The sequence below is a fragment of the Bradyrhizobium sp. Bra64 genome, assembly GCF_024519875.1.
Taxonomy (GTDB): Bacteria; Pseudomonadota; Alphaproteobacteria; order Rhizobiales; family Xanthobacteraceae; genus Bradyrhizobium; species Bradyrhizobium japonicum_G.
On the sequence record NZ_JALJRD010000022.1, the window covers coordinates 1 to 57531 of the forward strand.

Genomic DNA, 57531 nt, shown 5'->3' on the forward strand with positions numbered 1-57531 from the left:
CTCGGCCTGCATGGTTCGAGACGCCCGCTTTGGCGGGCTCCTCACCATGAGGGTCTGATACTCACCGCAAAACGCGACCTCATCCTGATGAGGGCCCGCCGTAGGCGGGCGTCTCGAAGGATGGGCCGCAGGCAAGCTGCCCGCCACGCTTTTCTTCATATGCGATAGCCCTGGGCGTATCAGGGTGTGAAGCGAGCATGACTTCGCCGTCCCCGCGACCTCAGGCGGAGCGGGACCATGGACCTGCGCGAGGGCGAGCTGATCGGCATGAAATGGCGCGAATTGCAGCGCGTCGCGGACTTCAGCCCGGCCCATCTGCGCCTGAAGCGTCAATCGCCGCCGCGAGCGCGAGGCGCCGAAATGCCGGGGCTCGGCCGATGCCGCCGGCCCATCACTTCGTCAAAGTGCTTCTTCACCCAATCATTGCAACAGCAGGCTCTGGCTTCGAGCGCCGGCGCATCGAGGATCAAAATGGCGCCGCGGCGGGTCGCGAGGATCCGTCTTGCCTTGAACATCTGGATGACGCGGCTGGCGTAGCTGCGGGACACGCCGAGCAGGCCGGCGAGCTGCTCGTGGGTCAGAGGGATCTCGGGGCCGCCGATATGCTCACGCGCGAGGATGATCCACTTGGCGGCGCGCTGCTCGATCGAATGCGCGGCGTTGCAGGCCGCGCTCTGGAGCAGCTGCGCGAACTGGCAGTCGGCATAGTGCAAGAAGACCTGCTGGAGCGTGGCCGACCGCTGCTGCGCCTGCTCGAGCGCGCGCAGCGGCAACCGGACCAGGGTGCCGCCCAGCTTCACGACGATGCGCGAATAAGCGAGTGAGGCGCTGCCGCCGAAGGCAATGCCCACGGCGCCCTCGCGCCCCACCAGCAGGCTTTCGACCTCGCGATCGTCCTCGACCGGCACGGCGAACGACACGAGCGTGGGGCCGCAGGGAAAATGAGCCGCCGCCACCTCGTCGCCGGCGTGATGCAGGATATCGCTCGCCTCCAGTTCGACAGGCTGGAGGTGAGGGCCGAGCAGTTCGAAATCCGCGTGGCTGAGCTGCTGGAGAAGATCGTTTTGGGGCCGGCCGGTCACGTGTCTTGCTCTGGCCGGGAATCGGCGCGAGCCGGAACCCTACGTTTCCGCGACGAAGGCGACGGTTCCAAAGTGCACACAAGGCGGCTTCGTGCGTTGAAAACTTGCAGGTCCGGCTTACGGAATTCCGGAAGTCACCGTGGTCAGGCCGCAGGGAACGCCGGACCCGCGGTATTTCGTGTCACGAACTCTGTGCAGCAGTGCACATATAAGGCGCGCGGGTCGGCATAGCATCGTCCTCGCCGGGCGCCGTACCCCGTGCGCTCTGCCCGACGGACCGCCGGCCTGTACCTCGAACGCCGCCGGGCCGGCGGGCCCGAGGGCGACGGGAAGGATCATCACCCGAAGCGCGCTTCGCAGTCATGCGCAGGCCGGCTTTTTTCCACGTGCGCGCGATAGGCGTCGATCGCCCTGTTGGCGAGCATCAACTGCCGGCGTTCGCCGGTCCTGAGCTGGGCTTCGATGGCATCGAGCAGGAGGTTCGCGGTCTCGTCCGGAGGGCCGAGCTCTCCGCTCAGCTCGAGACAGCTCCAGGCGATGAAGAATGCGCTTTCGACGGTGCAGCGAATGGACATGGCTGCCAACGCGGCGCGGCCGTTGCCGTTCCGAGCTTGGTGTCGCGTCACTGGGCGAAAGTGCGGGCGGCGCTACTTGAGCGAGGTGCTGATCGAGCTGAACTTCTTGTTCAGCGTCGAGCCGAGGTTGTTGACGACGGCGATGATTGCGAGCGCGATGCCGGCGGCGATCAGGCCGTACTCGATCGCGGTGGCGCCGGATTCGTCGGCAAGAAATCGGCGAATGGAGCAGCGGATGGTCTGCATGGTCTCACCAGAATTCCAGGAAGGAAGCTGGAGAGATATATAGTGTGCTGGTCGCCGGTTCCCCTATTCGGAACCGGGCCTTGCGTCAATTCCGAGTTAATTTTGCCGAGGAAAAGCGCGGCGGCGAATGAAGCTCCTCCGCCGCCACAGAAACTCAGTTCTTCAGCACGATGCGGCCGACGACCTTGCCGGCGCGCAAGCTGTCGATCCATTTCTGGACGTCGCCCATCGGTTCCTCGCGCATCGGCGTCGGCTTGATCTTGCCGGCACGGGCGAGCGCCATCAGTTCGCGGGCCTCCGCGAGCGTGCCGACCATGAAGCCCTCGATGGTCATGCGCTTGTAGACCCACTGCACCATCGGCAGCGTGAACTGGCCGCCCATCAGGCCGGAGACCACGATCTTGCCGCCGCGCGCGGCAACGGCGACGGCGAAGGCCATGGACTTCTCGTTGCCGGCGAAATCGACGATCTCGTCGAAACCGCCGTCGGTCTCCTTGAGAATGCGCTTGATCACGTCGGGCTCGGCCGGATCGTAGGCAACCGCCGCGCCGTTCTTCAGCGCGGTGTCGCGCGCAGCGGCGCTGAGGTCGGCGACCGCGATCGGCTGCTTGAACATGGCCTCTGCAAAGGAAAGGCCCATCATGCCGACGCCGCCGAGACCGATCAGCAGCAAATTGCGCTGGCGCGGACGATCGACGAGGCGCTTGAGCGCGCCGTAAGCGGTGACACCGGAGCACATCAGCGTCGCGGCCTGGTTGACGGGCAGGGGATCGTAATCGAGCAGGTATTTTGCGTCGGGCACCAGCACGTGGGTGGCGAAGCCGCCGTCGATCGAGACGCCGAGGAAGCGCTGCTTGGCGCAGAGATTCTCGTCGCCATTGGCGCAGTCGCGGCACTGGCCGCAGCCGATCCACGGAAACACCGCCTTCTTCGCGCCGACAAGGCCGGCGGCGACGTCGGGGCCGACTTCGTCGACCACGCCGGCGATCTCGTGGCCGAGCGTGAAGGGCAGCGTCATGCCGCGCGTGGTGTCGAGCTTCTTGCCGCCGCCGAGATCGGCATAGCCGTCCTGGATGTGCAGATCGGAGTGGCAAAGGCCGCAGCGCTCGATACGCACCAGGACCTCGCGCCCTTGCGGCTTTGGCGTGTCGACGATGGTCTCGCACAACGGCGCATCGAACTTGACCAGGGACTGCCGACGCATCAACGCCATTTTCTTTCCTCCGGAATTTCCGTTATCAGCCTTCGCTGCGTATATCGGCCAATTCATGCGCCATGGCAACAAAGCCGGAGATCGGAATGGTCTCCGCGCGCCGCGTCGCATCGACGCCGGCGGCTTGCGCAAGGCGTGCGGGATCGACGCCCAGAGACTTCAGGCTCTGGCGCAGCATCTTGCGACGCTGGCCGAAGGCGGCAGCCGCGACCTGTTCGAGCAGTTTGCGATCGCAAGGCAGAGGCTTTTCGCGCGGCACCAGGCGCACGACCGAGGAGGTGACCTTCGGCGGCGGCACGAAGGCGGACGGCGAAATGTCGAACAGGATCTTGGTCTCGCAGCGCCAGTTGGCGAGCACGCCGAGCCGGCCATAGGCTTCATCGTCCTCGCGCGCGACGATGCGCTCGCCGACCTCGCGCTGGAACATCAGCACCATCGTCTCGTACCAGGGCGGCCATGGCTCGGTGGTGAGCCAGCCGATCAGGAGCTGGGTCGCGATGTTGTAGGGCAGGTTGGCAACGATTTTTGCTCTTTCGCCATCGAGCAGCGGGCGCGGGTCGAAGGTCATGGCATCGCCATGCACGATCTCGAGCCGGCCGGGATAGCGCACGGAAATATCCTGCAGCGCCGGGATCGCGCGCTCGTCATGCTCGATCGCGATGACGCGCCTGGCGCCGAGCGCAAGCAGTGCGCGGGTCAGTCCGCCCGGGCCGGGGCCGATCTCGACGATGGTGGAGTCGTCCAGCGGCGCCGCCGCGCGCGCGATGCGCGCGGTGAGATTGAGGTCGAGCAGGAAATTCTGACCGAGCGATTTGCGGGCCGAAAGCGCGTGCTGGCGGATGACCTCGCGAAGGGGCGGGAGGTCGTCGATCGCGCTCATCGGATTGTCGCAGCCGCCATGCGGCTCGCAAGCCTCAAGGCGGCGATCAGGCTCGCCGGGTTGGCCTTGCCGCTGCCGGCAATGTCGAAGGCGGTGCCGTGATCGGGCGAGGTGCGGATGAAGGGCAGGCCGAGCGTGACGTTGACCGCGTCGTCGAACGCCACCGTCTTGATCGGGATCAGCGCCTGGTCGTGGTACATGCAGACGGCGCAATCATAGCTGTTTCGCGCGGCTTCGTGAAACATGGTGTCGGCAGGAAGCGGTCCCTTCGCCTCGATGCCGTCGCTGCGCAGCGCCTTGAGAGCCGGCGCGATCACGGTCTGCTCCTCGTGGCCGAGCGAGCCGTCCTCGCCTGCATGCGGGTTGAGGCCGGAGACCGCGATGCGCGGCCTATCGATGCCGAAGCGGGATTTGAGCTCGGCTGCGACGATGCGCACGGTCGAGACGATCAGCTCGCTGGTCAGCTGGGCCAGCGCATCGCGCAAGGAGACGTGGATGGTCACGGGCACCACGGCGAGCCGAGGCGACCACAGCATCATCACCGGCTGGGGCACGCGGCCGTGCTCAGCGGCGAGCTCGGCGAGGAATTCGGTGTGGCCGGGATGGCGGAAGCCGGCGCGATAGAGCACGCTCTTGGCGATCGGATTGGTGACGACGGCGCCGGCGCGGCCCTCGCGGACGTCGGTGACCGCCTTGCGGATCGAGGCGAGCGCGGAAGGGGCGCTTGATGCGTCGGGCTTGCCGGGCTCGGCCGTCGCGCGCGTGCCGGTCGCAACCACGGGCAGGGCCTCGGCGAAGGCAGCTTCGGCTTCGCCGGGGCTCACTTCGGCGATCCCGATGTCGGCTCCGAGCGCTTTCGCGCGGCGGGCGATCAGCGCCGGGTCACCGAGGAGATAGAAGGCGGGCAGGCCCAGTTCGCGGCGCCCGAGCCAGGCTGCGATGGTGATGTCGGGACCGATGCCGGCGGGCTCTCCCAGGGTCAGGGCGAGGGGCTTGGCAGGGGGCTTGGCCATCAGCGGTTGCGATATTCGATCATCGCCGCCTTGCGGAGGTCTTCGAGATAGGCCTTCTGGGTCTTCTCGTATTTCTCCTGATACATCTTGTCGCGAACCTCGCGCTTTTTCGGCGTGTCGATCGTGGTCGGCTTGCGCGAGCACAGCACCACCATCTCGATGCCCGACTTGGTCACCTCGGGCGCGGTCAGGTGGCCGATCGCCGTGTCGTCGAGCACCTTGCGCAGCGCCTCGGGCAGGTCCGCGGTGGTCTTGGTGACGGCATCGCGGATGGTGGCGTTGGGCGTCGAGCGGAACAGCGAATTGGCTTCCTCGCAGCTTCCGACGCGCGAGCGATATTGCTCGGCTTCCTTCATCCGTGTCTCCTGGAAGGCCGCAGACGAGCCGCGCGGCACGATCAGCACGATCGGCTGCATCTTGTATTCGGTGCCCTCGATCTGGAGCTTGTCGCCGGTCTGGGCCTGCACGGCCTCCGCGACGTCGCGCTCGCCGACCATCAGCTTCTCCTTGAAGCGGCCGCGCACGAGGCTGGTCCAGACCATCTCGGCCTTCATGCGCGCCTTCAATGTTTCAGGGCGAACGCCTTTAACATCGAGCGATTTGGTGAGCATCTCCGGCGAGATGCGCATGCGCTGCGCCATGTTCTCGTAGGATTGGTTGATGTCGGAGACCCCGGGATCGACGCCGTATTTCTTGCCCTCCTTCAACTTCACCTTCTCGTCGATAAGCTCGTTGATGACCACCTGCCGGGCGGGGGTCTTCTGCGTGGTCAGCTGGATGAGCTTGGCGCGCTGCTCGATGTCGAAATCGGTGATCGGATCGCCGTTGACCATGACGACGATGTTCTGCGCCCGCACCGGCGCGCCGAGCAGGAACAGGGCGGCGAGGACGAGGAGGAGGCGGAGGACAGGCAATGGAGTCGTCATATTTTTTTCGCTCGCATGTCAGCCGCGGTGAGCCTGCGATGGTGCAAACGCGGCCGTCACTTCAAACCGTTCACTGGAAGCCGGAGGTCCCGGAACCGCTGGTCGCCGACGAGGTCGCCAGCGTGCGCAGGCCGATCTGGAACATGAACGCGTGGCTCAGCACGGGCGGCGTCGAGCCCGCGGAATAGCTATACGAAGTTACATAGTTCGCCGCCAGCACGAAGCAATCGTCGACATAGCCGGCGCCGAGCACATACTGGTTGATCTTGTTGGCTTCCAGGTCCCAACGCGCCGAGCCCGTCACCACCCAATTGGTCGCGACCTTGATCGAGCCCGAGGTCAGGATGCCCTCGCGGCGCGTCAGATAGCCGAGTTCCGGTTGCGGCGCGTAATTGCCGTAGATCATCGCGACCGACCAGCGATCGAAGTTGGCGCGGCCCTCCGCCTCGAAGCGCTGGACGTTCCAGGTCTGCTCGTCCATGCGAGAGCGAACGCTGAACGTATAGGTGCGGTTGGGCGAGTAGCTGGCGCTCGCGACGTAATCGGAACGCGGCTTGTCGAGGCCGGAATCCAGGCCGGTGTTGATGGAGTCCTGGACCGCGTAGGAGTTCATGCCGAACAGCTGGTAGGACTGTCCGAACAGCACCTTGACGGCGCCTCCCTTGTCGAACTGCGTGGTGGACTGCACGCCGACATTGGCGCGGCCGCCGCCCTCGACGCGGTCGTAGCCGGAGAACTTGTCGACGCTGAACAGGTTCGAGGCGTCGAACACCATGCTCTGGGCGTCCTCGTTGGGGAACTTGCCGGCATAGGTCTCGTTCGGCCGGATGATGACCTGCGCGATCGGCTCGATGGTGGTCGAGCCCCAGGGCTGAACGTTGATGAAGGGGTAGCGGTATTCGAGGCCCACGGTCGGCATCAGGCGGAACGCCTGGGTGTCGCCGACGGGAAGGTAGTTCGACACGCCCGGCTGGTTCGAGATCGACGAGTTGATCGCATCGGCGCGAAGGATGGCGAACGGCGTCCAGATTTCACCGAACGGATCGGTGTAGGACTTGCGCCACTGCGCTTCGGCCGTCAGGCGGGTGTAGGTGCCGGGAAAGCCGCGCAGCAGGCACTGCGAGGGCGTGCGCGCGAGCGGGTCGGCCGACGTCGTCGTGCACAGGCTGCTGGTGTTGGCGAGCGTCGTGATCGGATCGAACACCGCGTCATTGCGCGACAGGTTCACGAAATTGGTCTTGTAGCTGAACTCGCCGCCGAACACTGGATAGTTGAGCACGTTCGAGTAGTCGATCACGGGGTAGACGACCGGCACCTGGCCCTGGTTGCCCGAGAAGCTCAGCCAGTACATCGTGCGCGCGTCGAAGAAGCTGCGATTGCCGACGCCGGTCAGATAGAGCTGCGAGATCGCGTCCGTCGGCAGGTTCAGGAACGATCCGAGCGGATCGCGGTACGCCGCCAGGCGGTAATCGGACATGAAATAGTAGTCGGAGAGCAGGACGCCGTCCCAGCCCCAGACCCATTTGTCGTTGAGCGCGAACTGTCCCTTGGTCTCGACGCCGCCGCGGAACTGGCGGTCGCCGGGCTGCCCTGCGAACTGGTCGCGGTCGAGCTGGTCGATGCCGTAGACGCGGATCTGATAGGCGCCGTCCATCAGGCGCTGGCGGAACTCGGCCTGGAACAGCACGCCCTGCTTGGACGTGATGCGCGGGTTGAAGGTCGCGTCCATGTCGGGCGCGATCGCCCAGTAGAACGGGATTTCGACGCCGTAGCCGAACGGGGTGTACGACGTAAAGCCCGGCATCAGGAAGCCGGTCTTGCGCTTCACCGTCGGGTCGGGCGTCGAGAAATAGGGCATGTAGGCGAGCGGCACGCCGAAGAATTCGATCTGCGCCGTCTCGAAATACAGCATCTTCTCCTGCTGGTCGTGGATGATGCGCGCACCCTTGACCTGCCACAGCGGCGGCTTCTTCGGATCGTCCTTGCACGGCGCGCAGGCCGTGTAGACACCGTTCTCGAACACCGTGTAGTTGCCGCTGGAGCGGTCGGCGCGGCTCGCGGCCATGCGGGTCTGGTCGGCGGTGTCCACGCGCAGCGAATCGACGAAACCGTCGCGGTAGTCGTCGGACAGATCCATGATCTCGGCATAGGTGATCTTGCCGTCGGCATCCGTCATGCGGATGTTGCCCTCGGCATGGAGCCGCTTGGTCTTCTGGTCGTAGACGACCCGATCCGCCTCGACGCTGGTGCCGTTGTAGAACAGCTGGACGTTGCCGACCGCGGAGACGCGCGAATTGTTGTAGTCGTAGTCGACCTCGGTCGCCTGGACCAGCATCTGGTTGTCGTTGGCGACCTTCGGCGGCTTCGGACGCGGCGGCAGCGGATTATAGCTGAACTGGGCGGAGGCGGGCGCCACGGCGGCGACGTTGATGAGCCCGCCGAGCGAGGCGGCCGTGACGACGGCGAGCAGGAGCCTGCGGATGGACAAGCCGCGCCCGTTCGCGCGCACCACGATGCGCTGCGTCAAACGAGACACGAGCCTTCGGTGGACGGCCGTCACTATCCGTCCTCCTGATAGAGCAAGGCCAAAAAGCCGGTGAGGCCGCCCACCACCACGGGCAACCACGCCGCAGCGATCGGATGCATCAACTCAGCCTTGCTCAAATCTTCAGTCACTTTCGACAGAACGTAGAGCAGAAAGCCTGCGCCCACGCCACTCAAAACCATCTTCTGCACGCCGCCCATCCGGAAGAAGCGCAACGACACGGAGGCCGCGAGCATCACCATGGCCGCAAGCAAAAACGGCTGCGCCAGCAGCTTCTGATACTGGAGTCGGTATCCGGCTGTCGCGAAGCCCGAGCTTTCGGAGGAGCGGATGTAACCCGGTAGTTGCCAAAAGGACACAGTCTCGGGGGTGGAAAAGCTGTTGCGGACCTGCGCCTCGGTCAGTGTCGTCGGAATCGCCAAAACGGCCTGCTCGGTCGGCGCCGCGTTGAGCGAGAAGCGACGGACGTCCCTGAATATCCACTGTCCGGTTTCGAGTTCCGCCTCGCGCGCCTCGACGCGTTCCTTGAAGTGCTGCTCTGTGTCGAACCGAAACAGCGTGAGCCCGGTGAGCCGGATACCCTGCTGCTCGCTGCGCGCCGCATTGATGATCGTCTGGCCGTCGCTGGTGACCTGATTGAGCCAGAAGCCGGAGGCATCCTGGATGCCGCCGCCGGGCGCCGAGCCGAACAGTTCGGCCTCCATGCGCTTGGAGAGCTCGCGCAGATTGGCCGACAACGGATTGTAGGCGACGGTGGCGATCACCCCGATCAGCAGCGCGCTGCCGAGCGCAGGCGAGATGAACTGCCAGGCCGAGATGCCGGCGGCGCGCGCTACCACCAGCTCGAGCCGGCGGGAGAGGGCGAGATAGCAGGTCATGGCGCCGATCAGCATGCAGAACGGCGTCAACTTCTCCAGAAGCTGCGGCACCCGGAACAGCGAGGTCTCGGCCACCATGATCGCCGAGGCGGAAACCAGCCCCGAGGTCTTGCGCACCATCTCGATGTAGTCGACCAGCACCAGCAGCAGGAAAATGCCGGCGAACACGCCGAGCGCCGCGACCACGAAGCGGCCGGCGAAATAGCGCCCGAGTGTATTGGTGAGCATGCTCATGCGGTGGCCGGCCGTCCGAACAGCCGCGCGATGCGCGCGTTCGACCTGTTGATGGCCTCCATGAGGCGGGGAGGCGGTTCGACCACGATGCCGCCGATGATCATCCACAGCCCGACGCCGATGGAGCCCAGCACCATCGCGTATTGAACCAGCACGGCGCCCGGCGACTTCACCGCCATCACCGAGCAGGCGAAGCCTGCCATGCGCAGGCCGAACACGGCGATCACTGAACCGCCGATCGAGAAGTTGCGGCTCTGGCGGGTGGTGCGCGGCGCGCCGAGGAAGGCGAAGGTCAGCACCGCGAAGGCGAAGGGATAGATCGGCGCCAGCAGGCTGTCATGCAGGGCCGAGCGGAACTGCCCGGGGATCTGCTTGTAGACCGGATCGTCCTCGGACGGCGAGAACAGCTCCCAGAGGTAACGCTCGCGGATGCCGAGCGTGACGTCGCGGCCCTGGCCCGAGAACTTCGACATGTCGAAGCCGTAGCGGTCGAACGCCACCAGCGCGGGATCGCGCTTGCCCGCTTCGAAGCGCTGCAGGTTGCCGGTCTCCAGCACCAGGAAAGATCCGGTCTCGTTCTTCACGACTTCGCCGTGCTCGGCGACGATCGAGACGCGCTCGTTCGGATCGCGGCGGTCGTCGATGAAGATGCCGGCGAGGATGCCGCCGGGCTGGCGTTCGCGAATCCGGATCGTCAGGTTCTTGTCGAGCTGGGCGAAGCGGCCGGGCTGGAGGATGTTGGTGAGCACGTCGGCGGTGATCTCGGCGTCCCACTGCTTGATCCGTCGCATGCCGTCGGGGGCGAGATAGGCCGCGATGAAGGCGACCAGCAGCGCCACCACGCAGGTGGCGTAGAAGAATGGATAGAACAGCCGGAACGGCGAGAAGCCGGCCGCATTCATCACGATGATCTCGGAATCGGTCGCGAGCTTGTTCAGCGTGTGCGAGACCGCGATCATCAGCGCGATCGGCGAGATGATCAGGACCAGGGCCGGCACGACGAGGCTGGTGATGCCGAGGAAGGTGAGGATGGTCTGCCCCTGGCTCGTCATCAGGTCGATGCCGCGCAACGCCTGCGTAATCCAGATCACGCCCGTGAGGCTGACCAGGACCAGCGCAAACGACGCGAGCGTCGTGCGGAATATATACCTATCGATCGACCCCATGCGCGACCGTACGATTCCCACCAAGTCCCCGATGCCGGCCGGCATTCCGGCTGTCCAACCAATCCCCGATCAGGAGATCCCCAAGGTCGGCCAGCCATCTCTTCCGACAGCTCACTCTCTCACTACCATCCCTTTGATCCGTCAACAAAATGGCTGCCCCGTGGCACCCTCAATATAAGGTTAATATTTCCCTCGTTGTGGCCGCTCGGCCACGCCGGGCGCTTGGCATCTGCCGCGCCGGTGGCCCATAGTGGGGAAAGTCCAGTGAATCGCCGTTCAGCTCCGGCCCGTGGCCGGGACCGCCGAACGACGGAAAGCCCGGTGTTTTGAAGGAGTTACACATGTCCGATGCCATCAAGGTCGGCTTTGTCCCGTTGTCCGCTGCCGCCCGTGGCATCCTCGTCGTGTTCTGCGACGACAGTCTGAAGCTCGGCCCGGCGACCGCCAAGGCGCTTGGCGGGGCCACCGACCTCGTGAAGCGGGCGGCCTCCGCGGCCGCCTTCAAAGGCAAAAGCGGGGCTGCGCTGGACATCCTGGCGCCGGAGGGGGTGAAGGCCACCCGGCTGATCGTGGTCGGCGCCGGCAAGGCGGCCGGCCTGAAGGCGAATGACTTCCTCAAGTTCGGCGGCGTGGCGGCAAGCAAGCTTTCCGCCGGCGCCACGGCCATGACCATCATGGCGGAACTGCCCGACGGCGCCATGACCAGCGAGCAGGCGGTCGCGATCGCCGCAGGCCTGCGGCTGCGCACCTACAAGTTCGATCGCTACAAGACCAGGAAGAAGGACGGCGAGGAGGGCGGCTTGCGCGCCGACGTCTCGCTTGCGGTCGGCGATGTCGCCGCGGCCAAGAAGGCGTTCGCCTCGGCCGGCCACGTCGTCGACGGCGTGATCATCGCGCGCGACCTCGTCAACGAGCCGCCGAACGTGCTTTTTCCTGAAGAATTCGCGCGCCGCGCCAGTCAGCTCCGCAAGCTCGGCGTCAAGGTCGAGGTGCTCGACGTCAAGGCGATGGACAAGCTCGGCATGGGCGCGCTGCTCGGCGTCGGCCAGGGCTCGGCGCGGCCGAGCCGCACCGTGATCATGCGCTGGGACGGCGGCAAGAAAGGCGAGGCGCCGGTCAGCTTCGTCGGCAAGGGCGTCTGCTTCGACACCGGCGGCATCTCGATCAAGCCGGCCGGCAGCATGGAGGACATGAAGGGCGACATGGGAGGCGCTGCCTGCGTCGTCGGCCTGATGCATGCGCTCGCGGCGCGCAAGGCCAAGGCCAACGTGGTCGGCGCCATCGGCCTCGTCGAGAACATGCCCGACGGCAATGCGCAGCGCCCGGGCGACATCGTCACCTCGATGTCGGGGCAGACCATCGAGATCATCAACACCGACGCGGAAGGCCGCCTCGTGCTGGCCGACGTGCTCTGGTACGTCGCCAAGAAGGTGAAGCCGAAATTCATGGTGGATCTGGCGACCCTGACCGGCGCGATCGTGGTCGCGCTCGGCACCGAGCATGCCGGCATGTTCTCCAACAATGACGAGCTCGCCGACCGGCTGCTGACGGCCGGCATCGAGAGCGGCGAGAAGGTCTGGCGCCTGCCGCTCGGCCCCGAATACGACAAGCTGATCGATTCCCAGTTCGCCGACATGAAGAACACCGGCGGCCGTCACGGCGGCTCGATCACCGCGGCGCAGTTCCTGCAGCGTTTCGTCGACGGCACGCCGTGGGCCCATCTCGACATCGCCGGCACCGCCATGGGCGCGCCGAAGACCGACATCAACCAGAGCTGGGGAAGCGGCTACGGCGTCCGCCTGCTGGACCGTCTGGTGGCAGATCATTACGAGCGCAAATGACCCAAGATGACTGAAGTGCTGTTCTACCATCTGCAAAACATGACGGTGGAGAACGTGTTGCCGCCGCTTCTCGAGAAATCGCTCGAGCGCGGCTGGCGCGTCGTGGTGCAGTCGACTTCGCCCGAGCGCGCCGATGCGCTCGACGCTCACTTGTGGACCTATCGCGACGATTCCTTCCTGCCGCACGCGACATGGCGCGTGAACGACGCCGCCGATCAGCCGATCGTGCTGGCGATCGAGGAGGACAATCCGAACGGCGCCAATGTCCGCTTCCTGATCGACAATGCCGCGCTGCCACAGGACGGGCAGGGCTATGAGCGCATGGTGCTGCTGTTCAACGGCGACGATCCCGACGCGCTTGCATTCGCCCGCAGCGCCTGGACGGATTGCAAGGCGAAGGGATTTGATGTCACCTATTGGCAGGCCGACGAGCGGGGCCGGTGGCAGCGTCGGAATTAGCGGCCGATCGCAATTAATGATAATTTGCACTTTTCGGGCGATGATGGTTTCGGTCACCTTCGTGCCGCAAAGTGATGTTGGGACAATCGCTTAAGGCTGGTCCTTCACGCGGGGAATTTGGTTTATCGTGCGACATCAAAAGCTTCCCAGCTCGCTCATAGTTGCGTTAGCCGCCATAGCACCGCTGGTCGCGGGCTGCTCTGGCGCGACCGATCTGCTGTCCAAGGACGCGCAATGGTTCAACACGCCGAGCCGCCTGTTCATCAAGAGCATCTCGATTGAATCGCCGCCGCTGACCCCCGACAAGCCGGTGACGGCCGAGGACCTGGTCAGTGCCGACGGCGCCTGTCCCGGCATGGCGCCGCCCCCCGGGCCGGCCGACGCCAACGCGTCGACCACGGCACCGGCGCCCATGGGCGGCACGGTCGCGCTCGGCCACACCGAATGCGACGTGGTGCGCGGCATCGGCGCGCCCTCGAACGTCAACCTCTCCGGCGATGCCGCCGGCCGCCGCGTCGCCGTGCTCACCTGGACCGCCGGTCCGCGCGCCGGCATTTACACCTTCACGTCCGGCCGCCTGTCCTCGATCGAGGGCACGCCGGAAGCGCCGGTGATGCCGAAGGCGACGAAGCCGAAGCCGAAGAAGAAGGCTGCGACGTAACACGGCCTTCTGCCCTGAAATTGGTTGCGGCTGTCAAATGCGATCAGCCGCGCATGCTCGTCCCGATCGTCAAGCGGCTTTGCATCCCTTGATCGCGGTGGCCGAGGCGTGAACCGTGATCTCCCCGTTCGCGCTCGCCGGCAATCTTGCCTGTAGCCGGCGTTTGAGTTCCGCGCTCTCCGTCTCCGACAGCCTTCCCAATACGCCGGCCGGGCTGCTGACGACCATCGACAGCCAGTAGTCGTCGAAATTCGCAAACGTTCGCTCGACAACCAGTTCGCGAGTTTCGACATCGCGGATGCCGAGCTTCGCCCAAAGCGCTTTCAGTGCCTCGAACCGCGATACATCCGCACTCGGTGGGCGTTGCGCAGGTTTGCCGAGAGCGTCCATCTCCTCCCACAAAGGCTGCGTAGGCGAGCCGCCCCGCGAGATGTCCCAGGTGTAGGATGCGACCATGCCGCCGGGCTTGGTGACGCGGACCATTTCCGATGCACCTTTCTGCGCGTCGGGGACGAAGAACAGCACCAGCGCCATCACCGCGGCGTCGAAGCGGTTGGCGTCGTAGGGAAGCGCCATCGCATCGCCAATCGAAAACTCGACCGGCTTTGCCGATAGCTTCTGGCGTGCGGTAGCAATCTGTGCGTCGGAGGGATCGATCGCGCAAACGGACGAAGGGGCGGACTTCGCAACAAGGAGCTCAGTGAACGCGCCGTTGCCGCAACCGATATCCACCCAGGCCAATCCGGTGCGTGACGCCAGCCAATCGAGGAACAGAGTGCCGGCCGATCGGCTCCAGGGCGACATGAAGCGTTCGTAAGCTGCACCGTCGGTGAATCTGATAGGTTCCGGTGACGACATGTGAGATCTCCCTCAAATATTCCTTGTCTGGATATCCATCGAACCGGAAATGCTGGTCGCTCAACTATTGAGCGGGATCGTTCGTTATCGCTGGCGCCAATTCCGTCGCCGAGCTTAGTACCAAATGCATCGAGCCCACAGGTGCAATTTTCGTTCGGCTCGGCGTGCGCGTCGTTAGCTGCCCCGCAGCCTCGTCAAGCTGCGCGCTTGTCTCGAGCCGCGGTTCTTCCACGCGTTTGAAAATCACGGGGTCGTTACGCGTGATCCGTGATCAGCGACTCGTGATGAGAGCGCCTCCGCATCCGCTGTCGAATACTGCCCCGAAGCAAAACTGGAGGAAATCTCCAGAATAATCACGCGCGTCTCAAGCAGCGGCTCAAGAATGTCATGTGTGCGGCTGCTACGCATCGAAGGGAGGGGCTAGATCGATCGAAGGATATTTGGATGTCTACTACCTCTGTCTTTTCCCCGGTTACGGGGCAGCTCACCATTTTCGGCGACAACGCGAATAACGGCCTCGTGATCAGCCGCGACGAGGCAGGCCGCATCCTGGTCAATAACGGACACGTGAAAACGATCGGTGGCGAACCGACCGTCGACAACACCACCGCGATCGACATTTTCGGTCAAGGCGGTGATGACACGATCACCGTCAACGAATGCCACGGACCGATGCCTGCGGTGCACATTTTCGGCGGTGACGGCAACGACAGGATCACGGGCGGCTCGGGTGCGGACCTGCTGTTCGGGCAGGCCGGTGACGACGTGATCAAGGGCGGCGGCGGCAACGATCTGCTGTTCGGCGGTGCGGATAACGACGTCCTGGATGGCGGCAGCGGCGACAACCAGCTGTTCGGCGAGGCGGGCGACGATCTCATGATCTGGAATCCGGGCGGCGGCACCAATCTGTTCGAGGGCGGCGACGGCAGCGACACCGCGCGGGTCAACGGCAGCAACGACGCCGAGACGTTCACGATCACGGCGAACGGCACGCGCGTGCGGCTCGACGGCATCGGCGCCGCGCCGTTTTCGCTCGACATCGGCACCACGGAAAATCTCGTGCTGCACGCCGGTGGCGGCGATGACGTCATCACCGCGGGCAACGGGCTCGGCAGCCTGATCTCGCTGACGCTCGACGGCGGCGCCGGCAACGACAGGATCATTGGCGGCGACGGTAACGACCTCGTCATCGGCGGCAGCGGCGACGACATCGTCAATGGCGGACGCGGCAACGACGTCGCCCAGCTCGGATCGGGCGACGACACCTTCATCTGGAATCCCGGTGACGGCAGCGACACGGTCGAGGGCGGCGCGGGCACCGACAAGCTTCTGTTCAACGGTGCCAACATCAACGAGACCATCAATATCTCGGCCAATGGCGGCCGGGTGCGCTTCACCCGCGACGTCGCCAACATCACGATGGACCTCAACAGCGTCGAGCAGATCGAATTCGATGCGCGCAGCGGCGCCGACAACATCGTTGTCGGCGATCTCACCGGGACCGGCGTCAAGCAGGTGCTGGTCGATCTCGGAGCCGTTCCCGGCGAGACGCAAGGCGACGGCGCGGCGGATATTGTGACCGTCAATGCTGCCGGCGGCAATCAGCACATCGAGGTCACGGCTGAGGGCACCACCGTGACGGTGACGGGTCTGCCGGAAGTCGTGACGATCGTAAATGCGGAGGCTGCCAACGACCGGCTGGTGATCCAGGCGCTCGGCGGCAACGACGTCATTGATGCATCCCTGCTCGCCGCGGCGATCGGGCTGACCATCGACGGCGGCGCGGGCAACGACACAATCATCGGGAGCCAGGGGGCTGACACCCTGATCGGCGACGACGGCAACGACAAGGTCGTCGGCGGCCGCGGCAACGACGTCGCTCTTCTCGGCGCGGGCGATGATCTCTTCACGTGGAATCCCGGCGACGGCAGTGACACCGTCGAGGGCGGCACGGGAATGGATACGCTGGTGTTCAACGGCTCCAATGTGGCCGAAAACATGTCGATCTCTGCGAACGGCGGTCGTGCACTTCTCACCCGCGACGTCGGCGCCATCACCATGGATCTCAATGGCATCGAGCGGGTGCAGATCGCCGCTGCCGGCGGGGCCGACAACATCTCCGTCAACGATCTCTCGGGGACCGGAGTCACGCAGGTCGCGATCGACCTCAGCGCCGGCCCCGGCAGCCAGAGCGGCGACGGTGCGGCCGACCGCGTGACGGTGAACGGCAGCGCCGGTGACGACAACATCGCGGTGACGACCGCCGGCGGATCGATCGTGGTCAACGGGCTTGCGGCGCAGGTGACCATCGCTCACGCCGACGCCGGTGACGTGCTGACCGTCAACGGCGGAGGCGGCAACGATGTCATCGATTCGTCCGCGATCAAGGCGGGACAGCCGTTCAGCCTCAACATCAATGGCGGCGACGGCAACGACACCATCACCGGCAGCGCCGGCAACGACATCGTGATCGGCGGACGCGGCAACGATTTCGCCAATCTCGGAGCCGGCGACGACACCTTCATCTGGAACCCCGGCGACGGCAGCGACACCGTCGAAGGCGGCAAGGGCACCGACACGCTGGCGTTCAACGGCGCCAATATCAACGAGACCATCAACATCTCGGCCAATGGCGGCCGGGTGCTGTTCACCCGCGACGTTGCCGCCATCGCGATGGACCTGAACGGCGTCGAGCATGTCGACTTCAACGCCCTCGGCGGTGCCGACAACATCACGGTCGGTGATCTCTCGGGCACCGGCGTGAACCAGGTCGACCTCGACCTCGGTGCCAATGACGGCGCCGCCGATACCGTGACCATCAACGCAACCGGCGGGAACGACGTCATCACGGTGACCGAGCACGACGGCATCATCACGGTGTCGGGGCTTGGCCAGGACATCAACATCAGCGATGCCGGTGCGGGCGACAGGATCGTCATCAACGGACTCGATGGCGATGACGTCATCACGGCTTCCGGCTTGCACGGCGGCATCCAGCTCGTCGCCAACGGCGGCAATGGCGACGATATCCTGATCGGCGGACCCGGCAACGACACACTGGCCGGTGGAGCAGGTGACGACGTGCTGATCGGCGGCGGCGGCCTCGATATCCTCGATGGCGGTACCGGCAACAACGTCGTCATCCAGGGCGCCGCCTTCGCCGCAGCGATGATGCTCAACCAGGCCATGGCAGGCAGCTTCGTTCCGGCAGGTGACGGCCACGGCGAGATGCCGCTGGCCGATCCGCACACGGCACAGACCCAGACGCTTGCTCCGCCGCAGCACGCCTGAGTTTGATGAAAGCTGCTGTTGCAACGACGGAGGTGCACTCCCTCTCCCGCTTGCGGGGGAGGGCTGGGGTGGGTGTGCCTCCGCAATCGAGAACCCCGAAGAGGAAGAAGCCCTCACCCCGCCGCCATAGCCGATGCGAAGCATCGGCGTCCAACAGAACGGTGGCCACGGGCCGCCTATGGCGACCTCTCCCGCAAGCGGGAGAGGTTGAACGAGCCCGGCCCGGAGAACGCCCATGACGACGAATACGGTCTCGACCGATACGGGTCTCGACGCGCTGCTCACCCTGCTGCATTTGCAGGGTGTTGCGGCCGATCGTGATCAGCTCAGGCACCGGCTGGGCGCGGCAAGATTCGGCGCAGCTGACATCGTCCGCTGCGCCAGGTCTCTCGGACTGAAGGCACGAACCTATCGAACGCAGTGGAGCCGTCTGTCGGGCAGCCCGCTGCCGGCGATCGCGATGCTGCGTGACGGCAGCTTCATGGTCATTGCAAAAGCCTCGGCCGACAAGGTGCTGGTGCAGTCGCCGCAGGCGCAGCGCCCGGTGCTGATGGAGCGCGACGAGCTGTGTGCGATCTGGGACGGCGGATTGATCCTGATGGCCCGGCGCGCCGGGCTCTCCAACCTCGGGCGGCAATTCGACATCACATGGTTCATCGCGGCGATCGGCAAGTACCGGCGGCTGTTCGGCGAGGTGCTGGCCGCCTCGTTCTTCCTCCAGCTGTTTGCATTGGTCTCGCCGCTGTTCTTCCAGGTCGTCATCGACAAGGTGCTGGTGCACCGCTCGCTGTCCACGCTCGACGTTCTCGTCATCGGCCTCGTCATCGTCTCGCTGTTCGACACCGTGCTGGGTATCCTGCGCAATTATCTGTTCGCGCACACGACCAACCGTATCGACGTGGAGCTGGGGGCGCGGCTGTTCCATCATCTGCTGGCGCTGCCGATGGCGTGGTTTCAGGCCCGGCGCGTCGGCGATTCCGTGGCGCGGGTTCGCGAGCTCGAGAACATCCGCAATTTCATCACCAGCTCGTCGCTGACGCTGCTCATCGACCTGGTCTTCACCTCGGTGTTCCTGGTCGTGATGTTCGCCTATTCGCCGCTGATGAGCTTCATCGTGCTGGCCTCGTTCCCGTTCTACATCGGGATCTCGGCGGTGGCGACGCCGCTGTTTCGGCGCAGGCTGGATGAGAAATTCCGCCGTGGCGCCGAGAACCAGGCGTTCCTGGTCGAGAGCGTTAGCGGCATCGAGACGCTGAAGGCGATGGCGGTCGAGCCGCAGATGCAGCGCCGCTGGGAAGAGCAGCTCGCCGGCTATGTCTCGGCGAGTTTTGGCGTCACCAGCCTCGGCAACACCGCAAGCCAGCTCGTGCTGTTCGTCAGCAAAATCGTCACCGCTGCCATTCTTTATGTCGGCGCGCGGCTCGTGATCGGCGATGCGCTGACCGTCGGCGAACTCGTGGCCTTCAACATTTTTGCAGGGCGCGTTTCGGCGCCGGTGCTGCGGCTGGCGCAGGTCTGGCAGGATTTTCATCAAGCGCGCCTGTCGATCGCGCGGCTTGGCGACATCCTCAACAGCGCGGCGGAGCCGGCTTACTCCGCGGGCCGCGCTGGGCTGCCGCCGCTTCGGGGCAACATCCGCTTCGAGCATGTCGCTTTTCGCTATCGGCTCGACGGGCCGGAGATCCTGCATGACGTCTCGTTCGATATTCCGGCGGGCCAAACCGTCGGCATCGTCGGCTCGTCGGGCTCGGGCAAGAGCACCTTCGCGAAACTGGTACAGCGGCTCTACGTGCCGCAATCCGGCCGCGTGCTGATCGACGGCATGGATCTCGTCATGACCGACCCGGCCTGGCTGCGCCGGCAGATCGGTGTCGTGCTGCAGGAGAACATGCTGTTCAATCGTTCGGTGCGCGACAACATTGCACTGGCCGATCCGACCCTGCCGATGGACCGCATCATGGATGCGGCCAAGCTCGCGGGCGCGCATGATTTCATTCTGGAGCTTCCCGAAGGCTATGACACCGTCGTTGGCGAGCGCGGCTCGACGCTCTCGGGCGGGCAGCGCCAGCGCATCGCGATCGCCCGCGCGCTGGTGACCAATCCCCGGATCCTGATCTTCGACGAGGCGACCAGCGCACTCGACTATGAGAGCGAGCGGATCATCCATGACAACATGAAGGAGATTGCGAGGGGCCGCACGGTCCTGATCATCGCGCATCGTCTCTCCACCGTCCGCGGCGCCGATCGCATCTTCACACTGGAGCGCGGCCGTCTGGTCGAGGACGGCACGCATGATGCGCTGATCAAGACCGGCGGCCGCTACGCCGCCCTGCATCGTCTTCAGGGAGGGATCTATGAAGTCGGCTAGCGCCGTCCCGGCCTCAAGGCCCGAGCACACCGTCGTTCCCTTCCGGAATGCGAAGAGCCGGCGCGCCGAGGAGGCCGCTTTTCTGCCTGCCGCGCTGGAGATCACGGAAACACCGCCGTCGCCGACCGGCCGCGCCATCGCAATGGCCCTGATGCTCCTTGTCTGCGCGGCGCTGGCGTGGTCGGCCTGGGGTACGATCGACATTGTCGCGTCCGCAGCCGGGAAGGTCGTGTCGAGCGGGCGAAGCAAGGTGGTCCAGCCGTTCGAGACCGGCGTGGTGCGCGCCATCCACGTCCAGGACGGGCAATCGGTCAAAGCCGGCGACCTGCTGATCGAGCTCGATCCGACCGTGAACGCCGCAGAGCGCGATCGTCTGCACGACGATCTCATGGCCGAACGGCTCAATGTCGCGCGGCTGCGTGCGGCCCTTGCAAGCGGCGAGGCGGCATCCGCCGATCTGGTCGTGCCCGCGGATGCCGATCCCTTGCTGGTCGCGACGCAGCGGCAGCTTCTCGCCAATCAGGTCAGCGAGCACAGGGCCAAGTTGGCTGCGCTCGCGCGCCAGGAAGCCCAGAAGGAGGCCGAATATCAGACCATTGCGGCGACGATCCACAAATTGGATGCGTTGCTGCCGGTGACCCAGCAACGCGTCGATATCCGCAAGACGCTGATGGAAAAGGAGATCGGCTCGAAGCTGACCTATTACGAGACGCTCCAGCTCCAGATCGAGCAGCAGGAGGAGCTTCGCGTTCAAGGCAGCCGCCTCAAGGAAGCCGAGTCAGCCGTCGCCGCGATCGCCGAGACCCGCAACCAGGCCGTGGCCGAGTACAGGAAGAGCCTGTCCGACGAGCTTGCCAAGAGCGAGCAGAAGGCAAATGGCGTCGCGCGCGACCTGATCAAGGCTCGCCAGAGGACAAGCCTGCAGCAACTGACGTCACCCGTCGATGGCGTCGTGCAGCAGCTCGCGGTCCACACCGTGGGAGGTGTGGTCACGCCGGCGCAGTCGCTGCTCGTGATCGTGCCGACAGATACGCGGCTCGAGATCGAGGCGATGATTTCCAACCGCGATATCGGATTTGTCGAGGCCGGGCAGGGCGCCGCCATCAAGATCGACACCTTCAACTTCACCCGTTACGGCCTTCTCGAAGGCCGGGTCCTGAGCGTCTCGCAGGACGCCATCATCCGCGATCGTCCGCCGGAGCGCGGCGACCGCGCGCTCGGGCAGCAGCACGACAGCAGCGAGCCCAACGGGCAGGAGTTGAGCTACAGCGCGCGCATCTCGCTCGATCGCAGCCAGATGCAGGTGGACGACCGCCTCGTCAGCCTGTCGCCGGGAATGGCGGTCACCGTCGAGATCAGGACCGGCTCGCGCACCATCATGAGCTACCTGTTGTCACCGCTGCAGCGCTACCGGCATGAGATCATGCGGGAACGCTGATTCCGACCTGCTGCCGCCGACCGACCTTCGGCGGGAACATTTGGATTTGGATCGGGCTCGTGTCATTCGGGTCCGCCCGCTGAGACAATATCGCCGAGCTGAGGGTCGATCAGGTTTCCCGGTAGCTACGCCATGCCGCGGGGCGACACGCCTGATGACGTCGTTTCGTGATGGTCGCGCGGCCATGAATGGGTACATATGGCGCGAGCAAAAATTTGGAGGAAAGTATGCGGTTCATTGCCCTCGTATCGGCTCTGCTCTTGCCGTTTGGCGCGGCGCTCGCCCAGGACTATCCGGTCAGGCCCGTCACGATGCTGGTGCCATTCGCCGCCGGCGGCCCCACGGACACCATTGCTCGCCTGACCGCGGCTGGCATGTCGAAATCGCTCGGCCAACAGATCGTCGTCGAGAACGCTCCCGGCGCCGGTGGCACCATCGCCACGACCCGCGCCTCGCGAGCCCAGCCCGACGGGTACACGCTGCTGATCCATCATGTCGGCCTGTCGACCGCCGCTACGCTGTACCGCAACCTCAGCTATGACACGAAGACGGCCTTTGCGCCGATCGGGCTTGTGACCAATGCGCCGATGACCATCATCGCGCGTCCGGATTTCCCGGCCGACACGCTGAAGGAATTGATCGCCTACGCCCAGCAGCAGGGCGACAAATTGACCTATGCCAATGCCGGGCTCGGAGCGGCGTCGCACCTCTGCGGCATGCTGTTCATGACGGCGATCCAGAAGCAGCTCACCGCGGTGCCCTACAAGGGCAATGGCCCCATCATGAACGATCTTCTCGGCAGGCAGATCGATCTCACCTGCGACCAGGCGACGAACACGACCGGCCCGATCCTGTCGAAGCAGGTCAAGGCCTATGCGATCACCACCAAGGAGCGGCTGAAGAGCCTGCCCGATCTGCCGACGGCCGACGAGGCCGGCCTCAACGGGTTCGAGCTCGGTGTCTGGCACGGCATCTATGCCCCCAAGGGCACGCCGCCGGTGGTCGTTCAGAAGCTGACGGCGGCGCTCCAGTCCGCACTCAAGGATCCCACGCTGATCGCTCGGTTCAACGACATCAACACGGAGCCTGCCCCGCAGGAGAAAGCGACGCCGGAGGCGCTCGCCGCGATGCTCGCGAGTGAAGTCGACCGCTGGGCGCCGATGATAAAGGCAGCCGGCCAGTTCGCGGATTGAACCACTCCGGCGCAATTTGCGCCGGCATCGCCGCCTGGGTGGCTCTAATCGCCACGGCTAAAGAACGTCCCATTCAATGGGTAATCGCCAGGTAATAAAATACCGGTACTTTGCATGGGGTTGTTTTTCACATTTTGATGGGGAGCCTAGCCCGCCGCCTCATCGAACTGCGTGCTCGCCTCGAGCCACTGCTCCTCCGCGCGCGCCAGCGCCTCTGATGCATTGGCGCGCGCCTTGGACAGTTGCGCGGCCTGCTTGGGGTCGCGGCTGAAGATGTCGGGCAGCGCCAGTGCCGTGTCGATCTTGGTGATGATCTCGGTGACCCGTGCAATCTCGCTCTCGGCTTCCGCGATGCGCTTCTTCAGCGAGCCGCGATTGTCCGACTTCGGACGCGGCGGCTTCTCGCTCACGGCGCTGCGCTCGCGCGGGGCGGGTTCGCCGTTGCGCGACGACAGCACCAGGCGGCGATATTCGTCGAGGTCGCCGTCGTAATTGGTCACGGTGCGGTCGGCGACGATCCAGAGCCGGTCGGCGCAGGCCTCGATCAGATAGCGGTCGTGCGAGACCATGATGACGGCGCCGGGGAATTCGTTGATGGCTTCGGCAAGCGCGGCACGGCTGTCGATGTCGAGATGGTTGGTCGGTTCGTCCAGGATGATCATGTTGGGGCCGAAGAAGGTCGCAAGGCCCAGCAGCAGCCGCGCCTTCTCGCCGCCCGACAGTTTTGCAACCTTGGTGTCGGCCGCCTTGCCGGAGAAACCGATCGCGCCGGCGCGTGCGCGCACCTTGGCTTCCGGCGCATCGCCCATCAGCTTGCGGACGTGGTCGTAGGTCGAGGCGTCCTCGTTCAGCTCGTCGAGCTGGTGCTGCGCGAAATAGGCGATCGACAGCTTGTCCGCGCGCGTCACCTTGCCCGAGAAGGGGGCAAGGCGCCCGGCGAGCAGTTTGACCAGCGTCGACTTGCCGTTGCCGTTGGCCCCGAGCAGCGCGATGCGGTCGTCATTGTCGATGCGCAAGGTGACCCGGCCGAGCACGGGGCTGGCCGGATCGTAGCCGACCGCGGCGTTGTCGACGGCGATGATCGGCGGCGACAGGATCTTCTCCGGCGCGGGAAAGCTGATCTCGCGCACGTCCGCGGTCACCAGTGCCGTGATCGGCTTCAGCCGCTCGAGCATCTTCACGCGCGACTGCGCCTGGCGCGCCTTCGAGGCCTTGGCCTTGAAGCGGTCGACGAAGGCCTGCAGGCGCGCGCGTTCGGCCTCCTGGCGCTTGACCGCCTTGGCATCGAGCAACTCGCGCGCGGCGCGCTGCTCCTCGAAGGAGGAGTAGGTGCCTTTGTAGAGTGTGAGCTTGCCGCGCTCCAGATGCAGGATCTGGTCGACCGAGCTTTCCAGCAGATCGCGGTCATGGCTGATCACGATCACCGTGCGCGGATAATGCGCGAGGTGGTCCTCCAGCCACAGCGTGCCTTCGAGGTCGAGATAGTTGGTGGGCTCGTCGAGCAGCAGCAGGTCAGGGGCGGCGAACAGCGTTGCGGCAAGCGCGACGCGCATGCGCCAGCCGCCGGAGAATTCGGCGCAGGGGCGAAGCTGATCGGCGGCGGAGAAGCCAAGGCCGGAGAGGATCGCAGCCGCGCGGCTTGGCGCCGAATGCGCGTCGATGTCGACGAGGCGGGTCTGGATCTCGGCGATCCGGTGCGGATCGGTGGCGCTCTCGGCTTCATGCAGCAGCGCGTCGCGTTCGAGGTCGGCCTTGAGCACGACGGAGATCAGGCTTTCGGGGCCGTTCGGGGCTTCCTGCGCAAGGCTGCCCACGCGCCAGCGCGGCGGCAGCGTCACAGTGCCGTGCTCGGCCGACAGTTCGCCGCGGATCACCTTGAACAGGGTCGACTTGCCGGTGCCGTTGCGCCCGACCATGCCGACCCGTGATCCGGGCGTGATCTGCACGGAACTCTGGTCAATCAGAAGGCGTCCGGCGAGGCGGATGGAAAGGTCGGTGATGGACAGCATGCGGCCTTGTCACCGCAGGCGGGCGCAAACGCAACCCGTTTTTCCGGATTTGCCGTCAGTGCGAATCGCTGTCGCGCTGCTTCAGCTCGTTGAGGAGTTGCTCGAGATGCGTCGGGAGCCTGGCTTCGGGACGCAGGCTCTGCTGAAGCCGTTCGCCAACGGCATCGCAGATCGAGCGGCTGGTGCGCAGGTCGATTTGTTCGCTGTCATCGGCAAGAAGGCCAGCCATGGCGGGGTTCCGTGTTCTCGAATGAGCGTCACGGTACCAAGTCCTTGACCCCCGAATGGTTTCGCCACTCGCGGAGATTGCCGGGCCTTCTAGTAAAAATTGTGGGAAGTCCTCGCATCTGCTCAAATACTAAGCCCCGGCGCAGGGGAACGCCGGGGCTTCGCTTGGAAGGTACCTTGGGGGGCGGGTACCCTTGGAAAGGTGCTGTCGGGCTCAGTAGCAGCGGTTGATCATCCGCCAGCGGGGTCCCCAGGGGGTCGGGACCAGCCGGCGCGTATAGCAGCCGCCGTAGCCGTAGGAGACGACGGGGCCGCGGGCATAAAAGCGCGGGCCGCCGTAGCCGTGGCCCCAGCCGCCGCCATGCCAGCCGCCGCCGTGCCAGTGCGCGGAGGCGGAGGTCGGCGCCAGCGCGGCACCCAGCGCGACCGCAGCGACGGCGGCAAGCGAAAGTTTCCTCAACATGGTGATCTCCTCAAGACTGCCGGCGCGGGGCTATCGCGTCGATGGAAAGGCCGCCGAAACGGTCCGCCTGATGATCAGGCTTCGGTTTCGATGGGGCCGACCTTACGCCTGCGAAGCTGAACCGAACCCTGACGGAGGTTTCAGATTGGGTTCATCGGGGTGAAATTGTTGTAATCCATATTGGAATCAGGGGCTGGCGCCTGCGGCGAAGCGCCTGTGAGGGCCGCTCCGGCGGTCGCTTGCCGTCCGGCGGCAGCGCCGATATAAGCCCCGCAACTCCGAACCCTCCGCTTTCTCCTCAAGGACAAGATCATGGCCATCGAACGCACGTTCTCGATCATCAAGCCCGACGCCACCGCGCGTAACCTGACCGGTGCGGTTAACGCCGTGATCGAGAAGGCGGGCCTGCGCATCGTCGCGCAGAAGCGCATCCGCATGACCAAGGAGCAGGCCGAGACCTTCTATGCCGTCCACAAGGCGCGTCCGTTCTTCGGCGAACTCGTCGAGTTCATGACCTCGGGCCCCGTCGTCGTCCAGGTGCTGGAAGCCGAGGGCGCCATCGCCAAGTACCGCGACGCCATGGGCGCGACCGATCCGTCGAAGGCGGCCGACGGCACCATCCGCAAGCTCTACGCAAAGTCGATCGGCGAGAACTCCGCGCACGGTTCGGATGCGCCGGAGACCGCCGCGATCGAGATCGCACAGTTCTTCTCGGGCAACGAGATCGTCGGCTGATCCAGCCGATGAGTTAAGCCGACCGGACGAAAGGACGTATTGTGAACTGGCTCTGGCAGATCTTCGATCCCGCTACGATCGGGGCCTTCTTCACCCAGTTCCGCAACGAGATGGCCGAACCGACCTTCTGGGTCGCGGTCGGCAAGATCATCTGGATCAACATCCTTCTGTCCGGCGACAATGCTCTGGTAATCGCGCTCGCCTGCCGTGGCCTCAAGCCGCGGCATCGTCTCTGGGGCATGATCCTGGGCGCCGGCGCGGCGGTGCTGCTGCGGATCATCTTCACCGGCATCGTTGCGAGCCTAATGGAGCTGCCGTACCTGAAGCTGGTCGGCGGTCTCGCGTTGATCGTGATTGCCGCGAAGCTGCTCGTCCCGGAAAACGAGGACGAGGACGGCGTCGAGTCGGCCTCGCATCTGTGGCAGGCCGTCCAGATCGTCGTCGTCGCCGACATCGTCATGAGCCTCGACAACGTCATTGCGGTGGCCGCCGCCGCCAATGGCAGCGTGCCCCTGCTGGTGCTCGGTCTTGCCATCAGCGTACCGCTGATCGTCGCCGGTGCGGCGCTGATCATGGCGTTGCTGGCAAAGCTGCCGGTTCTGGTGTGGGCCGGCGCGGCGCTGCTCGGCTGGATCGCGGGCGAGGTGATTGCGACCGATCCCGGCATTGCCCCGAGGCTGCACACGCTGTTCGACGGCCCGTTCGGCGCCTCGCTGGACAACATGCTCGGCGCCTTGCGCATCCCGGCGCAATTCGGCCATGGCGGCGGAGGCGGCGAATATCTCTGCGCTGCACTCGGCGTCGTCGTCGTGCTGGTCGTCGGCACCATCTGGCGGAGGCGCAGCCTCAGTGCGGCCGCGCTGGGATCCTCCGAGCGCCACGCCAAGGTTTCTGCCGAATAACTTCTAGCGTCTGACGATCGAGCCGGCGCGGTTGATCAGCCGCGCGAGAGCGCGGAAACGGCTGCCGACGCGGTCGGCGACGAGATCGCCGAGGCGGTGCTCGAACACCAGCATCAGCTTGCGGCCCTGGCTGCGGAAATGCGTGGCGGGCAGGACGCCCGGACGCGCCGCCGAGATCAGATGCGCGACGCGGAAGGCCGCGCCGAGCAGGCGGGCGCGTTCGAGCTGGGTCGGCGTCAGCAGCTCCTGCATGGTGACCGGCGGCTGGTTCTCCTCGCTCAGGCCGGCATACCGATAAAACACGGACAGGCCGACGAAGGCGCGCTCGGTGTGGGTGATCGCGCCGAAATTGCCGTTGACAACGAGGCTGAGCGTCTGCTCGCCGCGATGATCAGGATGCACGCGCCAGCCGATGTCGGAGAGCAGGCAGGCCGCGTGGCGCAACCGGCGGTCCTCCGCGGTTTCGCGCAGCTTCACCACGCGCGCGAGGCGATCGGTCCAGGCGATCAGCTCACGGGCGTGCCTGGCCGAACGCGACAGCAACTGGTTCAGCTCCTCGGCCGCGCAGATCAATCCGTCCTTGTTGCGCTCGGACTCCGGCAGCTTCTCGTGCAAGAGGCCCTCGCGCACGCCGAAGGTCGAGAACACGATGGTCTTGGGCTTCGCCACGCGGATGATGTGCTCGAGCACTAGCGCCGCATAGGTGAGGAGAGGGCGTCGCGCATCGGCGACGATCTCGATGTCGGCAAGCGTGCCGGTGGCCACCAGACGGCGGAGGCGGCGCGAGAAGTCGAGCGCTTCGGCCGCGGAAATGGAGTAGCCGTGCATCACCTGGAGCGGATAGCCGCTCTGGATGATGTGGATGCGCGCGAGTGCGCGCCAGGTGCCGCCGACGGCGTAGAAGGTGCGGCCGCGGCCCGCCGCGAGCTGCGGCACCTCGTCGAGCTCCTCGCGGACGATGCGGTCGGCACGCTTGAGCGATTTGTGCGCGAGGTCTTGGAGCGCGAGCCCGCCGAGCGGCAGTGTCACGCCGCTGCGCACGCTGTTCTTGCGCACGTCGATCAGCTCGAGCGAGCCGCCGCCGAGATCGCCGACGATGCCGTCGGGGTGATGGATGCCGGAGATCACGCCGAGCGCCGACAACCGCGCCTCGCGCGGCCCCGACAGGATCTCGATCTTCACGGCGCAGATGCGCTCGGCTTTCGCGATGAAGTCGGCGCCGTTGGAGGCATCGCGGCAGGCGGCAGTCGCGATCGCAAACACCCGTCCGACCTGCATCACCCGGCACAGCGCACGAAAGCGCTTCAGCGAGGTCAGCGCCTTGTCGACGGCGTCGGGCGCAAGCAGGCCGGTGCTCTGCACCTCGCGCCCGAGGCCGCACAGCGTCTTCTCGTTGAAGATCGGAATGAGGCTCCGCGTCAGTCCCTCGTAGACGACGAGACGGACCGAATTGGAACCGATATCGATGACAGCGACGCTCGAGCCGCGCTTGCGCGGCCGCTTCACGTCAGCGATCCCGGATCAGGATTGATGGCGTTCATTACGGCGCGTGAGGCGGCGCGGCGAGGATTCCTTGAGCGACTTTCCACGGCCAGACAGACTCGGATTTGTCATGAAGTAGTTGTGGACGTTGAAAGGCTCCTCGCCCTTCGCGGTCTTCATACGCGTTGACGACCCGTCCGGCAACAATTGCCAGCTCTGCTCATTGTCCTTGAGGTTCGCGACCATGATCTGTTCTAGAACCTGCTGATGCACCGTGGGATTTTGCAGCGGACACAGCACCTCGACGCGGCGGTCGAGGTTGCGCGGCATCATGTCGGCCGAGGAGATATACACAGCCGCTTTCGCGCTCGGCAGGCCCTGGCCCATGCCAAAGCAGTAGATTCGGCCGTGTTCCAGGAAGCGCCCGATGATCGATTTGACGCGGATGTTCTCCGATAGGCCGGGAATGCCGGGCCGCAGGCAGCAGATGCCGCGCACCACGAGCTCGACCTGCACGCCGGCCTGCGAGGCCTCGTAGAGCGCGTCGATGATGTCGGGGTCGACCAGTGCATTCATCTTCATCCAGACCGCGCCGGTCCGACCGTGCCGCGCATGCGCGGTCTCGCCCTGGATGTGCTCGATGATGCGCTTGCGCAAGGTCAGCGGCGACACCGCCATCTTTTCGAGATCGCTCGGCGCCGCATACCCCGTGATAAAGTTGAACACGCGCGCGGCATCGCGGCCGATGGTCGGATCCGAGGTGAAGTAGGAGAGGTCGGTGTAGATGCGCGCGGTGACGGGGTGATAATTGCCGGTGCCGGTATGGACGTAGGTCGTGAGGCTGCCGCCCTCACGGCGCACCACCATCGAGAGCTTCGCGTGCGTCTTGAGCTCGAGGAAGCCGTAGACGACCTGCACGCCGGCGCGTTCGAGGTCGCGTGCCCAGCGGATGTTGGCCTCCTCGTCGAACCGCGCCTTCAGCTCGATCAGCGCGGTGACGGACTTGCCGGCCTCGGCGGCTTCGGCAAGTGCGCGCACGATCGGCGAGTTGTTGGAGGTGCGGTAGAGCGTCTGCTTGATGGCGACGACGTCGGGGTCGCGCGTCGCCTGCTGGAGGAACTGCACCACGACGTCGAAGGATTCGTAAGGATGGTGGACGACGAGGTCCTTCTGCCGGATCGCGGCAAAGATGTCGCCGCCATGCTCGCGAACGCGCTCGGGATGGCGCGGCACGTAAGGGGTGAATTCGAGATCGGGCCGGTCGAGGCGGGTGAGCTGCGAGAGCTCGTTCATGGCCAGCACACCGTCGACCAGGAACACCTCGTCGTCGGCTGCCGACAGCGCATGCTGTACGAAGTTGCGCAGCTCCTCCGGCATCTTGGCGTCGATCTCGAGCCGGATCACGGACCCGCGGCGGCGTCGCTTGAGTGCCGTCTCGAACAGGCGGACGAGATCCTCGGCCTCTTCCTCGATTTCGAGCTCGGAGTCTCGGATGATGCGGAAGGCGCCCTGGCCGTGCAGATTGTAGCCGGGGAACAGGCGGTTGATGAAGAGACCGGTCGCCTGCTCCAGCGAGATCAGGCGCACAACCTTGCCCTCGGTCGGCAGGCGGATGAAGCGGTCGATCTTGCCGGGCATGCGGATCAGCGCGTTCATCTGCTTGCCATCGGCGGCGCGCGTCAGTTGCAGCGCCATGGTGAAACCGAGGCTCGGGATGAACGGGAAGGGGTGGGCCGGATCGATCGCCAGCGGCGTCAGCAGTGGGAACACGTTGCTGAGGAAATAGTCCTCGATCCAGGTCCGCTCCGCCTTGGTGACCTCCTTGCCGTCGACCAGCGCGATGCCGACGCCGGCGAGCGTGCCGCGCAGGTCGGCCCAGATCGCCTGCTGGTCAGAGGCAAGCTGCGACACGGTCTGGTTGATGAGAATGAGCTGCTCGGACGGCGTCAGGCCATCGGGGCTGCGCTCGGCAATGCCCTCGCGCACCTGGGCCTTGATGCCGGCGACGCGGACCATGAAGAACTCATCGAGGTTATTCGCTGAAATCGACAGGAATCGCACCCGCTCCAGCACGGGATGGTTGGGATTGACCGATTCCTCCAGGACCCGGCGGTTGAAATGCAGCCAGGACAGCTCGCGATTGATGAACCGCTCGGGGCTTGATGCGATCACCGGCAGGCCCTCGGCTTCTGGGGCTTTTTCTTTAACTTCAGCAGCTTGCGCAGAGTCCATCAGAAGTCGGTCCATCCAGTTCGCCCCAATTTGCGACTACGCGCAAAACCGGCGGGAGCATGTGTTAGTGCGATGACGTTTCGATGACATTGATGTTCCGCTGCCGCGCCGCGTCAAGCCGCCTTGGTGTCGGAAGGACTTGGCGTCGGGGGTTTTCGCGTCGGAAGTCAGACATCCCGGAGCAGTTCGGCGGCCAAGGCCCGGGTGACCGGGCGACCGAGCCGCAAGGCCTCACTGTCGAGCAGTTCCACGGCCTGCCGGGCGGCGGCCGAAGACCGCTCCAGGCGGGTGGCGAGGTAGCTCACCACGCTCTCGTCCACCGCGAGCTGGCGGTCGGCGCAGAACTTGACGATCAGGCCGCGGAAGAGCTGGTCATCGGGCGGCAGCAGCGAGACGACCGGCACGGCGCGCAGGCGCGAGCGCAAGTCGCGGAGCTCGATCTGGAGCGACGCCGGCACCTCGCGTCCAGTGAAGAGGACGTAGGCGCCGTCCTCGCGGGCGAGGTTCATGAGGTGGAACACGGCCCGCTCGTCGAATTCCTTTTCCTTGAGATCCTGGACCACCAGCGCACCGGTGGCGAGCGCCCCCGGAACGGCTTCGGCGGTCAGCCCATTGGCCGCGGTCGAGCGGGCGCCGGCCTCCTCGGCCCATATCGCGGCTAGATGGCTCTTGCCGCTTCCTTCCGGACCGGCCAGCCACATGATCCGGTTCGGCCATTCCGGCCAGGCATCGATAAGGGCAAGACCGGCTTCGTTGGCGGGGCCTTCAAGGAAATTGTCCCGGCTCAGGCTCTCCGCATGCGGAAGCGAAAACGCCAATTGTCGGGGATGAACGCGGCCTGCCACGCTTGCTTTGCTCCGTGCCGGCGCGCCGGCTTCGTTTGAAGAGAATCGACGTAATCGAGCCGGAGTTGGCCTTTTGCGGGGCCGCATCCCGGCTCATCTGGCTTCGATCGTGCTACTTGGCCTCGATCGTGCTCATGTGCCGCAGCCACTCGACGAGGTACAGCGACACCGAGGAGAGCGTGAAGACCGTGACCAGGCCCATCAGGATTATATCATAGGGGCCGGGCTTGAAGCCAAAGGCGAGGGAAGCCAGCACCAACGCAGCGTACGCGACCTGGGCCGCCGTGTTGAGCTTCGACACCTTCGACGGCCTCATCTCGACCGGCTTGTCGAACAGCCAGGAGACGATCACCGCAGTGACGATCATGATGTCGCGCGAGACCACCAGGATCACGATCCAGCGCGGAATGTCGCCCCAGATCCCAAGCGACAGGTAGATTGAGACCAGCAATGCCTTGTCGGCGAGCGGGTCGAGCAGGGCGCCGAGTTCGCTCGTCATGTTGAAGCGCTTGGCAAGGAAGCCGTCGACCGCATCGCTGATACCAGCGATCAGGAAGACGGCGAATGCCACCTCCCTTTGGCTCGACACGATGGCCCATACGATGATCGGGACCAGCATGATGCGGCCCAGGGTAATGATGTTCGGAATACTCACGCGGCGCTTCCCGGCACCCGGCCTGACCTCGAATCCAGCCCTTTAGAAGGCTGAACCCGTTGATATCTACATAGTATCGCGCTGGGCGCCATGCGAGCCATTGCGCGTCCCCTGAATTCGACGTAACCAGCCGCAAACCCACTGGAAATCGGGCATGACCGACCGCAAAAACGGCCTCACCTACGCCGATTCAGGCGTCGATATCGATGCGGGCAACCGCCTGGTCGACCTGATCAAGCCGATGGTGCGCGCCACCGCACGGCCCGGCGCCGATGCCGAAATCGGTGGATTTGGCGGCCTGTTCGACCTCAAGGCGGCCGGTTTCAAGGACCCGGTCCTGGTCGCCGCCACCGACGGCGTCGGCACCAAGGTCAAGATCGCGATCGAGACCGGCCTGCATGGCGGCATCGGCATCGACCTCGTCGCCATGAGCGTCAACGACCTCGTGGTGCAGGGCGCCGAACCGCTGTTCTTCCTGGACTATTTTGCCTGCGGCAAACTCGATCCGGAGGCGACCGCGTCGATCGTCGCCGGCGTCGCCGAAGGCTGCCGCGAATCCGGCTGTGCCCTGATCGGCGGCGAGACCGCCGAGATGCCCGGCCTCTACAAGGACGGCGACTACGACCTCGGCGGCTTTGCCGTCGGCGCGGCGGAGCGCGGCACGCTGCTGCCGCGCAAGGACGTCGCCGCGGGCGATGCCGTGATCGGCCTCGCATCGTCGGGCGTGCACTCCAACGGCTTCTCACTGGTGCGCAAGATCGTGGAACAGTCCGGCCTCGGCTTCGCGGCGCAGGCGCCGTTCGCCCCGGTCATGACGCTCGGCGGCGCGCTGCTGACGCCGACGCGGCTCTACGTCAAATCCTGCCTGCGCGCGATCCGCGAGACCGGCGCGGTGAAGGGGCTTGCCCATATCACCGGCGGCGGGTTCACCGACAACATTCCGCGCGTGCTGCCGCAGCACCTCGGCGTCGGCATCGATCTCGCGCGCCTGCCGGTGCTGCCGGTGTTCAAATGGCTGGCCGCGCAGGCCGGTATCGCCGAGCTCGAAATGCTGCGCACATTCAACTGCGGCATCGGCATGATCGCGATCGTCGAGCCCGACAAGGTCGACGAGGTGATGCAGGTCTTCACCGATGCGGGCGAGACGGTCGTGCAACTCGGCACCGTGATTCCGGCCGAGGGCGAGCACCGCGTCGTCTATAACGGCCATCTCGATCTGGCGCTGTGATGAAGCGCCGCGTCGCCATCCTGATCTCCGGTCGCGGCTCCAACATGGCCGCGCTGATCAAGGGCGCGGCCGCGCCGGATTTCCCGGCCGAGATTTCGCTGGTGATCTCGAACAAGGCCGACGCACTCGGGCTCGAAAGGGCAAAGGCGAGCGGTGTCAAGACGCTGGTGATCGAGAGCAAGCCGTTCGGCAAGGACCGTGCAGGCTTCGAGGCGGTGCTGCAGGCGGCGCTCGACCAGCACGGCATCGAGCTGATCTGTCTCGGCGGCTTCATGCGCCTGTTTACGGCTGAGTTCACCAGGGCCTGGTACGGGCGGATGCTCAACATCCATCCCTCGCTGCTGCCGTCGTTCCCTGGCCTCGACCCGCACGGCCAGGCCTTGCGCGCCGGTGTCAAACTGTCCGGCGCGACAGTGCATTTCGTGATCCCCGAGACCGACGCCGGCCCGATCGTGATGCAGGGGGCGGTGCCTGTGAGCGACAACGATACCGGGGCCACGCTGTCGGAGCGGATCCTCGAAGTCGAGCACCGCATCTATCCCGAAGCGCTGCGGCTGCTCGCAACCGGAAAGGTCCGGATCGAAGGCGACGTCTGCAAGACAACCGGGAGCGGGCCGTCGGAGAATTTTTTGATCGCGCCCGCCGTGACGAGCTGAAGCGCCGCACCAGACGCCTGGCTTTGTCGCCGAAAATAAAAATCCCCCGGCAGAGCCGGGGGCAACGTCATGATCTCTCGCGTCTGGCCTGAGAGAAATCAGGAGACCTTGAGGTTCTCCGCGGATGCCTTGCCGCGGTTCTCCACGAGGTCGTATTCAACCACCTGGTTCTCATTGAGGGTGGAGAGTCCGGCGCGCTCGACGGCGGAGATGTGGACGAAGACGTCCTTGTCACTGCCGTTCGGCTTGATGAACCCATAGCCCTTGGTCGGGTTGAACCATTTGACGGTGCCCTTTTGCGGCATCCTCAGTCTCCTCCGCTAGATACAAAAACGACGCGGCCGCTTTTCGCGTGCCACGCCACAAACGGGCTTCCGGAAGTCTGTTCGAGTCTTGAGTCTCAATGTCACGAAACGCACAGTCGAGCGGCCAATTCCGATTGTGTCCGATATTGCAACATGAAAATCGCCCGTTAGCAAGCCGCGCGCGAATTTCAAGTCCAGGCCGGCAGTCTCCTTCTGCAATTTGTGACCTGTGGCAGCGGAACCACAATCGAGGCAATAGCCTCGGCCATAGCGCGCCAACCGGTTGACCCTTCGTGGCAGTTCGGCACAAATCGCCGCACCTGCCGCGGATCGTGTTGCATTTTTGCGGGCCGCCATTTTGCTTCGGGATTTGTCGTCATGAGCTGCCAATCGCGGTCCTCCGGGACACGGCAGGCGACCGGGTTGGACCGCGTCCGCCGGGTTGCGATTGCGATGGCCGTTGCGTTCGTCGCGATGATGTCGGCGGCCACGTCAGGCTTTGCTCAGAGCCCGACGCCCACGCCGACGCCCACGCCAATTCCGTCGCCGACTCCCATTCCGGTGCCGACTACCGCCACGCTCGATCTCGGCTCGAATTTCCTCGAGCGGCTCGGCAACCAGTCATCTGGCGGCGTCAACCGGGCGTTTCGCACCAATCCCGGCGGCGGTGGTGCGTCGGCGAGCACGGAAGACCCGCGCTACCGCACCTGGTTCGAGGGCTACGGCATCTCGGTCCGGACGGATGCGCAAGGAGACTTCGTCGGCGACAAGCGCAAGACGTTCGGCGGCGTCGCCGGGTTTGGTGCGCGGGTCGCGCCGGGTGTCAATCTCGGCTTCTCGATCGATCAGAGCCATACCGACATCGACGTGCCGCTGGCGCTCCAGTCGGCGACGCTCGACCTGACGCAACTCGGTTTCAGCGGCTCGGTCGACAAGGGCCCGTGGACCTGGGCCTTCGCGGTGGTGCACGGTTTCGGCAAGGTCCGTTCGAGCCGGGACACCGGCTTTGGCCTCGCAACCGCGGGCTATCGCGCCGCAGTCGACGGCGCGCTGACCGAGATCAGCTATTACTGGACCAAGGACCAGATGCGAATCGTGCCCAAGGGCGCTCTAGAATATGTCCACGCCACCGGCGCGGCGTTCCAGGAGGCCGGTGGCCTCGATCCCCTCAATGTCGGCTCAACCGCGCTCTCGCGTGCGCGCGTCATGATCGGGGCAGAGATCGGACGCTACTTTATCTTCGACCAGAGGATCCTCGACCTGTCCGCCTACGGCAAGTTCGTCGACAATTTCTACCAGAACCTGGGATCGGTGCAGGTCAGCCTCGGCACCCAGAGCATCGTCGTGCCCGGCATCGGCGAGAGCCGCTACGGCATGGATGCCGGGGCCTCGGCCTCGCTCAGCCTGACCAACACTGCGCGGCTCTACGTCAATTACGACGGCAAGTTCCGCAACGAGCTGACGTCGCACCAGGGCACGGTCGGATTCGAATATCGGTGGTGAGGGGCGACCCGCTCTCGTCCCCTAGGTCGGCGTTGCCGCGATGTAGCCCGTCAATCCAAAACCCTCGCGCGCGGCCGTCATCATCGGCACCAGCGCGTTCGGATGGATGAACTCGTCGCGGAAGCAGGGATGGGTCCTGGGATCGAAGATCTTCTTCAGCCAATCGACCACGATCTTGTGGCGCTCGGAGGCGCGGAACTCCTTGTGGTAGGTGAGCCAGAGATCGGCGTGATGACTGACGCCGAGATCGACGGCGACAAGCGGGGCGCCGAGCGCGATCGAGACGGTCGGCAGAAAGCCGATACCGGCGCCGCGCTCCACTGCATAGAGCACGCCGACCGAGGAGTTGGTCTTGATCCCGACGATGCCCTCGAGAGATTTCAGCCCGAGCACGCGGGCGTAGGCGCCGTCGTCGACCTGCGGCGCGCTCTGCTTGATGATGCGGTGATTCTTCAGCTCGGCCAGGCTCGTCGGCACGCCGTAGAGGTCTTCGTACTCCTTGGAGGCGAAGGGATAGATGTGCAGACGGCCGAGCTTGGTAACGATCAGGTCGGGATTGGTCGGCGGCTCGAGCTGGATCGCGATATCGGATTCGAGTCGTGCGACGTCGGCCTGCTCCATCGCGCAGCGCAGGTCGACAGTGATCTTGCGATAGGTCTTCTGGAAGTCGATCAGTCGCGGCAGGATCCAGAAATTGCCGGGACCTTCGGTCACCGCCACGCGCACGGTGCCCGACGTGTCGTTCGACGATCGCGAGGCGCGCCGGAAGACGTTGAAGGCATGACGCTCCATGTGCGCGACGTCGGCAATCATCGCGCTGCCTTCGTCACTGAGTGTGAGCCCGCTCTGGTCGCGCAGGAACAGCTTGCAGTCGATGCTCTCCTCGAGCCGGTCGATCCTGCGCATCAGGGTGGTGGAGGTGAGCCCGAGCTCCTCGGCGGCGTTACGGAAACTTTTATATTTTGCGCAAGCTAAAAACAATTTCAAATCGTCCCAGGACGCATCCAGGGTTTCTTCACGGTGCTGCATCATAGCAGCACCCCGGTGCAATAACTGCTGCATACGCCAAATCCCCAGCCGCTAAGCTCTACATAGCGGGGTACGAAAGCCGCGAACGATAGAGGGGCGATCTGGGTATGGAAAGGGGCTCGTTTGCCGCAAGGCATGATTTCGACGCGTTGCCGCTCAGTCCGGATGTCGATGTCCGCGGCGCACAATTTTCCGAAATTGCGGAGCTTTCCGAGATGGCGCGCCGGCTGGTGCCCGGCGTGCAGATCGGGACGGCGGAGCTTGCAAGATACTTCACCTTTGATCCTCAGAGCATCCTGGCTTTCAGCCGGAACGGCCGTCTGCTCGGCGGCATGGCCTTCCTCTTTCTCAACGACCGCGGCCACGACGCGCTGCTGCTCGACGAGATCTGCCTCACCGCACCCGAGACGCACTATCTCGCCTCTGCCGGCGAGGAGGTTTCCGCCATCTACATCTGGGCGATCGCCGCGACGGGGCGCGGTATCGCCGGTCTCGGCAAGGCCGCGGCTCATCTGCGACAGCTAAGATTTCGCAACGCGGATTGCTATGCGCAGCCGTCAACCGTGGCCGGACGTGACATCATGAGGGCGACCGGTTTCGAGCCTGTTCCGAGCTTCCAGCCCGACCTCTGGTGCTACGAGCGGCCCTGGCATCGACAGCCGATGCGCATGCCCGGCGCGATCATCCAAGCAGGGAGTTTTGCAGATGCACGGTACTAGAATTCCTCTCGCGAAGCCCGATTCCCGCGCCATCACCATCCGCCTCGCGCGCGATCTCAGCGATCTCATGCTGGTCACCTCAATCCGCTCAGCGGTCTATCTCGCCGAGCAGGATTGCCCGTTCGACGAGGAGTTCGACGGCAACGACATGGTCGCCGCGCATTTCATCGGCTATGTCGGCAACGAGCCTGCGGGCTGCCTGCGGGTGCGGTTCTTCGGCGATTTCGCCAAGGTGGAGCGGCTCGCGGTGCGGCACCAATATCGGCGCTCGCGCGTCTCGTTCAAGCTGGTGCAGGCGAGCGTCGACTATGTGAAGCGCAAGGGCTTTCGCAAGATCTACGGCCAGGCGCAGGACCGGCTGGTCGATTTCTGGGCTCATTTCGGCGCCAAGCCGCTGGGCCATAACCGAAAGATCACATTCTCCGACTTCTCCTACACGGAGATGCTGCTGGAGATCGAACCGGGACCGGACGCCATCACGCTGGACAGCGATCCCTACGTGATCATCCGTCCCGAGGGCGATTGGGACCGGCCCGGCGTGCTCGACGCCTCGGCAGGGCGGGTGGTGACCTCGCCGCTGCGAGACCTCGCGCTCGCCGACCGCTGAAACCGTGCAGCTGCGCGCAAGACCATGCTGGCTTCCATCTCCGACGATCCGCCGATCCTGGTCTGCGCGGATCTCCAGGTCGAATATCTGACCCCTGGGCGTCGCCACGTCATTCTCGACGGCGATGCCGCCACGGCGCGTTGCGTGGAACTGCTGACGCTGTGGCGCGACAATCTCTGGCCGGTGATGCACCTGAAGCGCATCGCGCAGGCGGCCTGGTTCAATCCGGCATCCAGGCTGACCGATTGGATCGCGGAGGCGAAGCCGCGGCCGGGAGAAATGACGTTCGAGCACCCGCTGCCGTCGGCCTACAGTTCGGCAAGGTTTGTGGACTACATGTCCAATATCCGCAATGTCCGCTGCGTGCTCGCGGGCTTTTCCCTGGACGAGACCATCCTGGCCACTGCCATTGACGGGTTTCATCGCAGCCATCGCTACCAGATGGTCGCCGATGCCGTGGCCTGCCGGCAGCCGGGGACGGCCGATGCGGCCGCCTACAAGCATGCGGTAGTGAATGTCATCGGGAATTTTGCTACAATCCAGTCCAGCGCCGAACTGATCAGAACCAGCGGCGCCGTTGCGGTGTAGGCGGCCGCGATCGGCGGATAGGATGAGGCATTGTCACGGGGAGACGAGCTCAAAGAGCTGACGAGCGAGCTGTCGCATGCCGCCGAGACGGCGCAGCGGCTTGGTCTGCCCACGACGCTGTATCTGCTTTCGATGGCTCTGGTGGAGGTGCGGGAGGCCACTGCCGCCGACCGCGACGGAGACGATGACGGCGCGGCGTGACAGCTGCCCGATGCGCGGCTTTGTGCAACGCTGCTGAGCGCTTGCTGCCGACGAATTGGCGTTGCAAGTTCTGCGCTGTCGCAATAGCCAAGGAGTCTGATCATCGAGTGATGACGCTGGCCGGGCCGGCGACGTGACGCTTTCAAGGATTCCCGCAAATGTCCATGCTGCCCAATTCGCAAGAGGCCCGGGATGTGGCCTATCAGCTCCATCCCTACACGAACGCGCGCGCGCATCAGCAGGCCGGTCCCCTAGTGATCGAACGCGGCGAAGGCCCTTACGTGTTCGACGCCTCGGGCAAGCGTTATTTCGAGGCGATGGCGGGCCTGTGGAGCGTCGGGCTCGGCTTCAACGAGAAGCGTCTCGTCGAGGCCGCGCACAAGCAGATGCAGGCACTGCCGTTCTATCACACGTTTTCCGCCAAATCGCACGGGCCCTCGATCGACCTCGCCGAGAAGCTGGTCGCACTCGCGCCGGTGCCAATGAGCAAGGTGTTCTTCACCAATTCCGGCTCGGAAGCGAACGATACCGTCCTGAAGCTGATCGCCTATCGCTCCAACGCGCTCGGCCAGCCGCAGCGCAAGAAGGTGATCAGCCGGATGCGCGCCTATCACGGCGTCACCATCGCGTCCGCCAGCCTCACCGGCCTGCCGAACAACCACCGCTCGTTCGACCTGCCGCTGCCGAACATCCTGCATACGGGCTCGCCGCATTTCTACAAGGACGGCGCGCCGGGCGAGAGCGAGGAAGCTTTTGCAACGCGCCGGGCCGAGGAGCTCGATGCGCTGATCCAGAAGGAAGGGCCGGATACGATCGCGGCGTTCTTCGGCGAGCCGGTGATGGGTGCGGGCGGCGTCATCGTGCCGCCGGCGACCTATTGGGACAAGATCCAGAAGGTCCTGAACAAGTACGACATCCTGCTGGTCGCCGACGAGGTGATCTGCGGCTTCGGCCGCACTGGCAAGATGTTCGGCTGCGAGACCTATGGCATCAAGCCCGATGCGATCGTGGTCTCCAAGCAGATCACCTCGAGCTATTTCCCGCTGTCGGCGATCATCATGAACGACCGCATGTTCGAGCCGATCGCGGACGAGAGCAACAAGATCGGCGTGCTCGGCCATGGCTTCACCGCGGGCGGCCACCCGGTCGGCTCGGCGATTGCGCTCGAGAATTTGAAGATCATCGAGGAGCGCGGCCTGGTCGCGCATGCCGCCGAACTCGGCGGCTACATGCAGGGCAAACTGCGCGAGCTCACCAGCCATCCGCTGGTCGGCGAGGTCCGCGGCGTCGGCATGATCGCGGCGCTCGAGCTGGTGCTCGACAAGCAACGCAGGACCGCCGCGGCAACGCCAGGCGCCGTCGGCGGCATGGCGAGCCGCATGTTGCAGGAGCGCGGCGTGATCTCGCGCAACATGCTCGATGCCATCGCCATCTGCCCGCCGCTGATCGTGACCAAGGCCCAGGTCGACGAGCTGGTCGCCGCGATCGCAGGTGTGCTGGATGACATGAAGGGCGAAGTGGCGAAGCTGCCGCCGGCTTAAAGCGGGTCCAACTCCATCACCGTCACCCTGAGGTGCTCGCCTCTTCGGCGAGCCTCGAAGGGTGACGGCCCGACTTCAGCAGAGGGGGGCGTTCAACCTTCGAGGCTCGCCGTGCGACGCTTCGCACGCCTCGCACCTCAGGATGACGGTGTGGCAGTTATTCCGCGTCGATAGTTAGCGAGGCCTATTCCGCCCGCTGCACCCCGACCACACGGCCCTTTTCGATCGCCAGCGCCAGCTCGCCGCGCTTCAGCTTCAGCGCGGCGTCACCGAACAGCTCACGGCGCCAGCCGCGTAGCGCCGGCACGTCGGCCTCGTCATCGGCCGCGATCTCCTCGAGATCGTCGACGGTGGCGATCACCTTGCTGGCGACCGCATGGCGCTCCGCTGTCATGCGCAGCAAGACCTTCAAGAGCTCGACGATCGCGGCGCCGTTGTTGTTGTTGCGCGGCTTTTCCAGCTTCGGCAGCGTGGCGTGATCCCGCGCCAAGCCGCGCTCGACCGCAGCGACGATGTCCGCGCCCCATTTGGATTTCTCAAAACCCTTCGGCACCGAGCGCAGATGGGCAAGCTTCTCCAGCGTGTTCGGCGCGTGGGTCGCGATGTCGCTGATGGCTTCGTCCCGCAGCACGCGGCCGCGCGGCACGTCGCGGCTCTGAGCTTCCTGCTCGCGCCAGGCGGCGACCTCCATCAGGACCGCGAGGTCCTTGGGCTTGCGCACCCGCGTCTTGAGCCGTTCCCAGGCGCGCTCGGGGTGGAAGTCGTAGGTCTTGGGCGAGGTCAGGACCTCCATCTCGATCGAGACCCATTCGCTGCGACGGCGCTTCTTGAGGTCGGCATCGAGCGCCGCGAACACGTCGCGCAAATGCGTGACGTCGGACACTGCGTAATGCATCTGCTCCTTGGTCAGCGGCCGGCGCGACCAGTCGGTGAAACGGTGGGTCTTGTCCGGGCGGTGGCCGGTGACCTTCTCCACCAGCGCGTCATAGGCGATGCTGTCGCCGTAGCCGAGCACCATGGCCGCGACCTGGGTGTCGAACACCGGATGCGGGATGATGCTCGCCTGGTGCCAGATGATCTCGATGTCCTGCCGGGCGGCGTGGAACACCTTCAGCACGCTCTCGTTGCCCATCAGCTCGAAGAACGGTTTGAGGTCGATGCCCTCGGCGAGGGTGTCGATGACGATGGCTTCCTCGGCGCTGGCCATCTGCACCACGCACAGCAGCGGGTAGTAGGTGGTCTCGCGCAGGAACTCGGTATCGACGGTAATGACGGGGTGCTTGGCCAGCCGGCTGCAGGCAGCCGCAAGGTCAGCGGTGGTGGTAATCAAATCCATGAACGGCCCATGACACGTACATCAGCCGTTCTGCCGAAAGCGCTGTGATGTCAAGGGGGTTGGAGCGAATTCGAGCCTTGCATTTGGGACGGAATCGCTCGGATCGGCAAAAATTCCTACTCGTAACGCACCCGCTGCGAGGATTTGCGGGCGCAGGGCAGCGCCACCACGAGCACGCACATGGCGACCAGAGCCAGTCCCAGGAACTCGAAAACCAACAGATCCACGGCAAAAATCCCCCAGAAACATTGCTAAACTTGTCTGGCGCGAATTGAGGGTCTGTTAATTCTCGTGGTTACCGGCGGAGCGCCGGGCCGGATGGTGGACGCGGGGTTAACGCGCCCGGGCTACTCAAAACGAATTCGGCGCCCCGCATGACGGAGCGCCGATGTTCGTTTGCCGTTGGAGGCGGCCTTACGGCAGCTTCAGCGACGTCTCCGCGTTGTACGGCTTCAGCGTCTCTTCAGCGGCCTTCTGGGCGGCGACGAGGGCCTCCTTCGGCTGTTTCTTGCCGTTGAGAACCAGCATGACCTCGTCTTCGAGGTTCTTGCGCACCGGGACGGTCTTGTAGGTCGCGAACCAGGGTTTTGCGACGTCGAGCTGCTCGACGGCGGTCTTGGCGTCCGGGTTCTTGCTCAGGAACTCGACCATGTCGGGCGTCTTGTAGGCAGCCATGTTGGGCGCGAAATAGCCGGTGGCGCGGCTCCACCAGGCGCTCTTCTCGGGCGAGGTCATCCACTTGATCAGCGTCCAGGCCGCCTTCTGCTTGTCGGCCTCGAGCCCTGCCGGAATGATCAGCGAAGCGCCGCCGATCGGCACGGCGTTGCGGACGTTGCGCGGGATGAACGCGACCTTGTAGTTGAACTTGGCGTTGTCGCGCACATAGGTCAGCGAGCCCGTGGAGAGCATCATCATCGCGGCATTGCCGGAGATGAAGGAGGTGCTGACGGCCGGGCCGGGGGTGGCGCCGGGCGGGTGGACCTTGTGCTTGTAGACGAGGTCGTTCCACCAGGAGAGCGCGCCAAGCATCGAGGGCGTGTCGTAATAGACCTCGCCGCCGAATTCCTCGTTGTAGTAGCGCCCGCCATTGGACATGGTGAGCGTTTCCATCATCCAGCCGCAATAGTCGTAGGCGCAGGGGATCGCGATGCCCCAGCGGGTCACCTTGTCGCCCTCGCGCTTGGTGAGCTTCTTGGCCCAGTCGGTGAGCTCGGCCCAGGTTTGCGGCGGCTTGTTCGGGTCGAGGCCGACTTCCTTGGCCTGGTCGGCATTGATGTAGAGCAGCGGCGTCGAGTTCTGGAAGGGCACGCCGTAGACGGAGCGATTGATCACCGCGTTGCCCTGGAGCGCGGGAAAGAACTGGCCGAGGAACTGGTCCTTGGTGGTGCCGTCGGCCTTGATGAGGGGATCGAGATTGGTGAGCTCGTTCTCGATCTGCATGTCGAGCAGGAAGTTCGCCGACATGATCACGGCAGCCGGCGGCTTGCCGGCCTTGATCGAGGCGCGCGTCTTGATCAACGTGTCGTCATAGGAGCCGGTGTAGACGGCGGTCGCCTTGATGTCGGGATGACCCTCGTTGAACTCCTTGATCAAGGTGCCCATGTCGCGGGCGAGCTTGCCGTCGACGGGGACGGGGAAGAACAAATCGATCTCGGTCGGACCTTCGCCGGCGAGTGCTGGGAAGGAGAGGGCGCCTGCCATAGTGCCTGCGATGGCGAGGCCGAGCATGAGCCTGCGGGAAAACAGCATCGGATAATCTCCTATTTGATGCCTGAGGTGACGAAAGAGCTGATGAAACGCTTCTGGAAGATCAGGAAAGTGACGAGCAGCGGCGCGATCACCATCAGCGTGCCGGCGGCGATGGTGCCCCAGGCCTGCGTGCCTTCGGCGGTCGCGGTGAAGACCGACAGGCCGACCGTGAGCGGCCGCTTGTCCGGCGAATTGATCACCATCAGCGGCCACAGGAAGTCGTTCCAGTGGCTGGTGACCGAGATGATGGCGAACGCCGAGAAGCTCGGCATCGACAACGGCACGTAGATGTGGCGGATGCGCTGGAGCAGGCTGGCGCCGTCGATCAGGGCCGCATCTTCCAGCTCGGTCGGAATAGCCTCGAAGGCCTGGCGCATCAGGAAGGTGCCGAAGGCCGAGGCGAAGAACGGCATCATCACGCCGGTCAGCGTGTCGTAAAGTCCGAGCTGTGCCACCAGGCTCAAATTCGGCACGATCAGCAGCACCGGCACCAACATGAGCTGCATCAGGAACAGGTAGAAGATCAGCGACTTCCCGGCGAAGTCGAGCCGCGCGAACGCAAAGCCCGCCAGCGTGATCGTGACGAATTGCACCGACAGGATGCCGGTGCAAATGATCGTGGTATTGAGGGCGTATCGCGGGAAATCGCCGATCTCCCAGGCGTCCCTGATGTTGTCGAGCGTTGGCTTCAGGCTCGGCATCAGCTCGGCCATGGCGTTGATGCCATCGGAGGGCGGGCGCAGCGTCGCCACGCCCATCCACAGGAACGGGATCAGCCAGACGATCGCGAGCAGCACCGTCAGCGCAAAACCCAGCTTCGGCGTGATCTCGCGGCGGGTGGCGAGCGGGGTGTCCTTGAACAGGCGGTCGATCAGCGTCATGCCCCGCCCTCGCGGTTCGCCATCGTCCGGAACGAAAGCGCGGTGAGGCCCATCAGCGCGGCGAGCGTCAGCAGCGTTGCCGCCGAGGCCTTGCCGATGTCGTAGTGCTCCACCGCCTGCTCGTAGATGTAGAACAGCACGAGACTGGTCGAGTTCGACGGCCCGCCCTTGGTCATGACGAAGACGTGGTCGACCTGCGTCACCGCATTGAGGGTGGCGATCACGATGACGAACAGGAAGGTGGGCTTAAGCTCCGGCAGGATGATGTGGCGCAGGCGCTGGTACGGGCCGGCGCCGTCGAGATGAGCGGCTTCCATGACGTCCTCGGGCACCGCCTGGAGGCCGGCGAGGAAGAACAGCATGTAGTAGCCGGCGTTCTTCCAGATCGTGATGACCATGATCGCGTAAAGCGCGATGTCGGAATCGCCGAGCCAGTTCGGCAGCACCGGAAGGAAGCGGCCGATGTAGTAATCGAGCAGCCCGACATTGGGCAGGAAGATGAACAGGAACAGCGCGGACGCCGCGACCATCGGAATCAGCACGGGCAGGAACAGCGCGGCCCGCAGCGCACTGGTCACGGCGTTGGTGCGCGACAGCGCCAGCGCGAACAATAGCGCGAGGGCGATGCTCGGGATCGCGGTGCCGACGGCATAGATCAGGTTGTTGACGACAGCGCCGGTGAAGGCTGGGTCGGCGAGCACCGCGTTGATGTTGTCGAGCCCGACGAAGCGGAGCGGCGCCTTCGGCGTGGCGCGCTGGTAGAGCGCATCGACGAACACGCGGCCCATCGCGCCATAGGTGAACAGCGCGAGGAAGATCAGCGACGGAAGCAGCAGCAGATAGGCCGGCAGCGAGGCTTTGAACCGGTGCGAAAACCGATTCAGGATATGCAGACGCGCCGGCGCCGAGGCCGCGACGGGGAGAGCCGCGGGTTCAGCCAGGCTCATCTCACCGCGCCGCGAACTTGAGTGCATAGTCGCGGCCGTCCATTCCCGCCGGTGGCTCGAAGGGGAAACGCAGACTGGTGTCGAGGAAGTCGTGGCTGTGCACGACCAGGTTCTCCCCGTCGATCAGCACCACGCCGTAGGCCGGCGGCTCATGGCTGGCGAGATGCTCGGTCGCGGCAGCGTCAAGCTCGAACCAGACCTGGTGGTTGGTCCCGCGGAGCGTCGAGAACGGTATCTTGCCGTAGCTGCCGAAGATCGGCCGGTGCACATGGCCGAAGAAGAGGTGGCGGATGCGCGAACGATAGGGCGCGATCACCTCGGCGAACTCCGCGCTCTGTGCCAGCGAGATTTCGTCCATCGCGTGGACGCCGACCGGGAACGGCGGATGATGCATGAACACGACGAACGGCATGTCGGCGGGCGCCGCGGCCAGCGTGCTTGCGAGCCAGCTGAGGCGCTTGGCGCACATCTCGCCGGCATGGCTGGTCTCGTCCAGCGTATCGAGGAACACGAACAGGCCGTGCTCGGTGGTGCGGGTGCCCTGCACGAAGCCGTCGGGATCGCGCGGCGCGGCCTTCAGGCCATCGAGGCAGGCCACGCGCTTGTCGTGATTGCCGACCATGGCGATGTACGGGATTTTCAGCGCAGCCATCGCGTCTGCGAAATTGGCGTAGGAGTCAGGCTCGCCCCAATGGGTGAGGTCGCCGGTCACGACCGCGAACGCAGCGTCGGACTGGTGCTTGTTGATGTCGGCAATCGCAGTGTCTAGCCGGGCGCGTGGATCGAGGCCATAGAGCTTCAGCCCCGGGTTCGCCAGATGCGTGTCGGTGATGTGGATGAATTTAAAGGGCATGCGCGCTTGTCAGGACTGTTGGAGGATGGACGCCTCCGGCAAGACGACCCTGACAGGCGGTTAGAGCGCGTGTGTTTCAGTTTGATGACAGCGGTTCCGCGGCGCTCGGAATCCACAGGACGCGCCGGCGAGGGCGCTGGGTCGCATGCCGCACAAAAATCTTGAAAACAACCCCATGCACAGTAGCCGAGGTTGCCGGGACAATGGCTTACGCGCCTCTCGACGCACGTTGACACGTCGGGCAAAACAGGGGCATGATGCCATCATCGGAAAATCCGCAGAGCGCGCCGTGGCCGGCCCGGCGATGGGCGGCTCGATGGAAGGGCTGCCTGCGAAGCCCGGCTCGCCTTACGTTCCGCAGAACGTCTGCAGCACCCGTTCATCCGGCAGGGGCGGATCGGCGTAGGCCGCATACTCAGGCTGATCCTGGTAGGGCTTGGCCAGTACCTTCACCAGCTCCTCGAAGGGCGCATAGTCGTCATTGTTCACGGCGGCCTGGATCACGGCCTCGACGCGGTGGTTGCGCGGGATGAAGATCGGATTGATGGCGTGCATGGCGGCCTGCCGTTCGGCCGCTGTCTGCGGCTCCCAAGCCGTGCGCTCGTGCCAGCGCCTGGCCCAGTCGTCGAAGTCTGCGGGGTCCATGAACTCTGCGCGCGCGTCGTCCGCGGCCGGATCGCCTGCAGCATCGCCCAGCTTGCGGAAGGTGAGGGTGAAATCCGCCTGGTTCTTCGCCATGGTGTCGAGCAGGTCCTGGATCAGGGCCTCGTCGCCGTCGCGCTCCGTGAACAAGCCGACCTTCCTGCGCAGGCCCGCTTGATAGGCCTTGCTGAACGTCTCAGGGAATGCGCCGAGAATTTCCTGCGCCTGCTCGACCGCCTTCTCCTGCTCCTCGCCGAACAACTGCAACAGGCATTCGGCCAGCCGCGTCAGATTCCACAGTGCGATGCGCGGCTGGTTGGCATAGGCGTAGCGGCCCATCTCGTCGATCGAGGAAAACACCTGCGCGGGATTGTAGGCATCCATGAACGCGCAGGGGCCGTAGTCGATGGTTTCGCCCGAGATCGAGCTGTTGTCGGTGTTCATCACGCCATGGATGAAGCCGACCAGCAGCCATCGCGCGACGAGATCGGCCTGCCGTGCGACGACGCCGGCGAGGAGTGCGTGATAGGGCCGCTCGGTGCCTGATAGCTCCGGATAGTGGCGGGCGATGACGTGATCGGCGAGCCGGCGGACCGCCTCGGTGTCGCGGCGGGCGGCAAAGAACTGAAAGGTACCAACGCGGATGTGGCTGGAGGCGACGCGGGTCAGCACGGCGCCGGGCAGCGCGGTCTCGCGGATGACGTGCTCGCCGGTGACCACCGCGGCGAGCGAACGCGTCGTCGGGATGCCGAGCGCGAACATCGCCTCGCTGACGATGTATTCGCGCAGCACCGGCCCGAGCGCGGCGCGGCCGTCGCCGCGGCGGGAGAACGGGGTGGGGCCCGAGCCCTTGAGCTGGATGTCGCGGCGGACGCCGTCCTTGTCGATGACTTCGCCGAGCAGGATCGCCCGTCCGTCGCCAAGCTGGGGCACGAAATTTCCGAACTGATGGCCGGCATAGGCCATCGCGATGGGATCGGCGCCGGCGGGAACCGTTTTGCCGGCCAGGATTTCGGCGCCCTCCGGGGTCTCCAGGACATCGGGATCGAGGCCGAGCTGGACCGCCAGCGGCCGGTTCAGCTTGATCAGCCGGGGGGCCGCGACCGGGGTCGGCGCGACGCGGGCGAAGAAGCTGTCCGGCAGCGCCGAGTAGGAGTTCTGGAAGGGGAAATGGACTGTCATGGGCTCAAGATAGGCAGGGAACGCCGATCGGCAAAGGCTCTGGCCTTGGCTGGCCAAAAATGGGCGGTTCGGCCCCAAAACAGCGCGTTCCCTCGGTTGCCGCCCCGGGTCTCGTCGGGTAAACCCTGCCGCAACTCTGGACCGGCCGTTTCGGCCGTCCGATTCGATCCTCAGACATCATTTTGGGACGACCATGCATCGCTACCGGTCACATACATGCGGCGCGCTCCGCGAGGGCAACATCGGCGAGACGGTCCGCCTTTCAGGCTGGGTCCATCGCGTTCGCGACCATGGCGGCGTGCTGTTCATCGACCTGCGCGACCATTACGGCCTGACCCAGTGCGTAGTCGATCCGGACTCGCCGGCGTTCTCGCAGGCCGAAAAGCTGCGCTCGGAATTCGTGGTGCGGATGGACGGCAAGGCCCGCCGCCGCCCCGAGGGCACCGACAATGACGATTTGCCGACCGGCAAGATCGAGATCTATGTCACTGAGATCGAGGTGCTGGGACCGGCCGGCGACCTGCCGCTGCCGGTGTTCGGCGACCAGGAATATCCCGAGGACATCCGCCTCAAGTATCGCTTCCTGGACCTGCGCCGCGAGAAGCTGCACCAGAACATCATGACCCGCATCGACATCATCAAGTCGATGCGCCGGCGCATGGAGGGGCAGGGCTTTTTCGAGTTCAATACCCCGATCCTGACCGCGTCCTCGCCGGAAGGCGCGCGCGACTTCCTGGTGCCCTCGCGCATCCATCCGGGAAAATTCTACGCGCTGCCGCAGGCGCCGCAGCAGTACAAGCAGCTCTTGATGATGTCGGGTTTCGACCGCTATTTCCAGATCGCGCCCTGTTTCCGCGACGAGGACCCGCGCGCCGACCGTCTGCCGGGCGAGTTCTATCAGCTCGACGTCGAGATGAGCTTCGTCACGCAGGAAGACGTGTTCGCGGCGATGGAGCCCGTCATCACCGGCGTGTTCGAGGAGTTCGCCAAGGGCAAGCCGGTGAGCAAGAACTGGCGCCGCATCCCGTTCGCCGAAGCGCTGCGCAAATACGGCAGCGACAAGCCGGACCTGCGCAACCCGATCGAGATGCAGGACGTCTCCGAGCATTTCCGCGGCTCCGGCTTCAAGGTGTTCGCGCGCATGCTCGAAGACCCCAAGAACCAGGTCTGGGCGATTCCGGCACCGGGCGGCGGCAGCCGCGCCTTCTGCGACCGCATGAATTCGTGGGCGCAAGGCGAGGGCCAGCCCGGCCTCGGCTACATCATGTGGCGCGAGGGCGGAGAGGGCGCAGGTCCGCTCGCGAACAACATTGGTCCCGAGCGCACCGCTGCGATCCGCGCGCAGATTGGTGTCAAGGAAGGCGATGCCGCCTTCTTCGTCGCCGGGGATCCCGACAAGTTCTGGAAGTTCTCGGGCCTTGCCCGCAACAAGGTCGGCGAGGAATTGAACCTCACCGACAAGGAGCGCTTCGAGCTCGCCTGGATCGTCGACTTCCCGATGTACGAGTACAACGAGGACGACAAGAAGGTCGACTTCTCGCACAACCCGTTCTCGATGCCGCAGGGCGGCCTCGATGCGCTCAAGGGCCAGGACCCGCTGACCATCAAGGCGTTCCAGTACGACATCACCTGCAACGGCTACGAGATCGCCTCGGGCGGCATCCGTAACCACGTGCCGGAAGCGATGGTGAAGGCGTTCGAGATCGCAGGCTACGGCGAGCAGGAAGTCGTCGATCGCTTCGGCGGCATGTACCGCGCCTTCCAGTATGGCGCTCCGCCGCATGGCGGCATGGCCGCCGGCGTCGACCGCATCGTGATGCTGCTCTGCGGCACCAACAATCTGCGCGAGATCTCGCTGTTCCCGATGAATCAACAAGCCATGGATTTGCTGATGGGGGCGCCGTCGGAACCCAGCACCAAGCAGCTTCGCGAGCTGCATGTGAAGGTGAACCTGCCGCAGAAGGGCTAATTCCGGCTGAGGGGGACTCTCCGCGAGTCCAACTCTCATCGTGATTGTGGAAGCAGCCTCTCACCCCAACCCTCCCCCCGCAAGAACGGGGCGAGGGAGCGCTCCGCCGTTCTGGCTTACAGCCCCGTCGACGCGTCGATCCGGAATTGCGCCAGCGCGCTTTCCGGGTCGGCCTGGATGAGCTGCATCAATTGCATCAACGGCACCTTGGCGCGGGGCGTGACCTTGATGACGAGCGTCTGGCCCGGCGTCTCGACAAAGCTTGCGATCGCATCCACGGCCGTGCCCGCATCCGGATTAGCGGCGGCGACGTCCGCGCGGTACCCCCTGACGCGGTCGACGAGCGCCTGGCGCGCGGCGTCGCGGCTGACGTTTCGCCCTCGCGCATTCTGCGTCACGGCGGAATCGACGAAACCGTTGTCCCGCACTGAGAATTCGAGCGAGCCGGCTTCAATCCGGGCCGCCTGACCGATAAGCTGGGCAGGATCGGCCGAAAACACGTCGCGTGGCACGTTGCTGAGCGCGATACGCAATTGCGCTTTTGCGATCCCTGCGATGTCGAGGGTTGCCGGCGTCAGAACGAAGCTGTTGGACGACTCTGTCCACGCCGCGCCGAGATCGAGGTCGATCGCGAACTTGTCGATCCCGCTGAGGATCAATGTGAGCTGCTTCGGGTCGGATGGATCGGTGGGCGCGACAAATTTGGCAACCACATGCGCCTTGCTCGGGATCGACCCGACCAGCTGCCCCCAGTCCAGGCTCAGCGTGTCAATCGTGACCAGCTTTTTGGTGTTCTTGTAAGGCGCCACCACTCCCCGGATCTCGGCGCCTTCGAGCACCCGGAACAGGCCCAGCATCTGGTCCGGCGAGGGCCGCTGGCCGGGATCGGTGAAGCCTGCCGTCCAACGCAGCAAGTTTGGTACGCTGAAGGCCTTGAGCGTGAAGCGCTCCATCTTGATCTGGCCTTGCGGCGTGGGCGCATCGAGGCCTTCGAGGGCGAATTCGCCCTCTCGGTATCTGATCGCCTTCAGCGTCGGCGTCCCCTGCGGGGTCGTCATCGACAGATTGCCGATATCGACCCTGCCGACGCGAACGCCCTCATAGAGTCCCGCGAGCTTCTCCATCATCTCGCGCGATTGCGCTGGCGTCGGACGTGACGAGCCGTCGCTGGCCGGCGACAAGGCGAGGACCTCGGCCAACCGGAATTTCGACGGCTGGATAGCAATATCGTCGATGGCGATCCCATCGATCTGCATACGCATGCCCAGCGTCGACGTCGCCACATATGGTCCGGTCGAGATTTGCCCGTAGGCCCGGTGATAGCTGCTGTCATCCGCCTTCTGCGGATCGAGTGCGGCAGTGATCGCGGTCACGTCGATATCGTTGACCGCGATGGTGGAGATTTCGCCGGTCACCTTGTCCGCCTTGCCCGATCCCTGCACGTTGATCGTGAAGTTGACCCGGTCCGCCGTCATGGCGTCGATCTTGCCGCGCTTCAGATTCCGGATCGTCAGCCCGGAATAGGAGATGTCGCCGCTGCCGGCGGCACCGCCGCCTCCATCGAACGTGAAAGCCAGGGTCGGGGCCGTCACCGAAGATGCCGTCACACTCGCATATTGTTCGAGTGCATAGCGGTACATGTCGATCTGTGTACCGCCCGCCGGCGCGTTCATCGCGCGGAGGGGGCCGGCATAGTCCCGCATGGTCAGCTGCTGAATCTTGTACGAGCCTTTCAGCTTCGCCGGGCCGATTTCGCCCAGCGCGAGTTCGAGCCCCGCGATGTCGATGCTATCGGCCGAAAAGCGCGTCTCGTCGAGGAGGCGGACGCCCGTGCCCTTGATGCCGGCGATCTTGATCTGCGCCTGCGACGCGCTGCCGGGCGTGATCGCGATGTCCTCGACCGTCAGCGTCCGGCTCATCAGATCGAACCCGATCTTGCCATGGCTTGCCTTGCCGCCACTCGCACGAACCTGGTCGAACGCTGCCTCGACCTCGGCGGTGGCGCGGTGCTGGATGTAGAGATTGAAGCCGAACCACCCACCTGCGGCGAGTACGACGAGTGCGCTCAGGCCGATCAGGATTCGCTTCATTCCCAGCTCCAGTTGCTCGTTTTGCACTGCGCAACCTGCCATATTCGCGAAATGCCATGCGGTCCAGGGAAAGCTAACGCTATCAGATATTTGACCGCGCGCCCTGTTGATGGGGGCGTAATCGGATGTTGCCACCGGGGCGCCGGGCGTGCTTCATCCCGTTTCCACGGCCCGGAAATATCGCCGTCCACTAGGACGGTCGCTCCGGATTGTGCATTTTGAGGCCGGTAACGCGAGGCAGAGACCGCATGTCGTCCTATTCTGATGATCTCCACCAGGCGGCGCTGGCCTATCATCGGCTGCCGCGCCCCGGAAAGCTCGAGATCCAGGCAAGCAAGCCGCTTGCCAATCAACGCGATCTCGCGCTGGCCTATTCGCCGGGCGTTGCCGCCGCCTGCACCGAGATCGCCAAGAACCCGGCCGAGGCCGCCACGCTCACCACCCGCGCCAACCTGGTCGCGGTGGTCTCCAACGGCACTGCGGTACTCGGCCTCGGCAATATCGGCCCGCTGGCCTCCAAGCCGGTGATGGAGGGCAAGGCGGTCCTGTTCAAGAAATTCGCGGGCATCGATGTGTTCGACATCGAGATCGCAGCCGACACGATCGAACGTGTGGTCGAGACCGTGGCTGCGCTGGAGCCAACCTTCGGCGGCATCAATCTCGAGGACATCCGCGGACCCGAATGTTTCGAGATCGAGGCGCAGCTCAAGGAGCGCATGAAGATCCCGGTCTTCCATGACGACCAGCACGGCACCGCCATCATCGTCGCCGCCGCCGTCACCAACGCCCTGCGGCTCAACGGCAAGAAGCTATCCGACGTGAAGATCGTGGCATCGGGGGCAGGGGCCGCGGCGATCGCGACGCTGAACCTGCTGGTGTCGATGGGCGCGCAACGCAAGAACATCTGGGTCTGCGACATCGACGGCCTCGTGCACGAGGGCCGCAACACCACGATGGATCGCTGGAAGGCGGTCTACGCGCAGAAGACCGACAAGCGTACGCTCGCCGACGTCATCGGCGGCGCCGACATCTTCATCGGCCTCTCGGCGCCGGGCGTGCTCAAGCCGGAGATGGCCAAGGCGATGGGCGAAAAGCCCCTCATCATGGCGCTCGCCAACCCGACCCCGGAGATCATGCCGGAGGAGGCGCGCAAGGCCCGCCCCGACGCCATGATCTGCACCGGGCGCTCCGACTATCCGAACCAGGTCAACAACGTTCTCTGCTTTCCCTTCATCTTCCGCGGCGCGCTCGATGTCGGCGCCACCGCGATCAACGAGGAGATGAAGCATGCCGCGGTCGAGGCCATCGCGCAGCTCGCGCGCGAGGCGCCGTCGGATGCGGTAGCGCAGGGCTTTGACACCGGCGAGACGCAAGGCTTCGGTCCGGGCTCGCTGATCCCGAGCCCCTTTGATCCACGGTTGATCCTGCGCATCTCGCCGGCCGTGGCCAAGGCCGCGATGGAATCGGGCGTCGCGACGCGCCCCATCACCAATTTTGACGAGTACACCGCGCTGCTCGAGCGCTTCGCCTTCCGCTCCGGCCTCGTCATGAAGCCGATGTTCGCCAAGGCCAAGACTCAGCCGGTGCGCGTGATCTACGCCGAAGGCGAGGACGAGCGCGTGCTGCGCGCCACGCAGGTGGTGCTGGAGGAGAAGCTGGCGACGCCGATCCTGGTCGGCCGTCCGTCGGTGGTGGAGGCGCGCATCCAGCGCTTCGGTCTGTCGATCAAGGCCGGCAAGGATTTCGACCTCGTCAATCCCGAGGACGATCCGCGCTATCGATCCTATGTGCAGTCGTATGTCGAGGTCGCCGGCCGCCGCGGCGTGACGCCGGATGCGGCGCGCACGGTAGTGCGCACCAACAATACGGTCATCGCCGCGCTCGCGGTGACGCGCGGGGAGGCGGATGCGATGCTCTGCGGCGTCGAGGGGCGCTACATGAGCCATCTGCGTCATGTCCGCGAGATCGTCGGCTTCTCGGCAGGGATCAGCGATTATGCGGCGCTGGCGCTGCTGATCACCAGCAAGGGCGCCTTCTTCATCGCCGACACCCAGGTGCGACCCAATCCGAGTGCCGAAGAGCTTGCCGAGATCGCCTCGCTCGCGGCGGTTCATGTCCAGCGTTTCAACATCAAGCCGAAGATCGCCTTCGTCTCGCATTCGGATTTCGGCAGCTACGACACCGAGTCCTCGCGCAAGATGCGGCGGGCAACCCAGCTCCTGAAGGAGAAGCATCCGGAGATCGAGGCCGACGGCGAGATGCAGGGCGACACCGCACTTTCGGCTGCTGCGCGGAAAATGGTGCTGCCGCACTCCAAGCTCGAGGGCGAGGCCAACATCATGATCATGCCGACCCTCGATACCGCCAACGTCGCCTATCAGATGATCAAGTCGCTCGCGGATGCGCTGCCCGTCGGCCCGATCCTGATCGGCCCGGCGCGCCCCGCGCACATCCTCACCCCCTCGGTGACGGCGCGCGGCATCCTCAATATGACGGCAGTTGCGGTGGTCGAAGCGCAGGAGCGCGCGGCGCGGCAGCAGCCGACGTTGTTTACGTAGAGGCGTCGGGGCGTTACCTCTCCCCGCAGGCGGGGCGAGGGGGCGCACCTTCGGCGCGTCGGCGGTTCAATCTTTTCAAATCGATTTCGCGATTTCCGCGTTTGTAAACCGGCGAATGACTCATCATAATCGCCTGGTGCTTTCGCCAAATTCCGGTTTCAGAAAGCCTGAGCCAAGAGGCCGATCATGCCAGCGTTCGTGACTTTCGGGCGAATACTGTTCGCCGTGCTGTTCATCTACTCGGGCGCGACCAAGCTCATTGCCATCCAGGCGACGGCCGATTTCATCGCCACCAAGGTCGTGGTGCCCGACATGGTCGCGCCCTATGCCAAGCAGCTCGAGACCGCGACGGCGATGTCCACACCGCAGTTGCTGGCGATCGCGGTCGGGGCGCTCGAGGTCATTGCCGGCCTGATGATCGCGCTGAATTTCGGCGCGCGCTTCTTCGCCATGCTGCTGATCATCTATGTCGCGGTCGCAACCGTGTTGTTTTACGACTTCTGGAACATGGCGGCGCCCGACAACGCCAAGATGCTGGTCGACGCGCTCAAGAACCTGTCGATCATCGGTGCGCTCTGCATGATCATCGGCTATGGCCGCACCACCCGCCCGGCCGAGGCGGCGTACGGGGACGTATGAGGTTCCGCGAGTTGGGTGGCGCTATCGCGCCGCCGCCCGACGCCACGGCGTGACGGTGACGTCATGCGCCGCGTCGAGCATGTAAGGCGTGCCCGGCCTCATCCCGTGGGAAGCCAGCACCTCGTGCGGCGTCCGCTCCGGGACACCGACAAAGCAGCCTTCGCCGCCGGGCAGGCGCAAATGCGGGGCTTCAGATAGCCAGAACGTGTCGTAGCGGTCCATGAACATGTCGAACACGACGGGGCCGCCGATGATCGCAACGGTGCCCGAGGCGACGTCGGCGAAGGCGCAGGCGTCCTCGAAGCTCGAATGGTCCGGATTCCACAGCGTCGCGTTCGGCATCTCCGGGTCGACAGTGAGGGTCTTGATCCTGCGGGTCGTGATCAGCCGCTTGCGCTTCGGCGAGTTCGGCTGCTGCTCGTGCGAATGCCGGCCGTGCACGATCAGCGCTGCACGGTCGAGCGCCTGTTCGAAGAACAGCTTGTCGCCTTCGAACTTCAGACTGTCGGGCATGACATGCGCAGCATCCGCGAGCATGCCGTCCGCGGAGACGATGACGTAGCCTTCGAAACGGAAAGACAATGGCCTTTTATTCCGAGACCGTCGTCACGACGCTGTTGACCGGCCGGGTGCTCACCGTCGGCAGCTTGACGTCCTTGAGCAGCTCCTGGTCGTATTCGGGCAGCGTCGAGGCCGGGAACTTGGCGCGCATCGCCACCACCTTGTAGCCGCCAGCCTTCAGGCGCTTGAGCAACTCGGGCAGGGCCTCGGCGGTGTGCTTCTGGAAGTCGTGCATCAGGATGATGCCCTTGCCCTTGCTGTCGAGCTTCTTCATCACGGTCTCGATCACCTTCTCGGGCTTGGACGCCTTGAAGTCGAAGGAGTCGATGTCGCAGGAGAAGATCGCGGTGTTGCGGTTGCCGAGATAGGTGACCATCTCCGGCGGATGCTGGAGCGCCGGGAAGCGGAAGAACGGCGACGGCGAAATGCCGCCGAGCGCCCACTTCACCGCGGACAGGCCCTTCTCGATCTCTTCCTTGCGCTGCGCTTCGGTGAGCTTCTTGTTGTTGAGATTGGCGTGCGACCAGGTGTGGGTGCCGACCGTGTGGCCGGCGGCATAGACCTGCTTCAGGATCTCCGGCTCGTAGGTGGCGTGCTTGCCGATCGAGAAGAAGATGCCGGTGGTGCATTCGTCGGCGAGTGCCTTCAGGACCGCGGGCGTGTTCTTGGGCCAGGGACCGTCGTCGAAGGTCAGCACCACCTCCTTGTCGCGCAGGAAGTCGAGCTCCTTGAAATGCTCGAAGCCGAAGCCGGGACCGCCCGTGGTGTCGATCTCGACGGTGCGGGCGACGCCGAGCGCGCCCGGTGTGTTGCAGGCGGCGCGGGCGGGCTGCGGCGCCTGTTGCGGCGGCGGCGGATTGACGAAGCCCGCGGGCTGAGCGACGGCTGGAGTGGCTGCCGGAGCCGCAGCGGGCACTGCCGCGGCCGGCGTTGCCGCCGGCGCGGCTTGCGTCGCGGCTGCGGGCTTTGCGGCGGCGGTCTGCGACCATGCCGCGCCCGTCATGCCTAAAGACATCGCGCTTGCCAAAATCAGTCCTGCCGCCACACGCATGGTGTTGTCCTCGAGATTGATCCCGTTGTTCCGCCGTGGCTTTTCGCCTCCGGCAAAACCATCCTGCCCCAAACGATCCTAGCCTAGATGGTGGGCCCTCGCCATTGCAACGGCTGTTTGGCGCGCCGTCACAATTGTGCCCAACCGGATGGGGCGTTTGCGTCAAGTCAAGTCTCAGCCAGTGCCTTGGCGATGGCCGTCTTGATTCGCGTATCGGCCGGTTCGACCGCGGACGAAAATACCGCGGCGATGTAGCCGTCCCGGCCTATGAGATATTT

At 64.9% G+C, this 57531-nt stretch carries 50 protein-coding genes (1 of these 50 only partly in view); 20 read left to right on the top strand and 30 right to left on the bottom strand.

Going from position 1 to position 57531, the window contains the following annotated elements; genetic code table 11:
- Positions 1-329: 329 nt before the first annotated feature.
- The 10 genes from NR187_RS33135 to lptF all read right to left on the bottom strand — a co-directional run bounded on the left by NR187_RS33135 (position 330) and on the right by lptF (position 10758).
- Positions 330-1082 (bottom strand): Crp/Fnr family transcriptional regulator, encoded by a 753-nt coding sequence (locus NR187_RS33135; RefSeq protein ID WP_256809233.1) that lies wholly within the window; start codon positions 1080-1082, stop codon positions 330-332.
- 338 nt (positions 1083-1420) lie between these two features.
- On the bottom strand, positions 1421-1657 hold the full coding sequence (locus tag NR187_RS33140) for a hypothetical protein (protein ID WP_211385437.1): 237 nt from the start codon (positions 1655-1657) through the stop codon (positions 1421-1423).
- 72 nt (positions 1658-1729) lie between these two features.
- Complete coding sequence (locus NR187_RS33145; RefSeq protein WP_249129309.1) at positions 1730-1903, bottom strand: Flp family type IVb pilin; 174 nt, start codon at positions 1901-1903, stop codon at positions 1730-1732.
- Between the two features lie 154 nt (positions 1904-2057).
- Positions 2058-3116, bottom strand: coding sequence for an alcohol dehydrogenase (locus tag NR187_RS33150; RefSeq protein WP_211385438.1), 1059 nt, complete (start codon positions 3114-3116; stop codon positions 2058-2060).
- Between the two features lie 25 nt (positions 3117-3141).
- Complete coding sequence (gene rsmA / locus NR187_RS33155; protein ID WP_211385439.1) at positions 3142-3996, bottom strand: 16S rRNA (adenine(1518)-N(6)/adenine(1519)-N(6))-dimethyltransferase RsmA; 855 nt, start codon at positions 3994-3996, stop codon at positions 3142-3144.
- The gene (pdxA, locus tag NR187_RS33160; protein WP_256809236.1) at positions 3993-5009 is read right to left on the bottom strand and encodes a 4-hydroxythreonine-4-phosphate dehydrogenase PdxA; all 1017 of its coding nucleotides are present in this window, start codon (positions 5007-5009) and stop codon (positions 3993-3995) included. Before pdxA ends, rsmA begins: the two co-directional genes overlap by 4 nt.
- Positions 5009-5935 carry a SurA N-terminal domain-containing protein gene (locus NR187_RS33165; protein ID WP_211385441.1) on the bottom strand — a complete coding sequence of 309 codons (927 nt, stop codon included), beginning with the start codon at positions 5933-5935 and terminating at the stop codon, positions 5009-5011. The genes pdxA and NR187_RS33165 overlap by 1 nt, the downstream gene beginning before the upstream one ends.
- 70 nt (positions 5936-6005) lie before the next feature.
- Complete coding sequence (locus tag NR187_RS33170) at positions 6006-8462, bottom strand: LPS-assembly protein LptD (protein ID WP_256809298.1); 2457 nt, start codon at positions 8460-8462, stop codon at positions 6006-6008.
- A 32-nt stretch (positions 8463-8494) separates the two neighbouring features.
- On the bottom strand, positions 8495-9592 hold the full coding sequence (lptG, locus tag NR187_RS33175) for an LPS export ABC transporter permease LptG (protein ID WP_211385443.1): 1098 nt from the start codon (positions 9590-9592) through the stop codon (positions 8495-8497).
- Positions 9589-10758: an LPS export ABC transporter permease LptF gene (gene lptF, locus NR187_RS33180; RefSeq protein WP_256809238.1), complete on the bottom strand. Its 1170-nt coding sequence runs from the start codon at positions 10756-10758 to the stop codon at positions 9589-9591. Before lptF ends, lptG begins: the two co-directional genes overlap by 4 nt.
- A gap of 341 nt (positions 10759-11099) precedes the next feature.
- Between lptF and NR187_RS33185 the strand changes: the two genes are divergently transcribed.
- The 3 genes from NR187_RS33185 (at position 11100) to NR187_RS33195 (ending at position 13719) form a co-directional block, all read left to right on the top strand.
- Positions 11100-12599: a leucyl aminopeptidase gene (locus tag NR187_RS33185; RefSeq protein ID WP_211385445.1), complete on the top strand. Its 1500-nt coding sequence runs from the start codon at positions 11100-11102 to the stop codon at positions 12597-12599.
- A 6-nt stretch (positions 12600-12605) separates the two neighbouring features.
- Positions 12606-13058, top strand: a complete 453-nt coding sequence (locus NR187_RS33190; RefSeq protein WP_211385446.1) for a DNA polymerase III subunit chi — start codon at positions 12606-12608, stop codon at positions 13056-13058.
- Positions 13059-13185: 127 nt separating this feature from the next.
- Positions 13186-13719 carry a hypothetical protein gene (locus tag NR187_RS33195; RefSeq protein ID WP_211385447.1) on the top strand — a complete coding sequence of 178 codons (534 nt, stop codon included), beginning with the start codon at positions 13186-13188 and terminating at the stop codon, positions 13717-13719.
- 69 nt (positions 13720-13788) lie between these two features.
- On the opposite strand, the gene NR187_RS33200 is transcribed toward NR187_RS33195, so the two are convergent.
- Positions 13789-14577: a class I SAM-dependent methyltransferase gene (locus NR187_RS33200; protein WP_211385448.1), complete on the bottom strand. Its 789-nt coding sequence runs from the start codon at positions 14575-14577 to the stop codon at positions 13789-13791.
- Positions 14578-15021: 444 nt separating this feature from the next.
- On the opposite strand from NR187_RS33200, the gene NR187_RS33205 reads away from it, so the two are divergent.
- The 4 genes from NR187_RS33205 (at position 15022) to NR187_RS33220 (ending at position 22867) form a co-directional block, all read left to right on the top strand.
- Entirely contained in the window at positions 15022-17868 is a 2847-nt protein-coding gene (locus tag NR187_RS33205) for a calcium-binding protein (RefSeq protein WP_256809242.1), read from the top strand.
- A gap of 235 nt (positions 17869-18103) precedes the next feature.
- On the top strand, positions 18104-20236 hold the full coding sequence (locus NR187_RS33210; RefSeq protein ID WP_211385450.1) for a type I secretion system permease/ATPase: 2133 nt from the start codon (positions 18104-18106) through the stop codon (positions 20234-20236).
- Positions 20223-21674, top strand: a complete 1452-nt coding sequence (locus NR187_RS33215) for an HlyD family type I secretion periplasmic adaptor subunit (protein WP_211385451.1) — start codon at positions 20223-20225, stop codon at positions 21672-21674. Before NR187_RS33210 ends, NR187_RS33215 begins: the two co-directional genes overlap by 14 nt.
- Positions 21675-21901: 227 nt before the next feature.
- Positions 21902-22867 (top strand): tripartite tricarboxylate transporter substrate-binding protein, encoded by a 966-nt coding sequence (locus NR187_RS33220; protein WP_211385452.1) that lies wholly within the window; start codon positions 21902-21904, stop codon positions 22865-22867.
- 146 nt (positions 22868-23013) lie between these two features.
- On the opposite strand, the gene NR187_RS33225 is transcribed toward NR187_RS33220, so the two are convergent.
- The 3 genes from NR187_RS33225 to NR187_RS33235 form a co-directional block, all read right to left on the bottom strand.
- Positions 23014-24876: an ABC-F family ATP-binding cassette domain-containing protein gene (locus NR187_RS33225; RefSeq protein ID WP_211385453.1), complete on the bottom strand. Its 1863-nt coding sequence runs from the start codon at positions 24874-24876 to the stop codon at positions 23014-23016.
- Positions 24877-24931: 55 nt separating this feature from the next.
- Positions 24932-25105, bottom strand: coding sequence for a hypothetical protein (locus NR187_RS33230; protein ID WP_211385454.1), 174 nt, complete (start codon positions 25103-25105; stop codon positions 24932-24934).
- Between the two features lie 213 nt (positions 25106-25318).
- On the bottom strand, positions 25319-25567 hold the full coding sequence (locus NR187_RS33235) for a sulfur globule protein precursor (protein WP_211385455.1): 249 nt from the start codon (positions 25565-25567) through the stop codon (positions 25319-25321).
- A gap of 312 nt (positions 25568-25879) precedes the next feature.
- On the opposite strand from NR187_RS33235, the gene ndk reads away from it, so the two are divergent.
- Together ndk and NR187_RS33245 are read left to right on the top strand one after the other, a co-directional pair.
- Entirely contained in the window at positions 25880-26302 is a 423-nt protein-coding gene (gene ndk, locus NR187_RS33240; RefSeq protein WP_027535388.1) for a nucleoside-diphosphate kinase, read from the top strand.
- A gap of 41 nt (positions 26303-26343) precedes the next feature.
- On the top strand, positions 26344-27204 hold the full coding sequence (locus NR187_RS33245) for a TerC family protein (protein ID WP_211385456.1): 861 nt from the start codon (positions 26344-26346) through the stop codon (positions 27202-27204).
- A 3-nt stretch (positions 27205-27207) separates the two neighbouring features.
- Here NR187_RS33245 and ppx read toward each other — a convergent pair whose 3' ends face one another.
- The 4 genes from ppx to NR187_RS33265 form a co-directional block, all read right to left on the bottom strand.
- Positions 27208-28710, bottom strand: coding sequence for an exopolyphosphatase (gene ppx / locus NR187_RS33250; RefSeq protein ID WP_256809247.1), 1503 nt, complete (start codon positions 28708-28710; stop codon positions 27208-27210).
- Positions 28711-28725: 15 nt separating this feature from the next.
- Positions 28726-30918, bottom strand: a complete 2193-nt coding sequence (locus NR187_RS33255) for an RNA degradosome polyphosphate kinase (RefSeq protein WP_211385802.1) — start codon at positions 30916-30918, stop codon at positions 28726-28728.
- A 167-nt stretch (positions 30919-31085) separates the two neighbouring features.
- Positions 31086-31763: a DnaA ATPase domain-containing protein gene (locus NR187_RS33260; RefSeq protein WP_256809249.1), complete on the bottom strand. Its 678-nt coding sequence runs from the start codon at positions 31761-31763 to the stop codon at positions 31086-31088.
- A gap of 112 nt (positions 31764-31875) precedes the next feature.
- Positions 31876-32418, bottom strand: a complete 543-nt coding sequence (locus NR187_RS33265; RefSeq protein WP_211385459.1) for a CDP-alcohol phosphatidyltransferase family protein — start codon at positions 32416-32418, stop codon at positions 31876-31878.
- Between the two features lie 154 nt (positions 32419-32572).
- Between NR187_RS33265 and purM the strand changes: the two genes are divergently transcribed.
- On the top strand, positions 32573-33646 hold the full coding sequence (gene purM, locus NR187_RS33270) for a phosphoribosylformylglycinamidine cyclo-ligase (RefSeq protein ID WP_256809250.1): 1074 nt from the start codon (positions 32573-32575) through the stop codon (positions 33644-33646).
- Entirely contained in the window at positions 33646-34302 is a 657-nt protein-coding gene (purN, locus tag NR187_RS33275; protein WP_211385461.1) for a phosphoribosylglycinamide formyltransferase, read from the top strand. Before purM ends, purN begins: the two co-directional genes overlap by 1 nt.
- A 98-nt stretch (positions 34303-34400) precedes the next feature.
- On the opposite strand, the gene NR187_RS33280 is transcribed toward purN, so the two are convergent.
- On the bottom strand, positions 34401-34607 hold the full coding sequence (locus NR187_RS33280) for a cold-shock protein (RefSeq protein WP_007591938.1): 207 nt from the start codon (positions 34605-34607) through the stop codon (positions 34401-34403).
- 378 nt (positions 34608-34985) lie between these two features.
- On the opposite strand from NR187_RS33280, the gene NR187_RS33285 reads away from it, so the two are divergent.
- Positions 34986-36110, top strand: a complete 1125-nt coding sequence (locus NR187_RS33285) for an autotransporter outer membrane beta-barrel domain-containing protein (RefSeq protein WP_256809254.1) — start codon at positions 34986-34988, stop codon at positions 36108-36110.
- 21 nt (positions 36111-36131) lie between these two features.
- On the opposite strand, the gene NR187_RS33290 is transcribed toward NR187_RS33285, so the two are convergent.
- Complete coding sequence (locus NR187_RS33290) at positions 36132-37172, bottom strand: LysR family transcriptional regulator (RefSeq protein WP_211385463.1); 1041 nt, start codon at positions 37170-37172, stop codon at positions 36132-36134.
- Positions 37173-37246: 74 nt separating this feature from the next.
- On the opposite strand from NR187_RS33290, the gene NR187_RS33295 reads away from it, so the two are divergent.
- The 5 genes from NR187_RS33295 (at position 37247) to NR187_RS33315 (ending at position 40795) form a co-directional block, all read left to right on the top strand.
- Entirely contained in the window at positions 37247-37858 is a 612-nt protein-coding gene (locus NR187_RS33295) for a hypothetical protein (RefSeq protein ID WP_211385464.1), read from the top strand.
- On the top strand, positions 37845-38465 hold the full coding sequence (locus NR187_RS33300; protein ID WP_211385465.1) for a GNAT family N-acetyltransferase: 621 nt from the start codon (positions 37845-37847) through the stop codon (positions 38463-38465). The genes NR187_RS33295 and NR187_RS33300 overlap by 14 nt, the downstream gene beginning before the upstream one ends.
- Positions 38466-38489: 24 nt before the next feature.
- Complete coding sequence (locus NR187_RS33305) at positions 38490-39053, top strand: isochorismatase family protein (protein ID WP_211385466.1); 564 nt, start codon at positions 38490-38492, stop codon at positions 39051-39053.
- A 30-nt stretch (positions 39054-39083) separates the two neighbouring features.
- Positions 39084-39254, top strand: a complete 171-nt coding sequence (locus NR187_RS33310) for a hypothetical protein (protein WP_211385467.1) — start codon at positions 39084-39086, stop codon at positions 39252-39254.
- A 158-nt stretch (positions 39255-39412) separates the two neighbouring features.
- The gene (locus NR187_RS33315; protein ID WP_256809256.1) at positions 39413-40795 is read left to right on the top strand and encodes an aspartate aminotransferase family protein; all 1383 of its coding nucleotides are present in this window, start codon (positions 39413-39415) and stop codon (positions 40793-40795) included.
- A 184-nt stretch (positions 40796-40979) separates the two neighbouring features.
- On the opposite strand, the gene rnd is transcribed toward NR187_RS33315, so the two are convergent.
- The 6 genes from rnd to NR187_RS33345 form a co-directional block, all read right to left on the bottom strand.
- A complete protein-coding gene (gene rnd, locus NR187_RS33320) occupies positions 40980-42131 on the bottom strand; it encodes a ribonuclease D (RefSeq protein WP_211385469.1) in 1152 nt (383 codons plus the stop codon).
- A gap of 414 nt (positions 42132-42545) precedes the next feature.
- Entirely contained in the window at positions 42546-43880 is a 1335-nt protein-coding gene (locus NR187_RS33325) for an ABC transporter substrate-binding protein (protein WP_211385470.1), read from the bottom strand.
- An 11-nt stretch (positions 43881-43891) separates the two neighbouring features.
- On the bottom strand, positions 43892-44761 hold the full coding sequence (locus NR187_RS33330) for a carbohydrate ABC transporter permease (protein ID WP_256809258.1): 870 nt from the start codon (positions 44759-44761) through the stop codon (positions 43892-43894).
- Positions 44758-45708, bottom strand: coding sequence for a carbohydrate ABC transporter permease (locus tag NR187_RS33335; protein ID WP_211385472.1), 951 nt, complete (start codon positions 45706-45708; stop codon positions 44758-44760). Before NR187_RS33335 ends, NR187_RS33330 begins: the two co-directional genes overlap by 4 nt.
- Before the next feature lies 1 nt (position 45709).
- Complete coding sequence (locus NR187_RS33340; protein WP_211385473.1) at positions 45710-46561, bottom strand: phosphodiesterase; 852 nt, start codon at positions 46559-46561, stop codon at positions 45710-45712.
- A 348-nt stretch (positions 46562-46909) separates the two neighbouring features.
- On the bottom strand, positions 46910-48385 hold the full coding sequence (locus tag NR187_RS33345) for a YdiU family protein (protein WP_211385474.1): 1476 nt from the start codon (positions 48383-48385) through the stop codon (positions 46910-46912).
- A gap of 193 nt (positions 48386-48578) precedes the next feature.
- Between NR187_RS33345 and aspS the strand changes: the two genes are divergently transcribed.
- Complete coding sequence (gene aspS / locus NR187_RS33350; RefSeq protein ID WP_211385475.1) at positions 48579-50354, top strand: aspartate--tRNA ligase; 1776 nt, start codon at positions 48579-48581, stop codon at positions 50352-50354.
- Between the two features lie 116 nt (positions 50355-50470).
- On the opposite strand, the gene NR187_RS33355 is transcribed toward aspS, so the two are convergent.
- Positions 50471-52444 carry a hypothetical protein gene (locus NR187_RS33355; RefSeq protein WP_211385476.1) on the bottom strand — a complete coding sequence of 658 codons (1974 nt, stop codon included), beginning with the start codon at positions 52442-52444 and terminating at the stop codon, positions 50471-50473.
- A gap of 248 nt (positions 52445-52692) precedes the next feature.
- On the opposite strand from NR187_RS33355, the gene NR187_RS33360 reads away from it, so the two are divergent.
- Entirely contained in the window at positions 52693-55002 is a 2310-nt protein-coding gene (locus NR187_RS33360; RefSeq protein ID WP_256809261.1) for an NADP-dependent malic enzyme, read from the top strand.
- Between the two features lie 186 nt (positions 55003-55188).
- Entirely contained in the window at positions 55189-55641 is a 453-nt protein-coding gene (locus NR187_RS33365; protein WP_211385478.1) for a DoxX family membrane protein, read from the top strand.
- A 21-nt stretch (positions 55642-55662) separates the two neighbouring features.
- Here NR187_RS33365 and NR187_RS33370 read toward each other — a convergent pair whose 3' ends face one another.
- The 3 genes from NR187_RS33370 to NR187_RS33380 all read right to left on the bottom strand — a co-directional run.
- The gene (locus NR187_RS33370) at positions 55663-56223 is read right to left on the bottom strand and encodes a dihydrofolate reductase (RefSeq protein WP_211385479.1); all 561 of its coding nucleotides are present in this window, start codon (positions 56221-56223) and stop codon (positions 55663-55665) included.
- Between the two features lie 7 nt (positions 56224-56230).
- Entirely contained in the window at positions 56231-57253 is a 1023-nt protein-coding gene (locus tag NR187_RS33375) for a polysaccharide deacetylase family protein (RefSeq protein ID WP_211385480.1), read from the bottom strand.
- 167 nt (positions 57254-57420) lie between these two features.
- Positions 57421-57531: the 3' end of a glutathione peroxidase gene (locus NR187_RS33380; protein ID WP_256809264.1), read on the bottom strand. Its footprint extends 456 nt past the window's final position; 111 of the gene's 567 nt are visible here — the last part of the coding sequence; its start codon lies beyond the right edge, outside the window; its stop codon occupies positions 57421-57423.

What these genes read in the sequence shown, in the direction of transcription:
- NR187_RS33140 (WP_211385437.1), bottom strand. Translation starts at nt 1,657, where the DNA reads ATGTCCATTCGCTGCACCGTCGAAAGCGCATTCTTCATCGCCTGGAGC.
- NR187_RS33145 (WP_249129309.1), bottom strand. Translation starts at nt 1,903, where the DNA reads ATGCAGACCATCCGCTGCTCCATTCGCCGATTTCTTGCCGACGAATCC.
- NR187_RS33150 (WP_211385438.1), bottom strand. Translation starts at nt 3,116, where the DNA reads ATGGCGTTGATGCGTCGGCAGTCCCTGGTCAAGTTCGATGCGCCGTTG.
- rsmA (WP_211385439.1), bottom strand. Translation starts at nt 3,996, where the DNA reads ATGAGCGCGATCGACGACCTCCCGCCCCTTCGCGAGGTCATCCGCCAG.
- pdxA (WP_256809236.1), bottom strand. Translation starts at nt 5,009, where the DNA reads ATGGCCAAGCCCCCTGCCAAGCCCCTCGCCCTGACCCTGGGAGAGCCC.
- NR187_RS33165 (WP_211385441.1), bottom strand. Translation starts at nt 5,935, where the DNA reads ATGACGACTCCATTGCCTGTCCTCCGCCTCCTCCTCGTCCTCGCCGCC.
- lptG (WP_211385443.1), bottom strand. Translation starts at nt 9,592, where the DNA reads ATGAGCATGCTCACCAATACACTCGGGCGCTATTTCGCCGGCCGCTTC.
- lptF (WP_256809238.1), bottom strand. Translation starts at nt 10,758, where the DNA reads ATGGGGTCGATCGATAGGTATATATTCCGCACGACGCTCGCGTCGTTT.
- NR187_RS33185 (WP_211385445.1), top strand. Translation starts at nt 11,100, where the DNA reads ATGTCCGATGCCATCAAGGTCGGCTTTGTCCCGTTGTCCGCTGCCGCC.
- NR187_RS33190 (WP_211385446.1), top strand. Translation starts at nt 12,606, where the DNA reads ATGACTGAAGTGCTGTTCTACCATCTGCAAAACATGACGGTGGAGAAC.
- NR187_RS33200 (WP_211385448.1), bottom strand. Translation starts at nt 14,577, where the DNA reads ATGTCGTCACCGGAACCTATCAGATTCACCGACGGTGCAGCTTACGAA.
- NR187_RS33205 (WP_256809242.1), top strand. Translation starts at nt 15,022, where the DNA reads ATGTCTACTACCTCTGTCTTTTCCCCGGTTACGGGGCAGCTCACCATT.
- NR187_RS33210 (WP_211385450.1), top strand. Translation starts at nt 18,104, where the DNA reads ATGACGACGAATACGGTCTCGACCGATACGGGTCTCGACGCGCTGCTC.
- NR187_RS33215 (WP_211385451.1), top strand. Translation starts at nt 20,223, where the DNA reads ATGAAGTCGGCTAGCGCCGTCCCGGCCTCAAGGCCCGAGCACACCGTC.
- NR187_RS33220 (WP_211385452.1), top strand. Translation starts at nt 21,902, where the DNA reads ATGCGGTTCATTGCCCTCGTATCGGCTCTGCTCTTGCCGTTTGGCGCG.
- NR187_RS33225 (WP_211385453.1), bottom strand. Translation starts at nt 24,876, where the DNA reads ATGCTGTCCATCACCGACCTTTCCATCCGCCTCGCCGGACGCCTTCTG.
- NR187_RS33230 (WP_211385454.1), bottom strand. Translation starts at nt 25,105, where the DNA reads ATGGCTGGCCTTCTTGCCGATGACAGCGAACAAATCGACCTGCGCACC.
- NR187_RS33235 (WP_211385455.1), bottom strand. Translation starts at nt 25,567, where the DNA reads ATGTTGAGGAAACTTTCGCTTGCCGCCGTCGCTGCGGTCGCGCTGGGT.
- ndk (WP_027535388.1), top strand. Translation starts at nt 25,880, where the DNA reads ATGGCCATCGAACGCACGTTCTCGATCATCAAGCCCGACGCCACCGCG.
- NR187_RS33255 (WP_211385802.1), bottom strand. Translation starts at nt 30,918, where the DNA reads ATGGACTCTGCGCAAGCTGCTGAAGTTAAAGAAAAAGCCCCAGAAGCC.
- purM (WP_256809250.1), top strand. Translation starts at nt 32,573, where the DNA reads ATGACCGACCGCAAAAACGGCCTCACCTACGCCGATTCAGGCGTCGAT.
- purN (WP_211385461.1), top strand. Translation starts at nt 33,646, where the DNA reads ATGAAGCGCCGCGTCGCCATCCTGATCTCCGGTCGCGGCTCCAACATG.
- NR187_RS33280 (WP_007591938.1), bottom strand. Translation starts at nt 34,607, where the DNA reads ATGCCGCAAAAGGGCACCGTCAAATGGTTCAACCCGACCAAGGGCTAT.
- NR187_RS33285 (WP_256809254.1), top strand. Translation starts at nt 34,986, where the DNA reads ATGAGCTGCCAATCGCGGTCCTCCGGGACACGGCAGGCGACCGGGTTG.
- NR187_RS33290 (WP_211385463.1), bottom strand. Translation starts at nt 37,172, where the DNA reads ATGCAGCAGTTATTGCACCGGGGTGCTGCTATGATGCAGCACCGTGAA.
- NR187_RS33295 (WP_211385464.1), top strand. Translation starts at nt 37,247, where the DNA reads ATGGAAAGGGGCTCGTTTGCCGCAAGGCATGATTTCGACGCGTTGCCG.
- NR187_RS33300 (WP_211385465.1), top strand. Translation starts at nt 37,845, where the DNA reads ATGCACGGTACTAGAATTCCTCTCGCGAAGCCCGATTCCCGCGCCATC.
- NR187_RS33305 (WP_211385466.1), top strand. Translation starts at nt 38,490, where the DNA reads ATGCTGGCTTCCATCTCCGACGATCCGCCGATCCTGGTCTGCGCGGAT.
- NR187_RS33315 (WP_256809256.1), top strand. Translation starts at nt 39,413, where the DNA reads ATGTCCATGCTGCCCAATTCGCAAGAGGCCCGGGATGTGGCCTATCAG.
- rnd (WP_211385469.1), bottom strand. Translation starts at nt 42,131, where the DNA reads ATGGATTTGATTACCACCACCGCTGACCTTGCGGCTGCCTGCAGCCGG.
- NR187_RS33325 (WP_211385470.1), bottom strand. Translation starts at nt 43,880, where the DNA reads ATGCTGTTTTCCCGCAGGCTCATGCTCGGCCTCGCCATCGCAGGCACT.
- NR187_RS33330 (WP_256809258.1), bottom strand. Translation starts at nt 44,761, where the DNA reads ATGACGCTGATCGACCGCCTGTTCAAGGACACCCCGCTCGCCACCCGC.
- NR187_RS33335 (WP_211385472.1), bottom strand. Translation starts at nt 45,708, where the DNA reads ATGAGCCTGGCTGAACCCGCGGCTCTCCCCGTCGCGGCCTCGGCGCCG.
- NR187_RS33340 (WP_211385473.1), bottom strand. Translation starts at nt 46,561, where the DNA reads ATGCCCTTTAAATTCATCCACATCACCGACACGCATCTGGCGAACCCG.
- NR187_RS33345 (WP_211385474.1), bottom strand. Translation starts at nt 48,385, where the DNA reads ATGACAGTCCATTTCCCCTTCCAGAACTCCTACTCGGCGCTGCCGGAC.
- aspS (WP_211385475.1), top strand. Translation starts at nt 48,579, where the DNA reads ATGCATCGCTACCGGTCACATACATGCGGCGCGCTCCGCGAGGGCAAC.
- NR187_RS33355 (WP_211385476.1), bottom strand. Translation starts at nt 52,444, where the DNA reads ATGAAGCGAATCCTGATCGGCCTGAGCGCACTCGTCGTACTCGCCGCA.
- NR187_RS33360 (WP_256809261.1), top strand. Translation starts at nt 52,693, where the DNA reads ATGTCGTCCTATTCTGATGATCTCCACCAGGCGGCGCTGGCCTATCAT.
- NR187_RS33365 (WP_211385478.1), top strand. Translation starts at nt 55,189, where the DNA reads ATGCCAGCGTTCGTGACTTTCGGGCGAATACTGTTCGCCGTGCTGTTC.
- NR187_RS33375 (WP_211385480.1), bottom strand. Translation starts at nt 57,253, where the DNA reads ATGCGTGTGGCGGCAGGACTGATTTTGGCAAGCGCGATGTCTTTAGGC.